The organism is Inquilinus sp. YAF38 (assembly GCF_052113205.1).
Classification (GTDB): Bacteria; Pseudomonadota; Alphaproteobacteria; order DSM-16000; family Inquilinaceae; genus Inquilinus.
Window position 1 is genome coordinate 1 of record NZ_JBFRCU010000052.1, and the last position, 51,049, is coordinate 51,049.

Annotated in this window: 45 protein-coding genes and 1 pseudogene; 19 read left to right on the forward strand and 27 right to left on the reverse strand. The window is 69.6% G+C overall.

The genetic code is table 11. The features are described 5' to 3' along the window. The 4 genes from AB4Z01_RS21725 to AB4Z01_RS21740 all read right to left on the reverse strand — a co-directional run. The coding region (locus AB4Z01_RS21725; protein ID WP_441697484.1) for a hypothetical protein at positions 1-186 on the reverse strand (186 nt) is incomplete at its 3' end. 174 nt (positions 187-360) lie between these two features. Next, on the reverse strand, positions 361-1,269 hold the full coding sequence (locus tag AB4Z01_RS21730) for an Hsp33 family molecular chaperone HslO (RefSeq protein WP_441697487.1): 909 nt from the start codon (positions 1,267-1,269) through the stop codon (positions 361-363). 2 nt (positions 1,270-1,271) lie between these two features. Beyond that, a complete protein-coding gene (argF, locus tag AB4Z01_RS21735; RefSeq protein WP_441697489.1) occupies positions 1,272-2,189 on the reverse strand; it encodes an ornithine carbamoyltransferase in 918 nt (305 codons plus the stop codon). Then, positions 2,182-3,369: an aspartate aminotransferase family protein gene (locus AB4Z01_RS21740; RefSeq protein WP_441697492.1), complete on the reverse strand. Its 1,188-nt coding sequence runs from the start codon at positions 3,367-3,369 to the stop codon at positions 2,182-2,184. The genes argF and AB4Z01_RS21740 overlap by 8 nt, the downstream gene beginning before the upstream one ends. A 200-nt stretch (positions 3,370-3,569) precedes the next feature. Between AB4Z01_RS21740 and rpmI the strand changes: the two genes are divergently transcribed. The 4 genes from rpmI to pheT all read left to right on the forward strand — a co-directional run bounded on the left by rpmI (position 3,570) and on the right by pheT (position 7,789). Then, positions 3,570-3,770, forward strand: coding sequence for a 50S ribosomal protein L35 (gene rpmI, locus AB4Z01_RS21745; RefSeq protein WP_342241424.1), 201 nt, complete (start codon positions 3,570-3,572; stop codon positions 3,768-3,770). Between the two features lie 18 nt (positions 3,771-3,788). After that, a complete protein-coding gene (rplT, locus tag AB4Z01_RS21750; protein WP_309797710.1) occupies positions 3,789-4,154 on the forward strand; it encodes a 50S ribosomal protein L20 in 366 nt (121 codons plus the stop codon). 132 nt (positions 4,155-4,286) lie between these two features. Next, the gene (pheS, locus tag AB4Z01_RS21755; protein WP_441697496.1) at positions 4,287-5,363 is read left to right on the forward strand and encodes a phenylalanine--tRNA ligase subunit alpha; all 1,077 of its coding nucleotides are present in this window, start codon (positions 4,287-4,289) and stop codon (positions 5,361-5,363) included. A 23-nt stretch (positions 5,364-5,386) separates the two neighbouring features. Beyond that, positions 5,387-7,789 (forward strand): phenylalanine--tRNA ligase subunit beta, encoded by a 2,403-nt coding sequence (gene pheT / locus AB4Z01_RS21760; RefSeq protein WP_441697499.1) that lies wholly within the window; start codon positions 5,387-5,389, stop codon positions 7,787-7,789. Between the two features lie 79 nt (positions 7,790-7,868). Here the strand turns inward: pheT and AB4Z01_RS21765 are convergent, their stop codons facing one another. Further along, positions 7,869-8,978: a D-alanyl-D-alanine carboxypeptidase family protein gene (locus AB4Z01_RS21765; RefSeq protein WP_441697502.1), complete on the reverse strand. Its 1,110-nt coding sequence runs from the start codon at positions 8,976-8,978 to the stop codon at positions 7,869-7,871. Between the two features lie 339 nt (positions 8,979-9,317). Between AB4Z01_RS21765 and AB4Z01_RS21770 the strand changes: the two genes are divergently transcribed. From AB4Z01_RS21770 to clpA, 3 genes are all read left to right on the forward strand, one after another. After that, positions 9,318-9,851 (forward strand): phasin family protein, encoded by a 534-nt coding sequence (locus AB4Z01_RS21770; RefSeq protein ID WP_441697504.1) that lies wholly within the window; start codon positions 9,318-9,320, stop codon positions 9,849-9,851. Between the two features lie 169 nt (positions 9,852-10,020). Continuing rightward, on the forward strand, positions 10,021-10,359 hold the full coding sequence (gene clpS / locus AB4Z01_RS21775) for an ATP-dependent Clp protease adapter ClpS (protein ID WP_429225359.1): 339 nt from the start codon (positions 10,021-10,023) through the stop codon (positions 10,357-10,359). A 38-nt stretch (positions 10,360-10,397) separates the two neighbouring features. Continuing rightward, a complete protein-coding gene (gene clpA / locus AB4Z01_RS21780; RefSeq protein WP_441697507.1) occupies positions 10,398-12,740 on the forward strand; it encodes an ATP-dependent Clp protease ATP-binding subunit ClpA in 2,343 nt (780 codons plus the stop codon). A gap of 241 nt (positions 12,741-12,981) precedes the next feature. Here clpA and AB4Z01_RS21785 read toward each other — a convergent pair whose 3' ends face one another. Next, complete coding sequence (locus AB4Z01_RS21785; RefSeq protein ID WP_441697510.1) at positions 12,982-14,388, reverse strand: aminotransferase-like domain-containing protein; 1,407 nt, start codon at positions 14,386-14,388, stop codon at positions 12,982-12,984. A gap of 89 nt (positions 14,389-14,477) precedes the next feature. Here AB4Z01_RS21785 and AB4Z01_RS21790 point away from each other — a divergent pair, with 89 nt between their 5' ends. Beyond that, positions 14,478-15,368, forward strand: coding sequence for a DMT family transporter (locus tag AB4Z01_RS21790; RefSeq protein WP_441697513.1), 891 nt, complete (start codon positions 14,478-14,480; stop codon positions 15,366-15,368). Here AB4Z01_RS21790 and AB4Z01_RS21795 read toward each other — a convergent pair. The 5 genes from AB4Z01_RS21795 to AB4Z01_RS21815 form a co-directional block, all read right to left on the reverse strand. Continuing rightward, positions 15,365-16,258, reverse strand: coding sequence for a LysR family transcriptional regulator (locus AB4Z01_RS21795; protein WP_441697516.1), 894 nt, complete (start codon positions 16,256-16,258; stop codon positions 15,365-15,367). The two genes, AB4Z01_RS21790 and AB4Z01_RS21795, sit on opposite strands and share 4 nt — an antisense overlap. Positions 16,259-16,451: 193 nt before the next feature. Continuing rightward, the gene (locus AB4Z01_RS21800) at positions 16,452-17,429 is read right to left on the reverse strand and encodes a magnesium transporter CorA family protein (RefSeq protein ID WP_441697519.1); all 978 of its coding nucleotides are present in this window, start codon (positions 17,427-17,429) and stop codon (positions 16,452-16,454) included. 276 nt (positions 17,430-17,705) lie between these two features. Beyond that, complete coding sequence (locus tag AB4Z01_RS21805) at positions 17,706-18,209, reverse strand: universal stress protein (RefSeq protein WP_441697521.1); 504 nt, start codon at positions 18,207-18,209, stop codon at positions 17,706-17,708. Positions 18,210-18,234: 25 nt separating this feature from the next. Continuing rightward, on the reverse strand, positions 18,235-18,987 hold the full coding sequence (locus tag AB4Z01_RS21810; RefSeq protein WP_441697523.1) for a TIGR02186 family protein: 753 nt from the start codon (positions 18,985-18,987) through the stop codon (positions 18,235-18,237). Between the two features lie 3 nt (positions 18,988-18,990). After that, positions 18,991-19,911 carry a sulfite exporter TauE/SafE family protein gene (locus tag AB4Z01_RS21815; RefSeq protein WP_441697525.1) on the reverse strand — a complete coding sequence of 307 codons (921 nt, stop codon included), beginning with the start codon at positions 19,909-19,911 and terminating at the stop codon, positions 18,991-18,993. Positions 19,912-20,149: 238 nt separating this feature from the next. Here AB4Z01_RS21815 and AB4Z01_RS21820 point away from each other — a divergent pair, with 238 nt between their 5' ends. Continuing rightward, positions 20,150-21,337, forward strand: a complete 1,188-nt coding sequence (locus tag AB4Z01_RS21820) for an efflux RND transporter periplasmic adaptor subunit (RefSeq protein ID WP_441697527.1) — start codon at positions 20,150-20,152, stop codon at positions 21,335-21,337. A 24-nt stretch (positions 21,338-21,361) separates the two neighbouring features. Next, a complete protein-coding gene (locus AB4Z01_RS21825) occupies positions 21,362-24,463 on the forward strand; it encodes an efflux RND transporter permease subunit (protein WP_441697529.1) in 3,102 nt (1,033 codons plus the stop codon). Positions 24,464-24,741: 278 nt separating this feature from the next. On the opposite strand, the gene AB4Z01_RS21830 is transcribed toward AB4Z01_RS21825, so the two are convergent. The 5 genes from AB4Z01_RS21830 to AB4Z01_RS21850 all read right to left on the reverse strand — a co-directional run bounded on the left by AB4Z01_RS21830 (position 24,742) and on the right by AB4Z01_RS21850 (position 30,550). Continuing rightward, positions 24,742-26,142, reverse strand: coding sequence for a CehA/McbA family metallohydrolase (locus AB4Z01_RS21830; protein WP_441697531.1), 1,401 nt, complete (start codon positions 26,140-26,142; stop codon positions 24,742-24,744). Next, positions 26,139-27,242 carry an ABC transporter ATP-binding protein gene (locus AB4Z01_RS21835; RefSeq protein WP_441697533.1) on the reverse strand — a complete coding sequence of 368 codons (1,104 nt, stop codon included), beginning with the start codon at positions 27,240-27,242 and terminating at the stop codon, positions 26,139-26,141. The genes AB4Z01_RS21830 and AB4Z01_RS21835 overlap by 4 nt, the downstream gene beginning before the upstream one ends. A gap of 10 nt (positions 27,243-27,252) precedes the next feature. Next, entirely contained in the window at positions 27,253-28,077 is an 825-nt protein-coding gene (locus AB4Z01_RS21840) for a carbohydrate ABC transporter permease (protein ID WP_441697534.1), read from the reverse strand. A 1-nt stretch (position 28,078) separates the two neighbouring features. Further along, positions 28,079-28,996, reverse strand: coding sequence for a carbohydrate ABC transporter permease (locus tag AB4Z01_RS21845; RefSeq protein ID WP_441697536.1), 918 nt, complete (start codon positions 28,994-28,996; stop codon positions 28,079-28,081). Between the two features lie 195 nt (positions 28,997-29,191). After that, positions 29,192-30,550 (reverse strand): extracellular solute-binding protein, encoded by a 1,359-nt coding sequence (locus tag AB4Z01_RS21850; RefSeq protein ID WP_441697538.1) that lies wholly within the window; start codon positions 30,548-30,550, stop codon positions 29,192-29,194. A 223-nt stretch (positions 30,551-30,773) separates the two neighbouring features. Between AB4Z01_RS21850 and AB4Z01_RS21855 the strand changes: the two genes are divergently transcribed. Both AB4Z01_RS21855 and AB4Z01_RS21860 read left to right on the forward strand, forming a co-directional pair. Beyond that, the gene (locus AB4Z01_RS21855; protein ID WP_441697540.1) at positions 30,774-31,820 is read left to right on the forward strand and encodes a LacI family DNA-binding transcriptional regulator; all 1,047 of its coding nucleotides are present in this window, start codon (positions 30,774-30,776) and stop codon (positions 31,818-31,820) included. Positions 31,821-31,986: 166 nt separating this feature from the next. Continuing rightward, positions 31,987-33,948: a DUF5054 domain-containing protein gene (locus AB4Z01_RS21860; protein ID WP_441697542.1), complete on the forward strand. Its 1,962-nt coding sequence runs from the start codon at positions 31,987-31,989 to the stop codon at positions 33,946-33,948. A gap of 7 nt (positions 33,949-33,955) precedes the next feature. Here AB4Z01_RS21860 and AB4Z01_RS21865 read toward each other — a convergent pair whose 3' ends face one another. Then, positions 33,956-34,192, reverse strand: a complete 237-nt coding sequence (locus AB4Z01_RS21865; RefSeq protein ID WP_441697544.1) for a DUF1127 domain-containing protein — start codon at positions 34,190-34,192, stop codon at positions 33,956-33,958. A 213-nt stretch (positions 34,193-34,405) separates the two neighbouring features. Here AB4Z01_RS21865 and AB4Z01_RS21870 point away from each other — a divergent pair, with 213 nt between their 5' ends. Next, positions 34,406-34,825 carry a lysozyme inhibitor LprI family protein gene (locus AB4Z01_RS21870; protein WP_441697546.1) on the forward strand — a complete coding sequence of 140 codons (420 nt, stop codon included), beginning with the start codon at positions 34,406-34,408 and terminating at the stop codon, positions 34,823-34,825. Here the strand turns inward: AB4Z01_RS21870 and AB4Z01_RS21875 are convergent, their stop codons facing one another. After that, on the reverse strand, positions 34,826-35,254 hold the full coding sequence (locus AB4Z01_RS21875) for a DUF2000 domain-containing protein (RefSeq protein WP_441697547.1): 429 nt from the start codon (positions 35,252-35,254) through the stop codon (positions 34,826-34,828). Positions 35,255-35,385: 131 nt separating this feature from the next. Here AB4Z01_RS21875 and AB4Z01_RS21880 point away from each other — a divergent pair, with 131 nt between their 5' ends. From AB4Z01_RS21880 to AB4Z01_RS21890, 3 genes are read left to right on the forward strand one after another with little or no spacing between them, the layout of a single operon-like run. Next, on the forward strand, positions 35,386-35,733 hold the full coding sequence (locus AB4Z01_RS21880; RefSeq protein WP_441697549.1) for an Lrp/AsnC family transcriptional regulator: 348 nt from the start codon (positions 35,386-35,388) through the stop codon (positions 35,731-35,733). 7 nt (positions 35,734-35,740) lie between these two features. Further along, complete coding sequence (locus AB4Z01_RS21885; protein WP_441697550.1) at positions 35,741-36,262, forward strand: GNAT family N-acetyltransferase; 522 nt, start codon at positions 35,741-35,743, stop codon at positions 36,260-36,262. Then, positions 36,262-36,711 carry a DMT family transporter gene (locus tag AB4Z01_RS21890; RefSeq protein WP_441697552.1) on the forward strand — a complete coding sequence of 150 codons (450 nt, stop codon included), beginning with the start codon at positions 36,262-36,264 and terminating at the stop codon, positions 36,709-36,711. Before AB4Z01_RS21885 ends, AB4Z01_RS21890 begins: the two co-directional genes overlap by 1 nt. A gap of 4 nt (positions 36,712-36,715) precedes the next feature. Here AB4Z01_RS21890 and AB4Z01_RS21895 read toward each other — a convergent pair whose 3' ends face one another. Both AB4Z01_RS21895 and AB4Z01_RS21900 read right to left on the reverse strand, forming a co-directional pair. After that, positions 36,716-37,285, reverse strand: coding sequence for a precorrin-2 dehydrogenase/sirohydrochlorin ferrochelatase family protein (locus tag AB4Z01_RS21895; RefSeq protein WP_441697554.1), 570 nt, complete (start codon positions 37,283-37,285; stop codon positions 36,716-36,718). Continuing rightward, the gene (locus tag AB4Z01_RS21900; protein WP_441697555.1) at positions 37,285-39,003 is read right to left on the reverse strand and encodes an NADPH-dependent assimilatory sulfite reductase hemoprotein subunit; all 1,719 of its coding nucleotides are present in this window, start codon (positions 39,001-39,003) and stop codon (positions 37,285-37,287) included. The genes AB4Z01_RS21895 and AB4Z01_RS21900 overlap by 1 nt, the downstream gene beginning before the upstream one ends. A 122-nt stretch (positions 39,004-39,125) precedes the next feature. On the opposite strand from AB4Z01_RS21900, the gene AB4Z01_RS21905 reads away from it, so the two are divergent. Genes AB4Z01_RS21905 through cysC form a run of 3 tightly spaced genes read left to right on the forward strand, consistent with a single transcriptional unit; the run spans position 39,126 to position 42,559 of the window. Beyond that, the gene (locus AB4Z01_RS21905) at positions 39,126-39,863 is read left to right on the forward strand and encodes a phosphoadenylyl-sulfate reductase (protein ID WP_441697557.1); all 738 of its coding nucleotides are present in this window, start codon (positions 39,126-39,128) and stop codon (positions 39,861-39,863) included. Positions 39,864-39,866: 3 nt separating this feature from the next. Beyond that, on the forward strand, positions 39,867-40,661 hold the full coding sequence (gene cysD / locus AB4Z01_RS21910; RefSeq protein ID WP_441697559.1) for a sulfate adenylyltransferase subunit CysD: 795 nt from the start codon (positions 39,867-39,869) through the stop codon (positions 40,659-40,661). A gap of 2 nt (positions 40,662-40,663) precedes the next feature. Further along, positions 40,664-42,559, forward strand: a complete 1,896-nt coding sequence (cysC, locus tag AB4Z01_RS21915) for an adenylyl-sulfate kinase (protein ID WP_441697561.1) — start codon at positions 40,664-40,666, stop codon at positions 42,557-42,559. Positions 42,560-42,672: 113 nt separating this feature from the next. Here the strand turns inward: cysC and relB are convergent, their stop codons facing one another. The 7 genes and pseudogenes from relB to AB4Z01_RS21950 all read right to left on the reverse strand — a co-directional run. Next, a complete protein-coding gene (relB, locus tag AB4Z01_RS21920; protein WP_441697563.1) occupies positions 42,673-42,846 on the reverse strand; it encodes a type II toxin-antitoxin system RelB family antitoxin in 174 nt (57 codons plus the stop codon). 45 nt (positions 42,847-42,891) lie between these two features. Then, positions 42,892-43,152: a TfoX/Sxy family protein gene (locus AB4Z01_RS21925; protein ID WP_441697565.1), complete on the reverse strand. Its 261-nt coding sequence runs from the start codon at positions 43,150-43,152 to the stop codon at positions 42,892-42,894. Continuing rightward, complete coding sequence (gene trpS / locus AB4Z01_RS21930) at positions 43,149-44,153, reverse strand: tryptophan--tRNA ligase (RefSeq protein WP_441697567.1); 1,005 nt, start codon at positions 44,151-44,153, stop codon at positions 43,149-43,151. The genes AB4Z01_RS21925 and trpS overlap by 4 nt, the downstream gene beginning before the upstream one ends. A gap of 61 nt (positions 44,154-44,214) precedes the next feature. Beyond that, positions 44,215-45,750: a murein biosynthesis integral membrane protein MurJ gene (gene murJ / locus AB4Z01_RS21935; protein ID WP_441697569.1), complete on the reverse strand. Its 1,536-nt coding sequence runs from the start codon at positions 45,748-45,750 to the stop codon at positions 44,215-44,217. Positions 45,751-45,798: 48 nt separating this feature from the next. After that, positions 45,799-49,035, reverse strand: coding sequence for an error-prone DNA polymerase (locus tag AB4Z01_RS21940; protein ID WP_441697571.1), 3,237 nt, complete (start codon positions 49,033-49,035; stop codon positions 45,799-45,801). Positions 49,036-49,387: 352 nt separating this feature from the next. After that, complete coding sequence (locus tag AB4Z01_RS21945; protein WP_441697573.1) at positions 49,388-50,923, reverse strand: Y-family DNA polymerase; 1,536 nt, start codon at positions 50,921-50,923, stop codon at positions 49,388-49,390. Beyond that, a pseudogene (locus tag AB4Z01_RS21950) lies at positions 50,838-51,049 on the reverse strand (hypothetical protein); the annotation flags it as partial. The pseudogene AB4Z01_RS21950 and the gene AB4Z01_RS21945, both read right to left, overlap by 86 nt.

The window sequence follows — 51,049 nt, forward strand, 5'->3', positions numbered from 1 at the left end:
CTGCGCSGGTTGCGCCGCCGCCGGCACCGACCGGTCGACGGTGTCGATGCGGGCGAGGTTCAGCCGGATTGGCGGCCGGCCGGCGAACGACACCGGCGCCACGCTCGCCAGCTCYGGCCCGCCGCAGGCGGCGAGCAGCAGGAGGCAGGCGCCGGCGAACAGGCTGCGACGGGTCGGAAGGGGCATCGGAGTCTCCAGGTCGAGGACACGCTTGAGAGCAAACGCTCCAGACTGGAGCTTTCCTGATCGTCATTGCCGGGCTAGCACCGGCAATCCAGAGGTCTCGACAGCCGCTGGATGTCTGGTCGAGCCCGGGCATCACATCTTTGATGAGATCGTTGGCCGAAGTTGGGCAGGGCCTCAGGCGTTGTACAGCGCCGCGAGCTGGTCCCGGTCGAAATCGTATCGGCTGTTGCAGAACTCGCAGGCGACCTCGACCCGGCCGTCGACGGCCAGGCTCTCGATCTCCGCCTTCGGCATCGACTTCAGCATCGACGCCACCCGCTCGCGCGAGCAGCGGCAGGAGAAGCGCATCGGCTGGGGCGGGAAGACCCGGACGCCGTCCTCATTGTAGAGGCGGAACAGCAGCGCCTCGCCGGACAGGGCCGGCTGGGTCAGCTCGTCATCGGTGGCGGAGCCGAGCAGCACCATGGCGCGGCGCCAGTCGTCCTCGCGGTCGGTCGGCACCTGCTTGTCAGGATCTGGCAGGCGCTGCAGCATGATGCCGCCGCCGCGCCAGCCGGTCTCGCCGTGCCGGACGGCGGAGCGCAGCCCGGCCTGCAGCTGTTCCGACTGCCGGAAATAATGCTGGACGCATTCCCACAGCGTCTCGCCCGAGAGGTCGACGATGCCCTGGTAGCGCTCGGTGTCCTGGCCCTGGTCGACAGTGAAGGCCAGATGGCCCTTGCCCAACAGCGCCGGCACCGTGGTAGCGGTGCCCGGGGAGTCGGGGTCGACCAGGCGGGCCTTGTCGAACATCGCGTTGGCGCGGATCGCGCCGTCGGCGGTGACGTCGGCCACCACCAGCCGCACCGGCCCATCGCCCTTGGCCTGCAGGGTGAACACGCCCTCGTATTTGAGGGCGCTGGCCAGCAGGGCGGTCAGCACCACCGTCTCGGCCAGCAGATGGGCAACCGGCTCGGGATAGGCATGGCGGGCCAGGATGTCGTCGAGCAGCGGGCCGAACCGGACCAGCCGGCCGCGCAGCCCCGACGCCTCGATCTGGAAAGGGAGGATGAGGTCATCCCCCCCGGTCGTGACCGGCACCATCGTCACAGCGCCCCCAGGCACCACAGCAGGATGCCCTTCTGGGCATGCAGGCGATTCTCCGCCTCGTCCCAGACCACCGATTGCGGGCCGTCGATCACCCCGTCCGTCACCTCCTCGCCGCGATGGGCCGGCAGGCAGTGCATGAACAGGGCGTCCGGCTTGGCCTGTGCCATCAGCCGCTCATCGACCTGGTAGGGCCGCAGCAGGTTGTGGCGCGACGGTGCGTCCTTGTCGCCCATCGACACCCAGGTGTCGGTGACCACCAGGTCGGCGCCGCGCACCGTGGTTTCCGGATCGGTGCCGACCGAAATGCGGGCGCCTTCGCGATGCGCCCACTGGATCAGGTCGGCCGGCGGCGACAGCTCGTCCGGGCAGGCCAGGCGCAGCTCGAAGTCGAACATGCCGGCGGCGCGGATCCAGGACCGGGCGACATTGTTGCCGTCGCCGGTCCAGGCGGCGACGCGCCCGGCGATCGGCCCGCGCTTCTCCTCGAAGGTCATCACATCGGCCATCAGCTGGCACGGATGGGTCTCGTCGGTCAGGCCGTTGATCACCGGCACGGTGGCGTTCTCGGCCATCTCGCGCAGCCGGTCCTCGTCCGAGGTCCGCAGCATGATGATGTCGACATAGCGCGACAGCACCCGGGCGGTGTCGCCGATGGTCTCGCCGCGGCCGAGCTGGATCTCGGTGCCGGTCAGCATCACCACCTCGCCGCCGAGCTGGCGCATCCCGACCTCGAAGGAGACGCGGGTGCGGGTGGACGGCTTCTCGAAGATCAGCGCCAGGGTGYGGCCGGCCAGCGGCTTCGACGCATTGCCGCGCGGGTCAGTGCGTTTCAGCTCGATCGACCGGTCGATGATGCGGCGAAGGTCGGCCTTGGGCAGGTGATGCAGGTCGGTGAAGTGCTTGATCTCAGCCATGGGCCACCGCCTTCGCCCGGGCGGTGCAGACCTGGTCGAGGATCGACACCGCCTCGGCGATCTCCGCCTTGCCGATGGTCAGCGGCGGCAGGATGCGGATGACGTTCTCGGCGGCGCCCACGGTCAGGAGGCCGGCGGCGCGCAGCTCGGGGACCAGCTGGTCGCTCGGCTGCACGCATTTCAGCCCCAGCATCAGCCCGGTGCCGCGCACCTCCTCCAGCACGCCCGGATGGCGGGCCACCAGCGCCTCCAGCTCGGCCTTCAGCTGCCGGCCGGTGCGCTCGACCCGGTCGAAGAAGCCGTCGGCCAGGACGATGTCGAGCACCGCGTTGCCGATTGCGGTCGCCAATGGATTGCCGGCATAGGTAGAGCCATGGGTGCCGGGGGTCATGCCGCAGGCGGCCTCCTCGGTCGCCATGAAGGCGCCGAGCGGGAAGCCGCCGCCGATGCCCTTGGCGACGCACATCACATCCGGCGTGATCCCGGCCCATTCATGGGCGAAGAACTTGCCGGTCCGGCCGTAGCCGCACTGGATCTCGTCGAAGAACAGCAGCAGGCCGAACTCGTCGCAGACGCGGCGCAGCTCGCGCAGATACTCCGGCGTCGCCGCCTTGATGCCGCCCTCGCCGATGATCGGCTCGATGCAGATCGCGGCGGTCTCGTCGGTGATCGCCGCGCGCAGCTCGTTCATATTGCCCCAGGCGACCTGGTCGAAGCCGTCGACCAGCGGGCCGAAGCCCTTGATCAGCTTCTCGCCCTTGGCGGCCGAGATCGCGGCCAGGGTGCGGCCGTGGAAGCTGTTGGTGACGGTGATGATTCGCCAGCGCTTCGGGTTGCCTCGGGTGTAGTGGTACTTGCGCACCAGCTTGGTCGCGCCTTCCCAGGCCTCGGCGCCGGAATTGGTAAAGAACACCGTGTCGGCGAAGGTGGCGTCGACCAGCCGCTGGGCCAGGCGCTCGCCCTCCGGGATCCGATACAGGTTCGAGGTGTGCCATAGCTTGGCACCCTGCTCCTGCAGCGTCTTCACCAGATGCGGGTGGCAGTGGCCCAGCGCCACGACCGCGATCCCCGCCGCGAAATCCAGATATCGTCGCCCGTCGGTCCCGAACAGATACGCCCCTTCGCCCCGCTCGAAGGCGAGGTCGGCACGCGCATAGGTCGGCATCACGGCGGGAATCATGGGACGGGCTCGCTGCGAGTGAGTCTCGGTCAGAGTCTCGTGGTTGCGGGAAGGCAGCGACTAAGCCCAGCTTATGCGGCGCTTGTCAACGCGCGCCCGTGCCGTTATAACGCGCGCTTCGTTCGGGTGGCGAGGCCGGGGTCCGATCCCCGGGGCATGCCCAACCACCCATCCACCGTCTTCCTTCGGAAGGACCGAAAATGCCCAAGATGAAGACCCATTCCAGCGCCAAGAAGCGCTTCCGGCTGACCGCCTCCGGCAAGGTCCGCTACAACTCGGCCTATCGCCGCCACCGACTGCTGACCAAGACCAAGGCGGCCAAGGAGCGGAACCAGGGCACCAAGATCATGTGCGACGCCGACGCGACGAAGGTGAAGCGCTATCTCCTGGTTAACGGCTGAGCAGAGGAGCGCTGAGCAATGGCAAGAGTTTCACGCGGCGTCACCAGCCACGCCCGCCACAAGAAGATCCTCAAGCTCGCCAAGGGCTATCGGGGCCGCGCTTCGACCAACTATCGCGTCGCGATCGAGAAGGTCGAGAAGGCGCTGCAATACGCCTACCGCGACCGCCGCAACAAGAAGCGCGATTTCCGCGGCCTGTGGATCCAGCGCATCAACGCCGGCGTGCGCGAGCACGGTCTGACCTATTCGAAGTTCATGCACGGCATCAAGCTGGCCGGCATCGACATCGACCGGAAGGTCATGTCCGACATTGCCACGCGCGAGCCGGAGTCGTTTAAGGCCTTGGTCGATCAGGCCCAGGCCGCGCTCAAGAACGCCGCTTGATCCTCTCCCGCCCCGGCGGGACTGGAGAAAGCGAAAGGAAGCGGGGGTCGGGCCTGAGGGCTCGGCCCCTTTTTTCATGGCCGCTGTCTTGATGAAGGACGGGCGGCCGAAGCCATCGAGGATTGCCAGGCGATGGAACAGGTAGAGACGCTGAAGCGCGAATTGGCCGTGGCGCTGGCCCAGGCCCCGGATCTCGCGGCCCTGGACGCCGTGCGGGTCGCGGCGCTGGGCAAGAAGGGCAGCTTGACCGGCCTGATGGCGGGGCTGCGCGACCTCGACCCCGAGGCGCGCAAGGCCTTCGGCGCCGCGCTGAACGTGGCCAAGGACGAGATCACCGCGCTGCTCGACGCCCGCAAGGCGGAGCTGGAGCGGGCGGCGCTGAACGCCCGGCTGGGGCGCGAGACGGTCGACGTCACCCTGCCGGTGCGGCCGGAGCGGACCGGCCGGATCCACCCGATCAGCCAGACCCGCGACGAGATGATCGCGATCTTCGCCGAGATGGGCTTCACCGTCGCCGAAGGCCCGGACATCGAGGACGACTGGCACAACTTCACCGCGCTGAACATCCCGCCGGAGCATCCGGCGCGGCAGATGCACGACACCTTCTATCTGCCGGACCGGCCGGACGGGAAGGCGGCGGTGCTGCGCACCCACACCTCGCCGGTGCAGATCCGCACCATGCTGTCGCAGCAGCCGCCGATCCGCATCGTCGCGCCGGGGCGAACTTTCCGCTCGGATTACGACCAGACCCACACCCCGATGTTCCATCAGATCGAGGGGCTGGTGATCGACGAGGCCATCCATATGGGCCATCTGCGCGGCTGCCTGATCGAGTTCTGCCGCGCCTTCTTCGACCTGCCCGACCTGCCGCTCCGCTTCCGCCCCAGCTTCTTCCCCTTCACCGAGCCGTCGGCCGAGGTCGATATCGGCTGCTCGCGCAAGGGCGGCGAGCTGAAGTTGGGCAATTACGGCGACTGGCTCGAGATCCTCGGCTGCGGCATGGTCCATCCGAAGGTGCTGGATGCCTGCGGCATCGATTCCACCCGCTACCAGGGCTTCGCCTTCGGCATGGGAATCGAGCGCCCGGCGATGCTGAAATACGGCATCCCCGACCTGCGCACCTTCTTCGAGGCCGATCTGCGCTGGCTGAAGCATTACGGCTTCGTGCCGCTCGACGTGCCCAGCCTGGCCACCGGCCTGACCCGCTAGACCGCCGCAGCGAGACCGTGACCATGAAGCTGACCCTGTCCTGGCTCAAGGACCATCTCGACACCACGGCGTCGCTGGGCGAGATCACCGACACGCTGACCAGCCTCGGCCTGGAGGTCGACGGCGTCGAGGACCCGGCCGCCGCCTTGACCCCCTTCACCATCGCCTATGTCAAATCGGCGGTGCAGCACCCGAATGCCGACCGGCTGCGGGTGTGCATCGTCGACACCGGCCGCGGCGAGGTGCAGGTGGTGTGCGGCGCGCCCAATGCCCGCACCGGCATGAAGGGCGTGTTCGCGCCGGCCGGCTCCTACATCCCCGGCACCAAGGTCGACCTCAAGGCGGGGACGATCCGCGGCGAGGCCTCGAACGGCATGCTGGTGTCGGAGCGCGAGCTCGGCCTGTCGGACGAGCATGACGGCATCATCGACCTGCCGCAGGACGCGCCGCTCGGCGCCTCCTTCGCCGCCTGGCGCGGCCTTGACGACCCGGTGATCGAGATCGGGCTGACCCCGGACCGGGCCGACTGCGCCGGCATCCGCGGCATCGCCCGCGACCTCGCCGCCGCCGGGCTCGGCACGCTGAAGCCGCTCGACGAGACGCCGGTCGAGGGCCGGTTCAAGACCGACCTGACGGTCAGCCTCGACTTCCCGGCCGACGCCGCCTCGGCCTGCCCGATGTTCGTCGCCCGGGTGTTCCGCGGCGTGAAGAACGGCCCAAGCCCGGCCTGGCTGCAGGCAAAGCTGAAGGCCATCGGCCTCAGACCGATCTCGGTGCTGGTCGACATCACCAACTACTTCACCTTCGACCGCAACCGGCCGCTGCATGTCTTCGACCAGGGCAAGGTCCGCGGCGGCTTGCGGCTGCGCCTGTCGCAGGGCGGCGAGACGCTGGCGGCGCTGAACGACAAGACCTACACCCTTCCGCCCGGCGTCACCGTGATCGAGGACGACAGCGGCCCGCTCAGCCTCGGCGGCATCATGGGGGGTGCGTCGACCGGCGTGTCCGAGGCCACCACCGAGGTGATCCTCGAGGCGGCGCTGTTCGACCCGGTGCGCACGGCGATGAGCGGCCGGGCGCTCGGCGTCACCAGCGATGCGCGCTACCGCTTCGAGCGCGGCGTCGACCCGGCGGCTGTGGTGGCCGGCATCGAGCAGGCGACCCGGATGATCCTGGAGCTGTGCGGCGGCGAGGCTTCTCAACTGGTGATCGCTGGCCATGAGCCCGACTGGCGCCGGACCCTGAGCCTGCGCCCGGCCCGGGTCGCGAGCCTGGGCGGCATAGACGTGCCGCGCGACCGGCAGACCGAGATCCTGTCGGCGCTCGGCTTCGGCGTCTCGGACGGCCCCGACGGGCTGATCCAGGCGGCGGTGCCGTCCTGGCGCGGCGACGTGCAGGGCGAGGCCGACCTGGTGGAGGAGGTGCTGCGGGTCAACGGCTACGACGCCATCCCGGCGGTGTCGCTGCCGAAGCTGACCTCGCTGACCCGGCCGGCGCTCAGCCCGGCGCAGAAGTCGCGTGAGCTGGTGCGCCGCACTCTCGCGGCCCGCGGCCTTGACGAGGTGGTGACCTGGTCCTTCATGGACGGGCGCGACGCCGGCTGGTTCGGCTTCCAGAACAGCGGGCTGAAGCTGCTCAACCCGATCGCATCGGACCTCGACACGATGCGGCCCTCGGTGCTGCCGAACCTGATCCGCGCTGCCGGTCGCAACGCTGCGCGCGGGTTGCCGGACGCGGCGCTGTTCGAGATCGGCCCGGCCTATCGCGACGCCACCGAGACCGGCCAGGCCATGGTCGCCGCCGCCGTGCGCTCAGGCCTCAGCGGCCCGCGCCACTGGGCGCAGCCGCCGCGGCCGGCCGATGTGTTCGACGCCAAGGCCGACGTGATCGCGGCGCTGGAGGCGGCGGGCGCGCCGGTCGCCAACCTCGCGGTCTCGACCGATGCGCCGGACTGGTACCRCCCGGGCCGCTCCGGCTGCCTGCGGCTGGGGCCGACGGTGCTGGCGCATTTCGGCGAGCTGCACCCGGCGGTGCTGACGGGGCTGGCGGTCGACGGGCCGGTGGTCGGCTGCGAGATCTTCCTCGACGCCGTGCCGCAGCCGAAGAAGAAGGCCGGCACGGCCAAGCCGCTGCTGAAGCTGGCGGCGTTCCAGCCGGTGCTGCGCGACTTCGCCTTCGTGGTCGAGGAATCGGTGCCGGCCGACCGCATCCTCAAGGCGGCGAAGGGCGCGGACAAGGCGCTGGTCGCCGATGTCGCCCTGTTCGACGTCTATCGCGGCCCGGGCGTGCCGGAGGGCCGCAAGTCCCTGGCACTGGCGGTGACGCTGCAGCCGGTCGAGGCCACCCTGACCGACGAGGCGATCGAGGCCGTGGGCAAGAAGATCGTCGCCGCGGTCGAGAAGCAGGGCGGCACGCTGCGGGGATAGGGCCCCGCTGCCAGCCCACAACGAAAAAGCCCGGGACTGCGGTCCCGGGCTTTTTCGTTGGCCGACGGCGTCCTGCGCCTCAGCGGCGGCGCAGAGGGCGGGGCTTGGGCAGGGGGATGTCGGCCAGGGCGCTCGGCACCGGATCATAGGCCACGCGCTGCGCCTTGGGCCGGGCCGTGGCGTGCATCGCGATCATGGCGCCGATGCCGTCGGTGCCGGCAGCGCCGTCATCCTCGGCGTCGCCCTCGCCGTCGGCCGCGGCCAGCAGCGGCTCGTCCAGCGTGTCCGGCCGGCGGTCCGGCACCGGCGGCTGGAACGCCGGGGAGGCGACGCGGGGCGTCGCCGCGGCCGGGGCTTCAGCGACATAGGCGCCGGTGCCCCCATGCGACTCGAAGGCCTCGTCCAGCAGCTCCGCCATCCCGGCGTTGCGGGCGATCGGGCTGGTGCCGCCGAAGATCACGCCGATCAGCCGGGTGCGGCCGCGCACGGCCGACGCCACGAGATTGTAGCCCGATGCCCGGATATAGCCGGTCTTCATCCCGTCCATGCCGGCATAGGACTGCATCAGCCGGTTGTGGTTCGGGAAATTGCGGCCGCGATAGCGGAAGTTCTTGGTCGCGAAATAGGGATAGTACTGCGGATAGTCGTTGATCAGCGCCCGGGCCAGCACCGCCATGTCGTGCGCGGTCGAGACGTTGTCCGGGTCCGGCAGGCCGTTGGTCGAGCTGAAGTTGGTGCGGCTCATGCCCAGCGCCTGGGCCTGCTGCGTCATCATCCGCGTGAAGCGGGTCTCGTTGCCGCCGATGGTCTCGGCCAGCACCACCGACGCGTCGTTGGCCGATTGGGTCACCAGGCCCAGGATCGCGTCCTCGACCCGGATGCGCGACCCGGTCGTCAGGCCCAGCTTGGTCGGCGACTGCGAGGCGGCGTAGCTCGACACCGGCAGCCGCGAATCCAGCGTCAGCTCGCCCCGCTCCAGGCTCCGGAACGTCAGGTACAGCGTCATCAGCTTGGTCAGCGACGCCGGGTATAGCTGCTGGTTTGCGTTCTCCTCGTGCAGCACCTCGCCGGTGCGCGCGTCGATGACATAGGCGGCAAAGCGCGATGCTGCCTCCGCCCGGGCGGGCAGAAGTGACAAGGCAAGGCAGGCGCACAGCACTGCCGCCGATCGTGCAACGAAACCGACCATGCCGACCCCCCGCTCCACGCCACTTGCGGATCTTGGTTCAGGCGTGATTTCAGAAGTCTAAATTAAGTCGTTGATTTTTGTCCATAAACCAATTGCTGGACGCGACAAAAAGAATGCCGGCCCACGACGCCGCCCGGTTGCAGACATCCTGCCAGCATCGCCTGTCGCGAGGCAACGCCCTTGGCGGAGGCCCGCCATATGTCCGGCATGTTGCAGTGCACAAAAAACGTTGACAGATCGAATCGATCTGCTCATATATGCGGCATGTTGCAGTGCAGCATGACTGGACGGCGCCCCCGGCGACGGCAGTCGGTTGCGAAGCATGAGGAGCCGTTCGCCATGACCACTGCCAAGAGCCGTGCCGGCACGAGCAAGCTCGCCGCCGTCGACACCAACATCGAGACCGTGAGGGACACCATGACTGACACCGTCAAGGCCAGCCAGGCCGCCGTCGAGAAGAATGTCGCCCAGGGCCTCGCCCTGTCCAAGGACCAGTTCGAGAAGGCCGCCAAGGCCGCGACCAAGAACGTCGACGAGTTCGTCGCGTTCGCCAAGGGCAATGTCGACGCCGTGTTCGCGTCGGCCGCCATCTTCGCCCAGGGCACCGAGCAGCTGACCCGCGCCTGGTTCGCCCTGCAGCACGGCGCCGCCGAGCAGGCCGCCGAGGCGACCCGCTCGCTGTTCGCCGCCAAGACCCTGCGTCAGGTCGTCGACCTGCAGTCGACCTACACCAAGACTGCCTTCGACGGCTTCGTCGCCGAGAGCAGCAAGCTGTCGGAGCTGGGCCTGAAGGTGACCAACGACGCCGTGGCGCCGATCGCCGCCCGCGTCAACGTCGCGGTCGAGACCCTGTCCAAGCCGCTGGCCGCCTGATCCGTCTTCCTCCCCGGATCAGCGGCCCACGGCCCCGGCGACATCTGTCGCCGGGGCCGTTCGCATTTCAGCCATCCGCACTCTTTCCGCATTGCGGGCCTACAACTCCGGGCCCGGCAGCACTATCATCATGGTCGGGTTCAAAACCGGCAGCACGCATCCCATATCCATGAGCGACACCGAACGGAAGGATGATCGAGGAGGCGGCAACGACGCCGGCACGGGGGTTGTCGTTCAGACCAGGACGCGGACGAAGAAGCCGTCCATGTACAAGGTCCTGATGCTGAACGACGATTACACGCCGATGGAGTTCGTCGTCCATGTCCTGGAACGCTTCTTCGCGAAGAACCGCGAGGAGGCCACCACCATCATGCTCCATGTTCACCGTCGGGGTGTGGGCGTCTGCGGCGTTTTCACCTACGAGGTGGCGGAGACGAAGGTGGCACAGGTGATGGACTTCGCACGCCGCAATCAGCATCCTCTACAATGTATTCTTGAGAAGGCCTGACCAGAGGTCTGGCGGGCCCTCCGGCATGGGGACGACCGATGCTCTCGCGGAATCTGGAGCAGACGCTGCACAGGGCCCTCGCTTTCGCCAATGAGCGACGGCATGAGTACGCTACGCTTGAACACCTGTTGCTGGCGCTGTCCGAAGACCAGGACGCCGTGGCCGTGATGCGGGCCTGCGGCGTCAATCTCGAAAAGCTGCGCCGCGACCTCGTCGGCTATATCGACACCGAGCTCGCAACCCTGAAGATCGACGGGATCGAGGATGCGAAGCCGACGGCCGGCTTCCAGCGCGTGCTGCAGCGCGCCGCGATCCACGTCCAGTCCTCGGGGCGGGAGGAGGTGACCGGCGCCAACGTGCTGGTCGCCCTGTTCTCCGAACGCGAGAGCCACGCGGTGTACTTCCTGCAGGAGCAGGACATGTCCCGCTTCGACGCCGTCAACTACATCAGCCACGGCATCGCCAAGGCCGGCGCCTCTGGCGCGGCACGGCCGAGCGCCGGGGCTGGTGAATCAGCGCGTCCGGTCTCGGGCGCCGACGAGGATGCGCAGGCGGAGAAGGTCGTGAAGAAGGGCTCGGAGGCGCTCAGGACCTATTGCGTCAACCTCAACGAGAAGGCGTCGAAGGGCAAGATCGACCCGCTGATCGGCCGTGAGGCCGAGATCGAGCGGACGATCCAGATCCTCTGCCGCCGCTCGAAGAACAACCCGCTCTATGTCGGCGACCCCGGGGTCGGCAAGACCGCGATCGCCGAGGGGCTGGCCCGCCGCATCGTTGACGGCGAGGTGCCGCCGGTGCTGGCCGACGCCACCATCTTCGCCCTCGACATGGGCGCGCTGCTGGCCGGCACCCGCTACCGCGGCGATTTCGAGGAGCGGCTGAAGGCGGTGATGAACGAGCTGGAGAACCTGCCCGGCGCGGTGCTGTTCATCGATGAGATCCACACCGTGATCGGCGCCGGCGCCACCTCGGGCGGGGCGATGGACGCCTCCAACCTGCTGAAGCCGGCTCTGGCCTCGGGCGCGCTGAAATGCATCGGGTCGACCACCTACAAGGAATACCGGAACTACTTCGAGAAGGACCGCGCCCTGGTGCGCCGGTTCCAGAAGATCGACGTCAACGAGCCGTCGGTCGAGGATACGATCAAGATCCTGCAGGGGCTGAAGACCTACTACGAGAAGCACCATCAGGTGCGCTACACGGCGGATGCGATCCGCACCGCGGTGGAGCTGTCGGCCCGCTATATCGGCGACCGCAAGCTGCCGGACAAGGCGATCGACGTGATCGACGAGGCCGGCGCCGCCCAGATGCTGCTGCCGCCGTCGCGGCGGAAGAAGACCATCGGCATGCGCGACGTCGAGGCGGTGGTGGCGAAGATCGCCCGGATCCCGCCGAAGAGCGTCAGCCGTGATGACAAGGCGCTGCTGCAGACCCTGGACCGCGACCTGAAGACTCTGGTGTTCGGTCAGGACCAGGCGATCGACGCCCTGTCGGCGGCGATCAAGCTGGCCCGCGCCGGGCTGCGCGAGCCGGAGAAGCCGATCGGCAACTACCTGTTCTCCGGCCCGACCGGCGTCGGCAAGACCGAGGTGGCGCGGCAGCTGTCGAAGCTGCTCGGCATCGAGCTGGTGCGCTTCGACATGTCGGAATATATGGAGCGGCACTCGATCAGCCGGCTGATCGGCGCCCCGCCGGGCTATGTCGGCTTCGACCAGGGCGGGCTGATGACCGATTCGGTCGACCAGCACCCGCATTGCGTGCTGCTGCTGGATGAGATCGAGAAGGCGCATCCGGATGTGTTCAACATCCTGCTGCAGATCATGGATCACGGGAAGCTGACCGACCACAACGGCAAGTCGGTCGACTTCCGCAACGTCATCCTGATCATGACCACCAATGCCGGCGCCACCGAGCTGACCAAGCAGTCGATCGGCTTCGGCGCCAGCCGCAAGGATGATGCGGGCACGGAGGCGATCAACCGGATGTTCACGCCGGAGTTCCGCAACCGGCTGGATGCCACCATCGCCTTCGGCCATCTGACGCCGGAGATCGTGGCCCAGGTGGTCGACAAGTTCGTGATCCAGCTGGAGACCCAGCTGGCCGACCGGCACGTCACCATCGAGCTGTCCTCGGCGGCCCGGCAGTGGCTGGTCAAGCGCGGCTATGACGAGCTCTACGGCGCCCGGCCGATGGCCCGGGTGATCCAGGAGCACATCAAGAAGCCGCTGGCCAACGAACTGCTGTTCGGCAAGCTGGTCAAGGGCGGCCAGGTCCGGGTCGACGTGGCGGCGGACGGCGAGACCCTGGCGTTCGAGTACATCGAGAACCCGACCGCCCCGGTTCCCTCCGACGACGCGGCCAAGGAACCCGAGCTGGCCTGATTGCGGGCTAGGCTGAAGCCAAAGGGGCGTCCTGCGGGGCGCCCTTTTTGTTTTGGGTGGCAGGCGTCGCTCTTCTGCGTTGCCTCTCCCGCGTGGCGGGAGAGGTCGGGCGTCCGCAGGACGACCGGGTGAGGGTTAGCCCGGGCCTCGACAAAGAGCCCTCACCCGGAGCCGCTTCGCGTCTCCGACCTCTCCCGTAAACGGGAGAGGCAACGCGCCTACGGCGCTTCGAGAAGTGCCCTCACCCCCGCATCGCCTCCTCAAGCACGGCAAAAATCCGCGGGTTGGCGGATTGGGCCACGTTGAAGCGTAAAAACCGCCCGGCGCTGCGGGACGGGCTGAACACGTCGCCCGGCGCCAGCACCACGTCGCGGGCCAGGGCGCGGCGCGCCACCTCGGCCGAATCGAGGCCGTCCGGCAGGGCCATCCACAGGAACATGCCGCCGCGAGGCTCGACCCACGGGACCAGGCCCAGCGTGCCGAGTCGCCGCGCGGTCTCGCCCATCGCCCGCGCCAGCCGGCCGCGCAGGCCCTCGACATGGCGGCGGTAGCTGCCGTCGGTCAGCAGCCGGTGCACCAGCCGCGCTGCCAGGGCGCCGTTGGAGAAGCTGGTGGCCAGCTTGAGGTCGGTCAGCCCGTCGATCCAGTCCGGCCGGGCGGCGATGAAGCCGCAGCGCACCGCGGCCGACAGGGTCTTGGAGAAGCTGCCGATATGGATCACCCGCTGCAGCCCGTCCAGCGCCGCCAGGCGCGGCGACGGCTCCGACTCGAAATCGGCGAAGATGTCGTCCTCGATCACCACAAGGTCGTGGACCTCGGCCAGCACCAGCAGCCGGTGCGCTGCTTGCGGCGCCAGGCTGGCCCCGGTCGGGTTGTGCAGGGCGGCGTTGGTGACATAGAGCTTCGGCCGGTGCTCCGCCGCAGCGCGGGCGAAGGCATCCAAATCGGGGCCGGCGGGGGTTCGCGGCACGCCGATCACCCGGGCGCGATGGGCGCGCAGCACGCCGAGGAAGTTGAAATAGCAGGGGTCGTCGACCAGCACCGTGTCACCCGGCTCCAGCAGGAAACGGCCGATCAGGTCGATCGCCTGGCTGCCGCCATCCGCCAGCAGGATCTGCCCGGCCTCGACGGCGATGCCGCGCTCCGCCAATCGTCCGGCCAGGTGCCGGCGCAGGGGCGCGAAGCCGAGCGGCGAATCATAGTCGACCAAGCCCGCACCCTCGGACCGGGCCAGGCCGCGCAGCGCCCGCCGGATCGCCAGGTCGGGCATCCAGTCCGCCGGCAGCCAGCCGCAGCCCGGCTTCAGCGTCGGACTGTCCGTATCCTCCAGCGCCTGGCGGGCGATCCACAGCGGGTCGATGGTCAGGTCCAGCCGCCGGCCGGGCTCGGCCAGGGTCAAAGGCTGCGCCCGGCGGGCGACATAGAAGCCGGAGCCGGGGCGGGCGGCGATCGCACCTTCCGCCGCCAGCCGGTCATAAGCCTCGACCACGGTCGATTTCGACACGCCCAGCGCCTCGGCCAGGCGTCGGATCGACGGCACCTTGGCGCCCGGCGCCAAGGTGCGGCTCTCGATCCGATGGCGGATCGAGTCCATCACGGTCGAGACAAGGGACGTGCCGTTTCGTGGTGCTGAAACGAGATCGAGCATCCGTACCGGGCTCCGGACCAGGACAGTTCGGTTAAACTGTACCCTACCATCTCTGGCCGGCCCCGTCGCCGGCGGTCATGGTCGGCAGCATGGAAGCGACACGGACGATCGAACCTTCGAACGAGGCGGCGGCGGGCTGGATCAGCGGCCTGCTCGGCGTGCTCATCTTCAGCGGCTCGCTGCCGGCGACGCGGGTGGCGGTGTTCGACCTGGACCCGCTGTTCCTGACCGTGGCGCGGGCGGCGATCGCCGGGCTGCTCGGTGCCGCGATGCTGCTGGCGCTGCGGCCGCGGCGGCCGGAGCGGACGGATATCGGGCCGCTCGTGGTGGTGGCGCTCGGCGTGGTCGTGGGCTTCCCGCTGCTGACGGCGCTGGCGCTGCGCTATGTCACCTCGGCCCATGCCATCGTCTTCGTCGGCCTGCTGCCGATCGCGACGGCGGTGTTCGGCGTGCTGCGCGGCGGCGAACGCCCGCGCCCGGCCTTCTGGGCGTTCTCGGTGCTCGGCGCCGCCATCGTCGGCGGCTATGCGCTGCGCCAGGGGGGCGAGGCCTCGCTGCTCGGCGACGGGCTGATGCTGGCCGCGATCCTGGCCTGCGGCCTCGGCTATGCCGAAGGCGCCCGGCTGTCGCGCCGGCTCGGCGGCTGGCAGGTGATCTCCTGGGCCCTGCTGATCTCGCTGCCGCTGTCGCTGCCGGCGTCGCTGCTGACCTGGCCCTCCTCCTGGGCCGGGGTCGGCTGGCCGGCCCTCCTGGCGCTCGCCTATGTCTCGCTGTTCTCGATGCTGATCGGCTTCATCTTCTGGTATCGCGGCCTCGCCCTGGGCGGCATCGCCGCGGTCAGCCAGCTGCAGCTGCTGCAGCCCTTCTTCGGCCTGGCCCTGGCGGCGACCCTGCTGCACGAGCCGGTCGGCTGGGGCCTGGTCGGCTGTGCCGCGGCGGTGGTCCTCTGCGTCGCCGGGGCCAAGCGGTTCTCGCATTAGGCTTCGGCCATCCGCCGGACATGCTCGACGAAGCGCTCGGTCGCGCCCAGCGGCTCGGCATCGCGGCGGGCCAGGTGCAGCGGCGCGACCAGGTGCTCGGCCAGGCGCAGCGTGGCGACGCCTCCGGCGTCCAGCCGGGCCATCGAGGCCGGGACGATCGACACGCCGAGGCCGGCCTCGACCAGGCTCAGCGTCGACACCAGCCGCGGCGCCTCCTGCACGATGCGCGGGCTGAAGCCGGCGGCGCGGCAGGCGGCGATGATCGAATCATAGAGGCCCGGCCCGCTCGGCCGGCGATACAGCACGAAGGGCTGCTCGGCCAGCGCCGCCAGCGGAATCTGGTCCAGCCCGGCGGCCAGCGCGTGCCCGGCCGGCACGACCGCGACCATCGGCTCGTCCAGCAGCGGCTCGACCACCAGCCCGGCGGCGTCGCCGACCGGCGAGCGGATGAAGGCTGCGTCCAGCCGGCCCAGCCGTAGCGCCGCGACCAGCTCGCCGGTGCTGCTCTCCTCCATCGCCATCTCGACCTGGGGCGCGGCCTCGCGGAAGCCGCGGATGGCGGCGGAGACGAAGGGGTGGAAGGCGGCGGAGCTGGTGAAGCCAACGGCGATCCGTCCCTGCTCGCCGCGCCCGGTGCGCCGCACCGTCTCCAGCGCGCGGTCGAGCTGGGCCAGGATGGCGCGGGCCTCGACCAGCAGCACCAGGCCGCTCTCGGTCGGCAGCACGCCGCGCGGCAGCCGGTGGAGGAGGGGAACGCCCAGCGCCTGCTCCAGCGCCTTGATCTGCTGGCTCAGCGGCGGCTGCTGCATGCCCAGCCGCTCCGCCGCCCGGGTGACATGTCCCTCCTCGGCCACGGCGACGAAGTAGCGGAGGTGGCGCAGCTCGATCATCGGCATATCCAGGCGATATGGATAGCGATGATGCCATCTGGCGATGATTGTGCCGAGGGCTGCCGGGTCAAAGCCGTCATGGCGAGGAGCGAAGCGACGTGGCCATCCAGAGGGCAGTGCCGCTGGATGGCCGCGCCCCTTCGGGGCTCGCCATGACGGCGGTGGGGACGGTACGCTGAGGGAGAAACGTCCCTTACAGCCACCCCTTCCGCTTGAACCACAGATAGGGCAGCACGGCGGACAGGACCATCAGGCAGAGGGCGAAGGGATAGCCGGCGGCCCATTTCAGCTCGGGCATCACCTCGAAGTTCATGCCGTAGATGCTGGCCACCAGGGTCGGCGGCAGGAACACCACCGCCGCGACCGAGAAGATCTTGATGATCGCGTTCTGCTCGATGTTGATCATCCCCATCGAGGCGTCGAGCAGGAAGGTGATGTTGTTGCCGATATAGGTGGCGTGGTCGGTCAGCGACGCCACGTCCCGGCTCAGGCTCTTCAGATGGGTGCGGAACACCTTGTCCTTGGTGGCATCGCCGACCGCCAGGAAGCTCAGCAGCCGGGCCAGGCTGACCAGGCTCTCGCGCGCCTTCGACACCAGGTTCTGGCTGCGGCCGATCTGCTTGAGATTGGCCTCCAGCTCCTCGTTGGTGGTGCGCTTGTGCACCGCCTCATGCACCTTGAAGATGCGCTGCGACAGGCCGTCGACCTCGCCCGCCACCCGCTCCAGGATGTCGGCGGTGCGGTCGACGATCGCTTCCAGGAGGCCGATCAGCGTGGCCGAGCCGGAGGGGCACAGCATCGGCTGGCGCTCGGCATGGGCGATGAAGCCGGCCAGGGATTTCGGCTCGGCATAGCGGATGGTGATCAGCGTCTGCCCCTTCAGCACGAAGGTGATCGGGGCGGTGCCGGGCGCGTCGGTCTCGGTGGCGTAGAGGACGCTGGCGGTCATGAACATGCCGCCATCCTCCTGGTACAGCCGGCTCGACGCCTCGATCTCCTGCATCTCCTCGCGGGTCGGCAGGAACAGCCCGAGCTGCCCTTCGGCCAGCCGCTCCTCCTCGGCGGTCGGATTGAACAGGTCGACCCAGACCATGTCCGACGGGAAGGCGGCGCCCTCCGATGGGTCGATCGTGATGAAACGGGCGTTCGAAAGCGTGTAGATGCGCAGCATCGCGGTCTGTCCCCTGCGGGCCGGCGCATCGCCGGGCCGGGGGCCGCGGTAACTAGCGGAGCCCTTCGGCCGGCGCGGCGCTGGGCCGTCCGTTCCCTGGCGGGGCGATCCGGTCGGGTCGCCTCTGTGGTTCGTCCCGGTCGGGACGACTGTCTGGCTCGTCCATGTCTCGATTCATCGAAGGCAGGGCCTGCCGGCACCCGTCACGCTCGGATGCCACTGCGAGATAGCGCCGTCAAGCCGCGCCGGAGCTGCCGTCCCGGCGTGCGGCGCGGGTCAGCTCAGGGCGTCGATCGCGTCGGTCGTCAGGTGGCCCGGCACGATGGTCAGCGGGATCCGCAGCTTGCCGATGGCACGGTTGCTGGTCAGGTACTGGATCAGCGGGCCGGGGCCGGCGGAGGAGGCGGTGTCGGCGCCCAGCACCAGGATCGAGATCGACGGCTCCTCGGCGATCAGGGCCATCAGCTCGTCGCGGGCGGCACCTTCGCGGATGTGCAGGATCGGGATGGTGCCGGTCAGCTGGTTGACCTCGCGCGCCACCCGCTGCAGCCGCTGCTCGGCCTCGTGCCGCGCTTCCTCGCGCAGCACGTCCTCGATCGCGCCCCAATGCTGGATTTCGCTGGGGCTGATGACGTGCAGCAGGGCGACCCGGCCGCCCGTGTGCTGGGCACGGCGGCAGGCGTAGCGCAGCGCCGCCCGCCACTCCTCGCTGTCGTCGACGACGACGAGGAAGATGCGCGGCAGCTCCTGCTTGGGGGTCTCTGGGGCGTTGTCGGTCATGGCACCCTCGCTAGATGGGGACGCATCAGGGACGGCGGAAGACGACGCTCGCCAGCCAGCCGGCGGCGACGGCGACGATGATGGCGGCCAGCCCGTACAGCGCCGGCTCGTCCTGCGCGATTTCGTAGATCTCGGCGCCCATCCCGACCTTGCCGACGATCAGCGGCGTGGTCTGGGCGTCGACCACCTGGCCGCCGCGGAACAGATAGGTCTCGACCTGGTACTGGCCGGTCGGGACATTGGCCGGGAATTCGATCCGGGTCCGGAACAGCCGGCCGCCGAGGAAGCTGATCTGGCCGGTGTCGACGACGTAGAGGCCGTCGCGCTGCAGGCCGCGGATCAGCGCGTCGCGGAAGGCGGCGATGACTTCGGTCCCGGCCTCGCGGTCGTCGTCGCTGACCGTCAGCTGCAGGTATTTCAGGCCGATGCCGGCGCGCTCCAGCACCGGGGGCGGCGCCAGCTGCTCCAGCGGCTTGCTCGAGGCTACGGCGTAGAAGCCGGGCACCCCGTTGAACTTCAGGCTGGTGTGGTTCAACCAGATGCCGGCGACGCGATCCTTCTCGCGCACCGTGGCCCGGTCGCCTGGGCCGCGCACCACCACCGCCACGTCGCCCTCGCCCTCGGTGGCGCCGAATAGCAGCACCTTGGTGCCGGTGAAGCCGGTGTTGATGGCAATGACGTGGTCGGACAGGTCGGCCACCAGGTCCTGGGCGATGCCGGGCCGGCAGAAGGTCAGCGCCGCGGCCCAGATGGCGGCGGCGAGGAGGAGGCGCGGCACGGCTCAGCCCCCCCGGCGCATGGCGACGGTGAACAGGTCGGCGGGCGTGCCGAACAGGTCGAAGCCGACCTTGATGCAGATGATCAGCACCAGCGTGGCCAGCAGGGCGCGGGCCTGGTCGCCGCGCAGCCGGCCGCTGGCGTGGGTGCCGAACTGGGCGCCGATCACGCCGCCGGCCAGCAGCAGCAGGGCCAGCAGCACGTCTACCGTCTGGTTCTGCAGCGCCTGCAGGAAGCAGACCAGGGCGGTGGTGAAGATGATCTGGAACAGCGAGGTGCCGGCCACCAGCGAGGCCGGCATGCCCAGCACGTAGATCATCGCCGGCACCAGGATGAAGCCGCCGCCGATGCCCATGATCGCGGTCAGGAAGCCGCCCAGCGCGCCGATTGCGATCGGCGCCAGGGCGCTGATGTACAGCCGCGACTTCGGGAACCGGGTCTTGAACGGCAGGCCGTGGAACCAGCCATGCTTGTGCAGCTTGCGCCGCTGCCCGGGCGATCGGCGGCGGCGCAGCATCGACCGCAGGCTCTCGACCAGCATCAGCGCGCCGACCGTGCCCAGGAACAGTAGATAGAACAGGTTGATGGCGAGGTCGATCTGGCCCAGCAGTTGCAGCAGGCTGAACAGCCGCACGCCCAGCACGCTGCCGATCACGCTGCCGGCCAGCAGCACCAGCCCCATCTTCAGGTCGACATTGCCACGCCGCAGATGCGCCAGCATGCCCGACACGCTGGCCGCGACCAGCTGGTTGGCCTGGGTGCCGACCGCGACGGCGGGCGGGATGCCGATGAAGATCAGCAGAGGCGTCATCAGGAAGCCGCCGCCGACGCCGAACAGCCCGGACAGGAATCCGACGAGACCGCCCATGCCGAGAATCAGCAGGGCGTTCACCGAGACCTCGGCGATCGGCAGATAGACTTGCATGGCGCGGGGTCCCGTCCAGTCTCAGCCGCACCTTAGTCGGTGAATGGGCCGATGCGAAGGCCGATGGCGGCCGCGGTGCAGCGATGCCGCCATGGCATGAACCCCTCGGTTATCCATGCCGTACATGAATGTATGCTTCCGGTTAGGTTGGACTCTGCCGTCTAGTGTATGGTGCTCCGCTTTTTGATTCACAGCATGAGCCCGTATGATCAACGCGGGCCTGGGGACGGAATCGCGCATGATCCTCCGCTTCGTCCTGGTCGGGATTGCCCTGATCGTCGTCGTCGGCGCGCTCGTCGGCATGAATTTCAAGCGCGACCAGATCGTGGCGCAGATCTTCGCCAATCAGCAGATGCCGCCGGTGCCGATCTCCGCCGCCAAGGCCGAGGCGAAGACCTGGACCGACTATCTCGAAGGCATCGGCAGCGTCTCGGCGGTCGAGGGCATCGAGCTCGCCTCCGAGGTCGCGGGCACGGTCAAGTCGATCGACTTCAAGCCGAACGACACGATCCAGGCCGGGCAGCGGCTGGTGCAGCTGGATGATTCGATCGACCAGGCGGATGTGCGGCTGTACCAGGCGGCGATCGACCTGGCGCAGCGGGTCCTGGACCGGGTGTCGTCGCTGCGGTCGCGCGGCAACGCCCCGCAGGCCGACCTCGACTCCGCCAATGCCGAGCTGCTGAAGGCCCAGGCCCAGCTGGCCCGCGCCCAGGCGACGATCGAGAAGAAGGCGGTGACGGCGCCCTTCGCCGGCATCGTCGGCATCCGCAAGATCGATATCGGCCGCTACGTCGCCCCCGGCGATGCGCTGGTGACGCTGCAGCGCCTGGACCAGGTCTATGCCGACTTCACCCTGCCGGAGCAGGCGTTCAGCCGGATCAGCCACGGCCAGAAGGTCGAGGTGCGGGCCGACGCCTTCCCGGACGAGGTGTTCCGCGGCGAGGTCAGCGGCATCGAGCCGGTGGTCGACGCCGCCAGCCGCATGGTCAAGGTGCGGGCCACCATCGACAACCCCGGCCTCAAGCTGCGCCCTGGCTTCTTCGCCAATGTCCGGCTGATCCTGCCGGAGCGGCCGAATGTGGTGACCGTGCCGCAGACCGCGATCACCTTCAGCCTCTATGGCGACACCGTCTTCGTGATCCGCGAGAAGCAGGCCGAGGCCGGCCAGCAGCAGCCCGCGGAGAAGCCGGCGGCATCCGGTGATGCCGGCCAGGGCGGGAGCCAGCCGCCGGCCGGGCCGCAGCTCGTGGTCGAGCAGGTCTTCGTCCGGGTCGGCAAGCGCCAGGGCAACGTCGCCGAGATCGTCGAAGGGCTGAAGGCGGGCGACCAGGTCGTCACCTCCGGCCAGCTCAAGCTGCAGAACGGCTTCCCGGTGGTGATCGACAACTCGGTCGACCCCACCCGTCCGCCGCAGGCCGGGTCCTAGGACCGGCCGGGAAGGGGGGACGCCATGAACTTCACCTCGATCTTCATCCGCCGGCCGGTCCTGGCCTCGGTGGTCAGCCTGCTGATCCTGCTGCTCGGCCTGCAAGGCCTGGCCACCCTGCCGGTGCGCCAGTTCCCGAAGACCGAAGAGACGGTGATCACCATCACCACCGCCTATCCGGGCGCCAGCGCCGACCTGATGCAGGGGTTCATCACCACCCCGATCGCGCAGTCGGTGGCGAGCACGGAAGGGCTGGACTACGTCACCTCCTCCTCGGTCCAGGGCGTCAGCACCGTGTCGGTGCACATGAAGCTGAATGCCAACCCGGACGCGGCGCTGACCGAGGTGCTGACCAAGGTGCAGCAGGTCCGCAACGACCTGCCGGACGAATCGAAGGACCCGGTGGTGGTGAAGGGCACCGGCCAGGAAATCGCGATCCAGTACATCGCGCTGGACAGCGACCGGATGTCGCCGGAGGAGGTGACCGAGTACATCACCCGGGTGGTGCAGCCGCAGCTGTCGACCACCGAGGGCGTGGCCGAGGCCGACATCCTGGGCGCCAAGAGCTTCGCCATGCGGGTCTGGGTCGACCCGATGCGGCTGGCGGCGCACATGGTGACGGCGGCCGATGTGGTGACGGCGATCCGGGCCAACAACTTTCAGTCGGCGCCGGGCCGCACCGAGGGCGAGCTGGTCACCTTCGCCATCCGCACCGACACCACGTTGCGCACGGCCGAAGCCTTCGGCGACCTGGTGGTGCGGTCGGACGGGTCGAACATCGTCCGGCTGAAGGACGTCGCCCGGGTCGAGCTGGGCAGCGAGAGCTATGACGCCCGCGTCACCTTCAACGGCCGCGAGGCGATCTTCATCGCCATCAACCCGACGCCCGCGGCCAACCCGCTGACCACGGCGGCCAATGTGCGCGCGGCGATGGTCGACATCGAGCGCCAGATGCCGGAGGGCATGCGCGGCGAGATCGTCTATGACGCCACCGAGTTCATCGAATCCTCGATCTGGGAGGTCGGCAAGACCATTCCCGAGGCGGTGGCGATCGTCGTGGTCGTCATCCTGCTGTTCCTCGGCTCGTTCCGCGCCGTCGTCATCCCGGTCGTCACCATCCCGCTGTCGCTGATCGGGGTGCTGTTCTGCCTCTACGCGCTCGGATACTCGATCAACACGCTGACCCTGCTGGCCATGGTGCTGGCGATCGGCCTGGTGGTCGACGACGCCATCGTGGTGGTCGAGAACATCCACCGCCATATCGAGGAGGGGCTGACGCCCAGGCAGGCGGCGCTGAAGGGCGCGGCCGAGATCGCCGGGCCGGTGGTGTCGATGACCATCACCCTGGCCGCGGTCTATGTGCCGATCGGTTTCGCCACGGGGCTGACCGGGGCGCTGTTCCGCGAATTCGCTTTCACCCTGGCCGGCGCCGTCATCATCTCCGGCATCGTTGCGCTGACCCTGTCGCCGATGATGACCGGCAAGCTCCTGAAGCCGCATGGCACCGGCGCCGGCCGGTTCCAGCGCACGGTCGACCGCTTCTTCACGGGGCTGCAGGGCTGGTACCACCGGCGGCTGCACAACTCGCTGAATTACCGGCCGGTGACGGTGTTCCTGGCGGTCGTGCTGCTCGCCGCCTCAGCCTTCCTGTTCTGGAAGACGCCGAGCGAGCTGGCGCCGAAGGAGGACCAGGGCTTCGTCTTCATGATCCTCGAGGGCCCGCGCTACGCCAATCTGGAATACATGAACCGGTTCAGCGACAAGCTGATCAAGGACCTGCAGGCGGTGCCGGAGCATGACGCGATCTTCGCGGTCAACGGCGCCGGCTCGCTGGCGTCCGGCTTCGGCGGCATGACCTTCAAGCCGTGGGGCGAGCGCACCCGTAGCGGCGCCGAGATCGAGGCCCAGGTCCAGGGCATCGTCGGCAACATCGCCGGGGTCGAGGGCTTCGCCACCTCGCCGCCGGCCCTGCCGGGCTCCGGCGGCGGCCCGCCGGTGCAGTTCGTGATCAAGGCCCCCGGCTCGCCCCAGCTGGTCTACGAGATGGCGCAGCAGATCGCCAATGAGGCGCGGAAGAGCGGCATGTTCCTGTTCGCCAACGCCACCCTGGCCTTCGACCGGCCGGAGCTGTCGGTCGAGATCGACCGCAACAAGGCGGCGGCGCTGGGCATCAACATGAACGACATCGGCATCACGCTGAACGTCATGCTAGGCGGCAACGACATCGGCCGCTTCGACCGCGACAACCGCAGCTACAAGGTGATCCCGCAGGTCGCGCAGGAAAGCCGGCTGAACCCGGAGGAGCTGAACAAGTACTTCGTCCGCACCGCCGGCGGCGATCTGATCCCGCTATCCTCGGTGGTGACGCTGAAGACCCAGGCGACGGCGAACTCCTACACCCAGTTCAACCAGCTCAACAGCTCGACCATCCAGGCCGTGCCGACGCCGGTGATCGTCACCCTCGGCCAGGCGCTGACCTTCCTGCAGCAGACCGCGGACCGAATTCTGCCGCGCGGCATGTCCTACGACTACGAGGGCGATTCGCGGCAGTACATCACCGAGGGCAACACGGTGATGATCGCCATGGCCTTCGCGGTGATCGTGATCTTCCTGGTGCTGGCGGCACAGTTCGAAAGCTTCCGCGACCCGCTGATCATCATGATGTCGGTGCCGCTGTCGATCTTCGGCGCGCTGGCGGTGCTGAATGTCGGCTCGATCCTCCAGCTCAACGGCGCCAGCCTGAACATCTACACCCAGATCGGTCTGATCACCCTGGTCGGGCTGATCACCAAGCACGGCATCCTGATGGTGGAGTTCGCCAACACGCTGCAGGAGGAGCAGGGGCTGGCGCGGCGCGAGGCGATCGAGCAGGCGGCGGCGATCCGCCTGCGGCCGATCCTGATGACCACGGCGGCGATGGTGCTGGGCGTGGTGCCGCTGCTCTACGCCAGCGGCGCCGGCGCCGCGGCGCGGTTCTCGATCGGGCTGGTGATCGCGTCGGGCATGTCGATCGGCACGCTGTTCACCCTGTTCGTGGTGCCGATGGTCTACACCTACCTCGCCCGTGACCATCACCGCGCGGTCGAGGAGGACGAGCCGCCGGCCCATCCGACGCCGGCGGAGTAACGAGGAAACCCCAACACCGTCTTTGCGAGCGCAGCGAAGCAATCCAGGGTCGCACGCACCGGCCCCTGGATTGCTTCGTCGGCTTCGCCTCCTCGCAATGCGATGGGTGGCTCTCGGCGATCTACAAGCCCATGCGAAGGCGGTCATCGCTGTGCCGACGACCCGGAACCCGCAGCGCTCATATAAAGCGCGCGCCCGTTCGCTGGCGAGGCCACGACGCTGTGCGCCTCGTCATGAGAGGGAAAGAGCCGGAGAGTCGATCTCAAGGTCCACCGGTATCACCCGACATAGATCGGGTTGCTGAGGGCCCGCCGCAGCGGCTGGGCGGCGATGTCGCCGCGGGTCACGCCGGCCGGCAGGCTGCGGCCCTCCAGCGCCTGCAGAAATTCGGCCTCGAGCCGCGGGCGGGTGGCCACGGCGACGATCTCGGCCCGCAGGAACCGGTCGGGCGAGGGCAGGGTCAGCCGGCCGATCCAGTCCTCCGCCGGGATCTCCTGCTCGGCGACCGTGCCGCCTGCATCGACCCAGACCAGCCGGTCGCCGGCCGCGCCGCGCAGCTCCGCCTCGACGGTCCAGACGGTGCCGCCGAGCCGGGTGCCGCCCATCGGCACGCCGCCGGCGGTGACGGCGAGATGCGGCCCGTCCGGCCCCTCGGTGACATAGCCGCGGCCGGTACGCAGCGCCTTCAGCACCGCCTTCTCCGACAGCTCCGGCAGCCACAGCGCCGTGGCCGGGCGCCCGAGGCCGAGCGGGCCAGGCGCGGCCAGCGCCGCCGGCTGATGCCAGTCGCTGCCGCCGATCAATGAGATGCGGCGGCCTTGCCGCAACCGGTCGTCATAGCGGGCCAACGAGATCCAGTTGCCGGCGAACCAGTGCGACTGCCAGGCCTCCATGCAGGCCACCGCCGGCAGCTCGTGCCGCCAGGGGATCGGCGGCTTGTCGTGGTTGATCGACAGCAGGCCGCCGGCGCGGTGCACCGCCTCCGCCAGACGGTGCGGATCGCCCGGCGCGGTCACGCGGAAATCGATCCAGCTGTCGGCGCCGAAGACATTGGCGTGGCCCTCGGCCGTGGTGACCTCCTCGCCGCGGATGAAGACCAGGTCCGGGGTGCTGCGCGGGTCGAAATAGCGGCGCTGGGTGGTGGTGTTGTGGTCGGTCACCGCCAGGAAGCGCAGCCCCGCTTGCCGCGCCGCCTCGTGCAGCAGCTCCGGCCCGCCTTTGGCGTCGCTGTGATGGGTGTGGCAATGCAGGTCGCCGCGATACCAACCGGGTGACCGGTGGTGTATCTCGGCCGCCGGCTCGGGCGACCAGGCGGGGCGCGGCGCGTCGTCGAGGCGGAGGGTCAGCGCCACCTCGGCGCCGCCCGGCGGCACGCGGTACAGGCCGAGCAGGACGGTCCAGGTCCCGGCCGGGATCGGCCCCGGCACATAGCCGGGGGTGGCGTCGTCAGTGGCGACGAAGAAGCCGTCGCGGGCACCGCCGCTCCAGCCGCGGAAGCCGGCCGGGCTGGGGTAGGCGGTGGCGCGCGGGTCCATCAGGCCGAGATCGATGATGCAGTCGCCGGTCTTGGCATAGGCCATGGCGACGTCGATCCGGGTGGTGCCGGGCGGGATCTCGACCGGGACCGGGCGGTAGGGCCCTTCCGTCGCCGTCACCCGGACGGTCAGCGCCTGGGTCACGGTTCCTCCCGCGCGCCGGGGATGCGGCGCCCCTCGCCGTCGAACAGCACGAGATCCTCCGCCCGGAAGCCGAGCCGGACATCGCGGCCGAGGCTCAGCGGATCGTCGCCGAAGATCCGGGCGGTGACTCGCCGGTCGCCAGGCAGCAGCATCGTGACCAGGCTTTCCGGCCCCATGCCTTCATTGGCGAACAGCTCGCCGGAGAGGTGCCAGTCGTTGCCGCCGATGCCCAGATGTTCCGGCCGGATGCCGAGCGTCAGCTTGCCGCTGCGGTCGATCGCCAGGCCCAGCGCATCCCACAGCGGCAAAGGCGGGGCCTGCAGCCCGTCGGCCGCCAGCAGCGCCGCGCCGTTGTGCAGGATGGCCTCGACCGGCACCAGGTTCATCGGCGGGTTGCCGACGAAGCCGGCGACGAAGGTGGTGGCCGGACGGCGATAGACCTCGATCGGCGGGGCGTATTGCACCACCTGTCCCGCCTCCATCACCGCCACCCGGGTCGCCAGCGCCATCGCCTCGGCCTGGTCGTGGGTGACGTAGATCGCGGTCATGCCGATATCGCGCTGCAGATGGTTCAGGAAGGCCCGCGCCTCCAGCCGCAGCTTGGCGTCGAGGTTGGAGAGCGGCTCGTCGAAGAGATAGACCTGCGACGGGTGCACCAGCGCCCGGGCCAGCGAGGCGCGCTGCTGCTGGCCGCCGGAGATCTGCGACGGGAGCCGGTCCAGCAGATGGCCGATCTGCAGGATGTCCGCCACCTCCTGGGTCCGGCCGCGCCGGGCCTCCACGGGGGCGCCGCGGACCTTCAGCGGATAGCCGATGTTCTGGCCCAGCGACATGTGCGGGTAGAGGGCATAGTCCTGGAACACCATCGACAGGTTGCGGTCCCTCGGCGGCTTCCGGGTGACGTCCGTGCCGCCGATCAGGATGCGGCCGGCGGTCGGCTGCTCCAGCCCCGCCACCATGCGCAGCGTCGTGGTCTTGCCGCAGCCGGAGGGCCCGAGCAGGCAGACGAAGTCGCCGTCGCCGATGTGGAGGTCGATGTCGCGCACCACCGTTAGGTCGCCGAAGGCTTTTTGGACCTTCTCCAGCGTTACGGAAGCCATCGGACCTCGCTCACGATTTGATGCCGCCGAAGAACCGGAAGCCGAACTTCCAGCTGACGAAGAGGTAGAGCGCCACCACCGGCGCCGAATAGACCACGGCATAGGCCGAGAGCAGGGTGACGACCGGCGTCCCGGCCTCGGAATAATAGGAGTAGATCGCCAGCGCCGCCGGCATGCGGGATTCGCTGCGCAGCAGCACGAAGGGGATCAGGAAGCTGCCCCAGATCTGCACGAAGGCCCAGACCGCGACGACCACCACGCCGGGGCGGATCACCGGCAGGGCGACGTCGAAGAAGGCGCGCAGCGTTGAGGCGCCGGCCACCAGCGCCGATTCCTCATAGGTGCGGGGCAGCCCGTCGATGAAGTCGCGCAGGATGAACATCGCGGTCGGCAGCAGGCCGCCGGCGAAGACCAGGATCACCGCGATGTGGGTGTCGACCAGGCCGATGGCGCTGACGATCAGGAAGATTGGCACCATGGCGGCGGAGCCGGAGACGACCGACGAGAACAGCAGCAGCAGATACGTGATCGGCCCCTTGCCCGGCACCGGCGCCCGCGACATGGCATAGGCCGCCAGCGTCGCCGCCGCGGTCACCAGGGCGACGCCGCCGACGCTCTGGATCAGGCTGTTCAGCAGCGCCCGCATGGCGAAGCCGTTCTCGAACGCCTTGGCGAAGTTGCCGAGGGTAAACGGGTCCGGCACCGCCAGCCCCAGCTCGGCCCGCGCGTTGAACGGCGCCAGCACGAACCACAAGAGCGGCAGGGCGAAGACCAGGCCGATCAGCGCCGCCAGGCCGGCGAACAGGATGCGGAGGAGGAGGGGGCGCAGCGCCATCTCAATGCTCCGCCACGGCCTTGCGGCGCCGCGCCAGGCCGAGATAGACCAGCGCGAAGGCCAGGTTGATCAGCATGATGACGACGCCGACCGCGGCGCCGCGGCCGAACTCGAAATGCTTGAAGGCCAGCTGGTAAGTGTAGATCGACAGGATCTCGGTGCGGAAGGACGGGCCGCCGCCGGTCAGCAGGAACGGCGTGAACACGTTGAAGGTCCACATCGTCACCAGGATCAGGTCGGTCACGACATGGCCGCGGATCAGCGGCAGGGCGATGTCGCGCAGCTTCTGCCAGGACGAGGCGCCGACGACGTTCGCGGTCTCGAAATAGCTCGGCGGGATCGACTGCAGCGCCGAGGAGAACAGCATCATCGAGAAGGCGGTGCCGCGCCAGGTGTTGAACACCACGATGGCCAGGAACGGCATCTCCAGCAGCCAGTCCGGCCGGGGCAGGCCGAGCGTGCCCAGGATGCCGTTCAGCGTGCCGGCGTCGCGGTCGAGATAGGCGAACCAGGCGAAGCCGATCACCACCTCCGGCAGGATCCAGGCCGCCACCACCGCCGCCTGGATGGCCGCCTTCAGGGCCGCATGGATGTTCTGCAGCAGCCAGGCCAGCAGCAGCCCCAGCAGCGCCTGGCCGATCAGGGCCGAGAGCAGCACGAACTGGACGGTCAGGATCAGCGACGCGCCGAACTCGCCGGGGGCGAAGAACGAGCCGGCGTCGAACAGCGAGGTGTAGTTCTGCAGCCCGACGAAGTCCGGATGAAGCGCGGTGCGGCCCAGCAGCGTGCGGTTGGTGAAGCTGACCGCGATGATCCAGAAGAACGGGACGACGACGAACAGCCCGACCAGCACCCCGGCCGGGACCATGAAGGCGGCCCCGGACCGGGCAGAGAGCAGGGTGGGGCGGTTCTCCATCATCCTCCCCCTCCCCTCGCGGGWGGGGGTAGGGGGAGGGGGCTGCCGCAGATCGAGCGGTCGTCGCGAGAGCGTGCCCGTACACCGGATAACGGCCTTTGGGCATTCGCGCGCGGACGCGCGCAGACCCCTCCCCCTGGCCCCCTCCCGCAAGGGGAGGGGGAGATTAAAAGGCGGACGGTCACGACGCAGCCATCCTCAGCTCTTGCTGATGGTGTTGGCCTCGCCGACGATCTTCTTCACGGCGGCGCCGTAGCGGGCCATCGCCTCCTCCGGCGTGGCGTTGCCGGAGACCACGGCCTCGGTCATGCGCTGCAGCTCGGCCGAGACCTTGTCGTAGTTGGGGTCGTTCGGCCGCGCCGTGGTGATCGGCATCAACGCCTTGGCGGTGTCCTGCAGGAAGGTCGAGTTCGGCACCGGCACGTCGTCGCGGATGCGGATCCGCTCCTCGAAACCCTGATAGGCGGCCAGCGCCGGTTGGCTGTTCATGAAGGCCAGCAGCGCCCAGGCCTCCTTCGGGTTCTGGGTGTTCGGGTTCAGCACGAAGCCGGTGCCGCCGGAGATGGTGACGAAGTCGCGCCCGTCCAGCCCGCGGCCCGCCGCCTGGGCCGGGATCTTGGCCCAGCCCATGGTGTGGTCGCGGTCGGCCACGGCGAACTCGCTGCCCGACGCGGTGACCGAGCGGTAGAACCAGTCGCCCTCCACCAGCATCGCGGTCTTGCCGTCGCGGAAATTGGCGAAGCTGCGGTTGCGGCCGTCGGCCAGCAACTGGGCGCGCTGGTCGCCCAGCTTCTCGTCGACATAGATGGTCTTGTACAGATTCAGCGCCGCCAGGATCGCCGGGCTGCCGGTGATCCATTTGCCGTCCTTGTCCTGCAGCGCCTCGCCGGCGCCGAGCAGCAGCGGGTAATAGCCCTGCATGGTGGTGGCCTCGCCCATCGAGACCCCGGCGTTGATCTGCAGCGGGAAGCTCTCCGGGTCGGCCTTCTTCAGGGCGCGCGCGGCCGCAAGCAGCTCGTCCCAGCTGGCCGGCTGCCAGCCCTCGGCCTTCAGCCCGGCCTTAGCGAACACGTCGCGGCGGTAGTAGATGACGCGGACATCGGTGCCCTCGGCCAGGCCGTAGCGCTTGCCCTGGTAGGACATCAGCGCCTGGGCGCCGGCCGAGATATGCGGCCAGCCGTCCCAGCCGTCGACCTCGGAGCCGGCGATCTCGTCGAGCGGCTTCAGCAGGCCACCCTCGACGAAGCTCGGGATCAGGAAGCCGTCGAAGCTGGAGACGTCGGCGCCGGCGCCGGTGGAGAAGTCGAGCGCTAGCTGCTGGGTCAGCTGCTCGTCGGTGCCGCCGAAGCTCTTCAGCGTCACGGTATTGCCGGCGCCGGCCGGGGTCTTGGCGAACTCGGGAATGACCCAGGTCTTGATCCAGGTCGCCAGCTCGGTGTTCACGCCGCCCTCGACGCAGCGGCAGACGATCGACAGATCGGCGGCTTTCGCCGGCGCGCTCCAGGACAGGGTTGCGAGCAGGCCGGCGGCGAGAATCCCCAGGCGATGTGCGGTCATGCGCTGTGTCCTCCCATGGCGGCGCATCCTTCAGGCGGGATGCGGCTTCGAGCAGAAGTGAACACGCTTTCAGTTTTCCGTCAATCGGGATCGCTCTGATCCTTGGATATCGCCACATCCGCTCGTGGATACGAGGGATACAGCCAAATTCCCGTGCGACTATGCTTGACAGCCCCATGCCGTCTGCCCAGTGTGACTGAAAGCGATTTCAGTTGAGGCGCAGGTGGCACGCGAGGACCAGCCCAGGGGACAATCCATCGCCGAGATAGTGGCGGACCGGGCCAAGGTCTCGCGCGCCGCGGTCTCGCGGGCGTTCAACCCGAAGGCGCCGCTCAGGGCCGACAAGCGTGCGCTGGTGCTGCGCATCGCCGAGGAGATGAACTACATCCCGAACATGGCCGGCCGGGCGCTGGCCACCCAGCGGTCGCATCTGGTCGGAGTGATCGTGCCGCATGTCTGCAGCCCCTGGGAAAGCCTCGAGATCGACGCGCTGACCACGGCGCTGCAGGACCGCGGTTTCGCCACGCTGCTGTTCAAGACCCGGATCGACCGCAGCCTGGACCCGAAGCTGTTGTCCTATATGCGGGCCTACAACCCGGACAGCGTGGTGGTGTTCACCGAGAACGTGCCGCCCGACCAGCTGCACCGCGCCTTCGACCAGGCGGTGCCGGTCTATGTCGATTATCCGAACGAGGCCGCCGATCCGGGGCCGCTGCCGGAATCCGGGATGCATCGCTTCGACTGCCTGCGGGTGCTGCAGCGCGACGGCATCGAGCAGGCGGTAGCCCTCTTGTCCGGCTTCGGCCGCCGCCGCTTCGCCTATCTGGCCGGCAACCCGAACGCCCAGGCCAACACGGCGCGGCTGCGCACGCTGCAGCAGGTGCTGACGGCGCGCGGCCTGCCGCCGGCCGCGGTGGTCGAGGGCGATTTCAGCTACCAGCGCGGCCACGATGCCATCATCGAGCTGTTCCGGGCCGGGCCGGGCGCCGAGGCGGTGTTCGCCGCCAACGACGTCAGCGCCTTCGGCGCGCTCGACGCCCTGCGCCATGCCCTGGGGCGGAAGGTGCCGGAGGATGTCGGCGTCGTCGGCTTCGACGACATCGACCAAGCCGCCTGGCGCAGCTACGACCTCACCACCATCAAGATCGATGTGGAGGAACGGGTGGCCGCGCTCGTGCGGCTGATCCTGCAGCGCCTGCAGCACCGGGCCGCCCCGCCGCTGGTCGAGACGATCCGCACCAAGCTGGTCGTCCGCAGCACCGTGGGTTAGGAGCCCGCCCGCAAATGCTACTGGCGTGGCCGCTTGATGCCGGTTTCTCCGCTTCCGGTGCTCACGGACGAAATGTCCGCTGCGCGCCGGTTCTCGAAACCGACACCAATCGACTCACGCCAGCGCATTTTCGGACGAGCTCCTGCAGCCCTACAAGGACCACCCGATGACCGGCCGGACGATCCACCTCGTCTTCAAGACGCATCTCGACATCGGCTTCACCCAGCTGGCCGAGACGGTGCGGCGGGAATACCACGAGGTGTTCATCCCGCGCGCGATCGACACCGGCGAGCACTTCTTCGCCGAGGACCCGGCGCAGCGCATGTTCGTCTGGACCACCGGCGCCTGGCTGATCTGGGATCATCTCGAGACCCAGCCGCGCGACAAGGTGCGGCGGCTGGAGCAGGCGATCGAGCGCGGGCTGATCCGCTGGCACGGCCTGCCCTTTACCACCCACACCGAGTTGATGTCGCCGGCGCTGTTCCGCGCCGGCCTGTCCTATGCGCAGGAGTTGGACCGCCGCTTCGGCACCAGCACTATCGCCGCCAAGATGACCGACGTGCCCGGCCACCCGCTGGGCATCGTGCCGATCCTGGCCGAGGCCGGCATCCGCTTCCTGCACATCGGCGTCAACTCGGCCTCGACCCTGCCGGAGGTGCCGCCGCTGTTCCGCTGGCGCGCGCCGTCGGGCGAGGAGGTGCTGGTGGCCTATCAGAGCAGCTACGGCGCCACCTTCTTCCCCGAGGGGATGGACCAGGGCCTGAGCTTCGCCCACACCTCGGACAATGTCGGGCCGCAGGGCATCTCGGCGGCGGCGGAATGCCATCGCGAGCTGCGGGCGGCGAATCCGGGTGCCGCGATCCGGGCCTCGACCCTGGATGATTTCGCCGCCACGATCTGGCCGCAGCGCGAGCGCTTCCCGGTGGTCGACCGCGAGATCGGCGACAGCTGGATCCATGGCAGCGCCAGCGATCCAGAGAAGACGGCACGGTTCCTGGCACTGCAGCGGGTCTATGACCGGTTCGCGGAGGAGGGGCTGGACGCGAGTCGGTTGGCCTTCGGGCAGCGCCTGGCGATGGTCGCCGAACACACCTGCGGCGTCGACGTGAAGACGTTCCTGCGCGACGAGGCGGCCTGGGACCGGCCGGAGTTCGAGGCGGCGCGGTGGCTGGACCCGCGCTTCGGCTTCGCCGAGAGCTCCTGGGCCGAGCAGCGCGGATACCTCGATGCGGCCGTGGAGGCGCTGTCCCCGGCCGACCGCCCGGCGGCGGAGCAGGCACTGGCCGAACTGCAGCCGGGCGCTCCGGCCGCCGGCGACATGGATCGGAGCATCCGGACGATCGAGATCTGGGTGAACGATTGGCATCTCACCGTCGACGGCGAAAACGGGGGCCTACGCGAGATCTTTCGGCGAGGTGAGCCCATACTGGCGGGGCTCGATGGTAGCCTGATCAGCTATACCTATGAGAGCTACGACGCGGCCGATGTTGCCGCGCATATGCAGGGCTATCTGACGCAACAGATCGAATGGGCCCTGCTGGACCATGGCAAGCCGGGGTTGGAGCGGGCGCGGACCGCGCGCTCCGCTGTTTGGCGGCCGCGCCTGACGGGGTTCACGCAGGATAGTTCCAGCCTGACTCTGCTGCTGGACCTGCCCGAAGAGGCGCATGCCGTCTTCGGCGCCCCGCGGCGGGCGGAACTGCGAATCGCCCCGGCGGAGGACGCGCTCGACCTCGTCCTGGTGCTGCGCGACAAGCCGGCGAACCGGATGCCGGAGGCGAGTTTCCTGAGCTTCACCCCGGCCGGAATCGAGAGCTGGGACTTCCGGAAGATGGGGCTGTGGCAGCCGGCCGGCCGCATCACGCCCCGGGGCGGGGGTCAGCTGCAGGCGGTGTCCGGCATCCGCGGCCGGCTGGCGCATGGCGGCACCCCCCTGCTGCAGTCGCTCGACGCGCCGCTGGCGGCGCCGGCCGCCTCGCCCTTCATGCCCTTCACCCCGGGCCTGCCGGACTTCTCCGGCGGCGTGCGGATCAACCTGCACAACAACAAATGGGGCACCAACTTCCCGATGTGGTGTGAGGGCACGCTGCAGTTCCGCTTCCGGCTGCGCTTGACGGCCGGCGGCTGAGGCCCGGTCACCGCGGGACTCGCTCCGTCCGGTAGGTGTCGCGCGCAACGAGCCCGATCTGATCGCGGCGGACGCCCAAATCAGCGAGCAGGTGGTCGCTGAGCGCCAGCAGCTTCGCCGTATCCCGCCGCAGCCGAAGCCGCTGCCGGACCCAGGCGACGCCGCGGACGATTGTGGTCAGGATCGCCGGCCGGGCGGCCGGAGCGGTTGCCCGCGACCCGCGGGGTGAAACGATCATGGTCATCTCGGATCCTCCTTGGATGCCGATCCCACCATGGCCCGCTCGGGCAGGGGATCGCTGTCACCGGCGTCACACGCACACTGCCGGCCGCAGGACTGGGCCTGCGGGCCGGTCGATGTTTCGGCCGTAGCCGACTCCCTGTTGGCAGTCCGCGTTGGAAGCCGCTACGAATCGGGCATGTCAGCGGAATTCCTGCCGAGGATGGGGAGATCGTCCATGCGTGCTTCACTCGCCGGTCTCGTCGCCCTGCTGGCGGTTGCGGCCGTCGCCGGCCCGACCCGCGCACGGGCCGATGACTGCGACAGCGCCCAGAGCCAGGCGGATCTGAACGAATGCTACGGCAAGGCGTTCAAGGCGTCGGATGCCGAGCTGAACAAGCTCTACAAGGAGATCACGGCCCGGCTGAAGGACGACGCGGACAAGACCAGGCTGCTGGTGGCGACGCAGCGGGCCTGGGTCGCCTTCCGTGACGCGGAGTGCAGTTTCCAGGAATCCGCCGTCGCGGGCGGCACCGCCGCCCCGATGATCCACGCGATGTGCCTGGACGGCCAGACCAAGAGCCGGATCGAGGACTTCAAGGCCTATCTCAACTGCGAGGAAGGCGACATGAGCTGCCCGGTCCCGGCGGCGAACTGATCAGCGCAGCAGCTTGAGCGAGCCGGTCAGCGACTTGATCCATTTCTCCGGGCCGGCGAGGCCCAGCCCGTCGATCGACTCCTCGCCCAGGTCGCGGCCAGGGAAGGCGGCCTCGTATTCGGCATAGGCGTGCAGCGACCGGGCGAAGGCCGGGAAGGGCACCACCGCCCGCTCGCCCGCTCCCTTGTCCGGTTGCGCCAGCGCCTTCAGCAGCAGCGCCCGGATCACCGCCGCATCGGCCTGCAGCACTGGCACCGGCTGGTTCGAGCTGATGTCGATGGTGCGGTCGTGGCGGTCGGTCAGCTGTCGCGCTGCCAGGGCCGGCAGCCGGGCCCCCAGGCCGATGGCGATGGCGCCGGCGGTGTTGGCGATCAGCCCGAGCGGCAGGTCGGGGTTCACGACGATGGTGAGGCGGAGATCCTGGGTCATGGCGGCTTTCAGGAGAATGTCTTCTGCCCGGCAGGATACATCCCGCTGCTTGGTCGATCCTGCCTATCCTTGCGCTAATCACCCGGGTTTCTGGTAGAGTCTACCGAGATGAATCCTCTTCAAGGCAGATCATGCTCGAACCGGTCGATCTCCGCATCCTGGCCGCCCTGCAGCAGGACGGCCGGCTGACCAACCAGGCGCTGTCGGCCGAGGTCGGGCTGTCGACCTCGCCCTGCTGGCGCCGGGTCCGCCAGCTGGAGGAGGACGGCGTCATCCAGGGCTATGCGGCGCTGCTGGACCGGCGGCGGATCGGCCTCGGCGTGCTCGCCTTCATCCGGGTCAGGATCGACAGCCACAGCGAGGCCGAGGCGGAAGAATTCTCCGAGAGCGTCCGGCAACTGCCGGAGGTGGTCGCCTGCTACAGCATCGCCGGCGATTCGGACTTCCTGCTGCAGGTCGTGGCCTGTCCATTGTCCTGAGGGTGAGATGCGCATTCGCGATGCCGAGACCGGCGACATCGCCGGTATCCTGGCGATCTACAACGACGCGGTGGCCCACACGACCGCGATCTGGAGCGAGACCGTGGTCGACGCAGCGAACCGCGCCGCCTGGCTGGCGGAGCGCCGGCGCCTCGGCTATCCGGTGCTGGTGGCGATCGACGATGACGGCCGGGTGGCGGGGTACGCCTCCTTCGGCGACTGGCGCGCCTGGGACGGCTACCGCAACACCGTCGAGCATTCGGTCTATGTCCACCGCGACCGGCGCGTCGGCGGGGTCGGCAAGGCCCTGATGCTGGAGCTGATCGTCCGGGCGAAGGCGCTCGGCAAGCACGTCATGGTCGCGGGCATCGAGGCCGGCAACGCCGGCTCGATCCGGCTGCACGAATCGCTCGGCTTCGAGCCGGCCGGGGTGATGCGCGAGGTCGGCGCGAAGTTCGGCCGCTGGCTCGACCTGGCCTTCCTGCAACTGCGGCTCGACGATCGCGCCGGTCCGGACGGGCGGGCCTGATGGGCGCCGCCCCGACGGTAGCGCTGCTGGTTTCGGCCGGACTCTGCCTCGTGCTGCAGAACCTGCTGATGGTCCGGATCACGCTGTCGGCCTCGACCGTGCTGATCGCGCTGGTGATCAACTCCGCCGTCGGGCTGACGGTGCTGCTCAGCCTGCTGCTGATCCGCGACGGCGCAAGTGGCGTGGCCGAGGCGGTGTCGGCCCTGCGGCCCTGGGCATTTCTGCCGGGGCTGCTCGGCTCGTTCTTCGTCTTCGCCGGGATCCTCGGCTACCAGCGGCTGGGGGCGGCGCCCACCATCGCCATTCTGGTGGCGAGCCAACTGGTGGCCGGGCTGGCCGCGGACCAGCTGAAGCCTGGCGCCCAGGCCCTCTCGGCGCAAGGGCTGCCGGTCCTCGGCGCGATCCTGCTGGTCGCCGGGGCCGTCCTGGTCGCCCGGCGGGGCGTCTGACCGCTCAGGCCCCCGGCCGGCCGAGCCAGCCTTCGCCGTCGATCACCGCATCGACGGCACGGGCGATCTCGTGCGGGCCCTTGCCCTGGGCCCGTAGCTCGGCGCGCAGCAGGCCGAGCCGGGCCAGGCGGGCGCCCCAATCGCGATGGATCAGCCGCTCGGCGAACAGGCGCAGCCGGCCGGCCAGGCGCGGGCTCTGGCCGCCGGTCGAGATCGCCACCACCAGGTCGCCGCGGCGGACGATCGCCGGCAGGTGGAAATCGCACAACGCCGTGCGATCCTCGACATTGACCAGCAGGCCAAGCTGGCGGGCGAGGTAGGCGAGGTCGGCGGCACGGGCCTCGTCGAGATCGGCCACCAGCAGCAGCCGCTGGACACCGAGATCGGCCGCACTGGGCAGCCGGCGCCGCAACCGCGAACCGGCGGCCAGCACCAGGTCCGGCGACGGCGCATCGGAGAACACGGTGACGGTGAAGCCGCCCTCGTCCAGCTGGGCCAGGCGATGCACCGTCTTGTCACCGATGCCGACCAGGGCGACCGGCACCGCCTCCGGGCACAGCGTGATCGGCAGCATCACAGAGCCTTGCCGCCGGGCAGCAGGGCGGCGAGCTTGTCGTTGCCCTGGCGATGGCACCAGTCGCCGAAGCCCTCGCCCGGCTGCCGGTCCTGCGCGAAGGCGCCGAGCAGCGGGTCCAGCGTGTCGGCGATCGCCGCCTCGGGCACCTTCTCGGTCAGCTTGCTGTTCAGCCGGGTGCCTTCGAAATCGCCGCCGAGGAACAGGGCGAAGGTGCCGGGGGTGCGGCCGACCAGGCCGATGTCGCCGGCATAGGGGCGGGCGCAGCCATTCGGGCAGCCGGTGATGCGGATGCTGATCCGCTCCTCGATCAGTCCGTGCTTGCGCAGGGCCGCCTCGACCGAATCGATCAGCGGCTCGCGGATGCGCTCGGCCTCGGACAGCGCCAGGCCACAGGTCGGAAGGGCCGGGCAGGCCAGGGCCCAGCGGCGCACGGCGGTCAGATCCTCGGCGAAGACCACGCCGTGGCTGCGCAGATGCGCCGTGATCTCGTCGCGCTCATTGGCGGCGATGTCGGCGATCAGGATGTCCTGCTGCGGCGTCAGCACCGCCGGCTTGGCCCAGTTCTCGAACAGGCTGCGCAGCGCGGTGCGCAGCCGCACATTCGGGCCGTCCTCGATCCGGCCGCTGGCCACCGGCAGGCCCAGCCAGAATCGGCCGTCGCCCTGCTCGTGCCAGCCGAGATGGTCGGGCACCTGGAACGGCGCGTGCGGCAGCGGGTCGGCCAGGACCCGGCCGAACTGGCGCTCCAGCTCCTTGCGGGTCCAGTCCAGGCCCATGTCGTCGAGCACGTATTTCAGCCGGGCGCGCTTGCGGTCGGCGCGGTTGCCGTGGTCGCGGTACAGGCGGATCACCGCCTCGGCGCCCTGCAGGAGCTCGCCCGGGCCGACCGAGGCGATCGGCGACGCCATGCGGGCATGGGTGCCGGCCTTGGTATGGGTCAGCCCCTGGCCGCCGCCGAGATTGAGGTTGTACCCGACCAGTTGGTCGCCCTCGAACACCGAGAGGATGCCGAGATCCTGCGTCAGCAGGTCGATCGAGTTGTCCTCGGGCGTGGCGAGGCCGATCTTGAACTTCCGCGGCAGGTAAGTGGTGCCGTACAGCGGCTCGTCCACCGATTCGGCCGGGGTCTGGTTCTCCTCGTCGAGGAACAGCTCGTAATAGGCCMGGCTCTTCGGCAGCAGCCGCGTCGACAGGAAACGGGCATCCGCCTCCAGCCGCGCATGCACCGCGTCGCGGATCGGCGCCGGGGTGGTCATGACGTTGCGCACCACGTCGCCGCAGGCAGACATGGTGGTCAGCATCGAGTGATTGATGTCGGCGATCGTCGCCTTCAGGTTTCCCTTCAGCACGCCGTGGAATTGGATTCCCTGGCGCGTGGTAATCCGCAGCGTTCCATTGGAATACCTGTCGGCGATGGCATCGAGAGCCAGGTACTGCTCGGCCGTGAGCCGCCCGCCCGGGATGCGGGCGCGGACCATGAACTGGTATTCCTTCTCCAGCCCCTGCTTCTTCCGCGGTGTCGCGGTGTCGCGGTCGTACTGCTCATAACTGCCGTGGAATTTCAGCAGGTTATAGCTTTCCTCGGTGACCGAGGGACCGGGGGTGAGGAGGTCGGCGGCGATGCCGCCGCGCAGGAATCGACTCTGTTCCTTCACGCCTTCGACGGCGGAAAGCTTCGGCGGAGCCGCAGGAGCGGCGGACTGTTCGGCGGACATCGGCGGCGGCGTTCTATCCACAATTGATGGTTGACATTAGGCTTCTGATTCACACACAGTCAACCAGCAAATGCACTCTATTTTACAGTAAAGTAGGAGCAATTGCCGAGCATGAGCACCCGATGTCCGCCTCTGCCGCTGCCACTTCGCAGCTCGAACAGGAGCTGATCGCCGCCGATTTCGCCGGGCTGGACGGGTGTGCGCTGATCGAAAAGGTGCTGGCGGATTCCAGGCTTGGCCAGGTCGCGCTGGTGTCGTCCTTCGGCACCGAATCCGCGGTGCTGCTGGCCCTGGTGGCCGAGGTCGCGCCGGCCACGCCGGTCGTCTTCCTCGACACGCTGCGGCATTTCGGCGAGACTCTGCGCTATCGCGACCGCTTGGTCGCGCAGCTCGGACTCGAGGATGTACGCTCGGTCAGGCCCGACCCCGCTGAGATCGCCAGACGAGACCCCGACCTGCTGCTGTTTCAGCGTGACCCGGACGCGTGCTGCGCGCTGCGCAAGGTCGAGCCGCTGGAACGGGCGCTGTCCGGCTTCGGTGGCTGGATCACCGGCCGCAAGCGGTTCCAGGCGCTCACCCGGGCCGATCTGCCGGCGGTCGAATGGGCGCCCGATGAGGGCCGCTTCAAGATCAATCCGCTGGCCGGCTGGTCGCCCGACCGGGTCGCCGCGGAATTCGAGGCGCGCGATCTGCCCCGCCATCCGCTGGAGGCCGACGGCTTCCTGTCGATCGGCTGCATGCCCTGTACCGAGCGGGTCGCGCAGGGCGCAGACCCGCGCTCCGGCCGCTGGTCTGGCCAAGACAAGACCGAATGCGGTATCCACCGCACCGCCGATCCCTCCCCAGTCACGTTCCTTTAGGCCATGAATCATCTCGACGAACTCGAAGCGGAGAGCATCACCATCCTCCGCGAGGCCTTCGCCCGCATCGATCGGCTGGCGCTGCTGTGGTCCATCGGCAAGGATTCCACCCTGATCCTGTGGCTGCTGCGCAAGGCGTTCTTCGGCCACGTGCCGTTCCCGCTGATCCAGCTCGAGACCCATATGGAGCTGCCGGAGGTGTACGAGTTCCGCGACTGGCTGGTGCGCGAGTGGAACCTGCCCCTGATCATCGAGGACTGCCCGCCGGAGGAGGACATGGACCCGACCCTGGCGGCGGGGGCCCGGGCGGCGGCGCGCAAGACCGAGGGGCTGAAGGCGGTGGTCCAGCGCGAGGGCTTCGAGGGCATCATCGTCGGCATCCGCCGCGACGAGCAGGGCACGCGGGCGAAGGAGCGGGTGTTCAGCCCGCGCAGCTTCGAGGGCGCCTGGGACGTGGCCGACCAGCCGGCCGAGTTCTGGGGCCAGTACAAGACCCGGTTCGAGCCCGGCACCCATGTCCGGATCCATCCGATCCTGAAATGGACCGAGATCGACGTCTGGCGCTACACCCAGCGCGAGGGCATCCCGATCGTGCCGCTGTACCTGGCCAAGGACGGGCTGCGCTATCGCTCGCTCGGCGAGAAGAACATCACCCTGCCGGTGGCCAGCGACGCCGACACGATCGAGGCGATCATTGCCGAGCTCGAGACCACCAAGGTCTCCGAACGGTCCGGCCGGATCATCGACAACGAGACCGAGGACGGTTTCGAGCGCCTCCGCAGCGCGGGGTACATGTGATCATGGACGGAATCGTCGCCCTGCACCCGGCCCTGGCCGCCGCCCGCACCCTGCGCGTCGTCATCGCCGGCCATGTCGACCACGGCAAGTCGACCCTGATCGGCCGCCTGCTGCACGACACCGGTGCGCTCGGCCCCGAGCGCGTCACCGCGGTCGAGGCAATGAGCAAGAAGCGCGGCATGCCGTTCGAATGGTCGTTCCTGATCGACGCGCTGCAGTCGGAGCGCGACCAGGGCATCACCATCGACACGGCCGAGGTGCAGTTCCGCACCCCGCGCCGGCGCTATGTGCTGATCGACGCGCCGGGCCATGCCGAGTTCCTCAAGAACATGGTCTCCGGCGCCGCCGGGGCCGATGCGGCGCTGCTGCTGGTCGATGCCCGCGAGGGCACGCTGGAGCAGTCGCGCCGCCACGCGCTGATCCTCGGCCTGCTCGGCATCACCCAGGTGGTGGTGGCGATCAACAAGATGGACCTGGTGGGATACGACCAGGCCCGCTATCAGGCCGTGGTCGACGAGATCTCGGCCTATCTCGGCAGCGTCGGCATCACCCCCTCGGTGGTGGTGCCGGTGGCCGCCCGGCACGGCGAGAACATCGCCACCCGCTCGGCCCTGATGCCCTGGCATGACGGGCCGTCGCTGGTCGAGGCGCTGGATGGGCTGGAGGCGGCGCCGACGCCGACCGACCAGCCGCTGCGCCTGCCGGTGCAGGACGTCTACAAATTCGACGAGCGGCGCATCGTCGCCGGCCGGATCGAGAGCGGCGGGCTGGCGGTCGGCCAGACGCTGCGCTTCGCGCCCTCGGGCAAGGTCGCGCGCATCGCCGCGATCGAGAGCTGGCCGGCGGCCGAGATCACCACGGCCAAGGCCGGCCAGGCCGTCGGGCTGACGCTCGACCCGCCGGTCTTCGTCGAGCGCGGCCAGATCGCGACCCTGGTCGACGAGGCGCCGGCGAGCGCGACCCGTCTGAAGCTGCGCCTGTTCTGGCTGGCGCGCGAGCCGCTGCGCCCCGGCGCACGGTTGACGCTGCGCCTGGCATCCGCCGAGCATACGGTGACGGTGGAGCGCATCGCCCATGTGGTCGAGGTGCACACGCTGGAGACCCGGACCGCGGAGCTGGTGCGGCGCAACGAGACGGCGGAGATCGAGGTGGTCGGCCGCACCGCCATCGCCTTCGACCGCCATGCCGAGCTGCCGGGCACCGGCCGCGGCGTGCTGTTCGACGGCTACGACGTCGTGGGCGGCGTCACCATCCTCGACGCGACCGGCGATAGCCGCCTGCTGTTCCCGACCGAGCGGCGGGTCGATGCCGCGGCACGGCGCATCGCCAACGGCCATGCCGGCGGCGTGGTCTGGCTGACCGGCCTGTCCGGTGCCGGCAAGTCGACCCTGGCGACGGCGCTGGAATCCCGCCTGTTCGCCCGCGGCTGGCAGGCCACGGTGCTGGACGGCGATTCGCTGCGCACCGGCCTGGGCCGCGACCTCGGTTTCTCGACCGAGGACCGGGCCGAGAATGTCCGCCGCGCGGCCGAGGTGGCGCGCCTCTTCGCCGAGGCCGGGCTGATCGCGATCGTGGCCCTGATCTCGCCGGAGCGCTGGCACCGGGCGCTGGCCGGCGACGTGATCGGCGACGGCTTCCGCGAGGTGTTCGTGAAGGCCGACCTGGCGATCTGCGAGCAGCGCGACCCGAAGGGCCTCTACGCCAAGGCGCGCCGCGGCGAGATCCAGGGCTTCACCGGGGTCTCCGCCCCCTATGAGGCGCCGGAGACGCCGGACCTGACGATCGACACCGGCGCGATGCCGGTGGATGCCGCGATCGACCTGCTGGAATCCTTCGCCATCACCAGCTTCGCCGGCGCCGCCAAGCGGGCCGGGGAGGACGCGGATCCGTCGATTTAGCCCTGCTCTCTTCTGTCATGCCCGGGCTTGACCCGGGCATCCAGAGGCTGTCGACATTTTCTGGATTGCCGGGTCAAGCCCGGCAATGACAAATGGAGAGGGCGACAGCCGGCCTACCGGCTCTCGTCGATCAGCGCGCGCAGGCGTGCCATCGCCTCGTCATAGGGAACCGGGGGCTGCGTGCTGGCCAGGGCCGCTTCGACCTTGGAACGGAACCAGCGATCATAGGCCTCGGCCTCTTCGACCGTGGCGAACTCGGATTCGATCGGGGACAGGGCACGGCTCATGCCCTCAATATAGGGGCTTTCCGGGCCGGTGACCACCGGCCCGGCTCACTCCACCCCGGCGTCCTTGCGCAGCAGGGCGCGCAGCTCCTGCGGCAGGGCGGCCCAGTGCTGGTTGGTCAGGGCGCCGTGCAGGGCGTAGAGGGCGTTGACCGTGATCAGATCCGGCTGCGCCGCCTTCAGGCGCTGCCAGGCCTCGACCGGGCCGATGGCGCGCAGCTCGGTCTCGGTGGTGATGCCGACGGCGGCTAGCCACTCCGCGGTCTTGGGCCCGAGATTGGGCAGGGACGAGATCGGGCGCTCCCTCACGGCCGCAGCAGCCCCATGATGTCCTGCGTCTCGGCCAGCACCGGCGCCGCGATCGCGGCGGCCTTCTCGCCGCCCCGGCGCAGCACGGCGTCGACATGGCCCGGATCGGCCATCAGCCGGCGCATCTCGCCGCCGATCGGCGCCAGCACCGCCACAGCGACGTCGGTCAGGGCGCCCTTGAAGGTCGAGAACGGCGCGCCGCCGAACTCGGCCAGCACCGAATCGACATCCTTGCCGGCCAGCGCGCCGTAGATGTTGACCAAGTTCTCGGCCTCCGGCCGGCTCGTCAGCCCCGCGGCCTCGGTGGGAAGCGGCTCGGGGTCGGTCTTGGCGCGGCGGAACTTCAGCGCGATGGTGTCGGCGTCGTCGGTCATGTTGATGCGGCTGTAGTCGGACTCGTCCGACTTGCTCATCTTCTTCGACCCGTCGCGCAGGCTCATCACCCGGGTGGCGGAGCCGAGGATCTGCGGCTCCGGCAGCGGGAAGAACTCGACGCCGTAGCGCTGGTTGAACGACTGGGCGATGTCGCGAGTCAGCTCCAGATGCTGTTTCTGGTCCTCGCCGACCGGCACATGCGTGCCTTTGTACAGCAGGATGTCCGCCGCCATCAGCACGGGATAGGCCAAGAGGCCGTGCATCGCCGTGTCCTGCTGCTTGCCGGCCTTGTCCTTGAACTGGGTCATCCGCCGCAGCCAGCCCAGCGGGGTGACGCAGGAAAACAGCCAGGCCAGCTCGCTGTGCTGGGGCACCTGGCTCTGCGCGAACAGGATGCTGCGTGCCGGGTCGATGCCGACCGCCAGCAGCGTCGCCGCCAGCTCGCGGATATGGGCGCGCAGCTCGACCGGATCCTGTGGCTGGGTCAGAGCGTGCAGGTCGACGACGCAGTAGATGGTCTCGAACTCCGCCCCGTCCTGCAGCGCCACCCAGTTCCGCACCGCGCCGAGATAGTTGCCGAGGTGCATGTTGTGGGTGGGCTGGATGCCCGAGAAGATGCGCTTCATGTCCGCCGATGCCGCAGAGGGTGGGGGAGGCTCGGTTTATGGCCGGGGCGATACAGCCGGGTCAACCCGCCTGATGTCCGCGGCGCCGGAACTTGGCCAGCTCGCCGCGGTCGACCGCGCCCAGCAGTAGGCACAGGACGGCGTAGAGGGCGACGCCGCCGGCGATCAGCGTCGCCAGTGCCGCGCCGCCGGTCGCCGTCATGGCCTGCCGGGCCAGCAGCAGCCCGGCCGCCATGCCCAGCGCCGCCAGCAGGATCCGGCCGCCGCGCCGGCGCAGCCCGGCATCAACCGGCAGGGCGCCGCGGCGGTGCAGCGACCAAGCCAAGAGGCCGGCATTGACCCAGGCCGAGGCGCCGGTGGCCAGTGCGATGCCGACATGGCCCAGCGGCCGCATCAGCAGCACGGCGCCGGCCACCGCCAGGAGCGTGGCGACCAGCGCGGTGCGCATCGGTGTCGTCGTGTCCTGCCGGGCGAAGCACAAGGTCGAGAACACCCGGATCAGGATATAGGCCGGGATGCCGGCGGCATAGGCGGCCAGGGCGCCGGCCACGGCCACGGTCTGCGCCGGCCCGAAGGCGCCGCGCTCGAACAGCCCATGCACGATCGGTCCGGCCAGCAGGATCAGCCCGGCGGCGGCGGGCAGGCCCAGCAGCAGCGCGTATTCGATCGCCCGGCTCTGAGTTGCCGCGACATCCTGCGGCCGATCCTCGACCAGCAGGCGGGTCAGGGTGGGCAGCAGGGCGGTGCCCAGGGCGATGCCGACGATGCCGAGCGGCAGCTGGGTCAGCCGGTCGGCGTAGTACAGGGCGCTGACCGCGCCAGCCGGCAGGAAGCTGGCGATCAGCGTGTTCAGCACCATCTGGATCTGGGTGATGCCGGTGCCGATCGCGCCCGGCCCCATCAGCACCACGAGGCGCCGCAGCCGCGGCCCGATCCGCGGCGGCATCAGCCGCACCGGCACGCCGTGGCGGCGGCAGGCCAGCGCCAGCCAGGCCAGCTGGACGATGCCGGACAGGGTGACGCCGATCGCCAGCGCCCGGCCGGGCGATCCGGCCAGCTGCGTGCCGAACAGCAGCGCCGCGATCAGCACCAGGTTGAACAGGATCGGCGCCGCGGCGAAGGGGGCCAGCTTCTCCTGCGCGTTCAGCACCCCGCCCAGCAGGGCCGAGACCGACATCAGCAGCAGATAGGGGAAGGCCAGCCGGGCATAGTCCAGCGCCAGCGCCTCGCGCACCGGATCGCCGACAAAGCCGGGGGCGATGATGGCCAGGATCGCCGGCATGGCCAAGAGGGCCAGCACGGTCAGCGGGATCAGCACGGCCAGCAGCGCCGCCAGCACCTCGCCGGCGAAGGCCAGCGCCGCGGCCCGGCCGCGCTCGCCCCGCTCGGCCGCGTATTGCGGCACGAAGGTGACCATGAAGGCGCCGTCGGCGAACAGGCGCCGGGCCAGGTTGGGCAGCTTGACCGCGATCACGAAGGCGTCGGCCATCGGCCCCGCGCCCAGCAGCGAGGCGGTCAGGATATCGCGGGCGAATCCGGCGATCCGGCTGACGGCCGTCAACCCCCCGACCGTCGCCATGCCGCGCAGTAGTGACATGGCCGAGCTTTAGCCGGGTTTTACGGCGGCGGGAAGGCGCGGCGCTCTTCACTTGAAGTCGCGGCTGCGCAGCGTCACCCGGTGGCCGCGGCTGGGGTCGGCACGGGGGCGGGCCTGGTGGCCGGGGTCGAGCACCACCTGGTCGGTGCCGCGGGCCAGGACGGGCAGCTGGTCGGTCCAGTCGACGAAGCGCTCGGCCACCACATGGATCACCTGGTGCTCGCCCTCGCCGACCTTCTGCACCCGGCCCTCGCAGGCCAGCAGGCGGCCGGCATAGACGGCACGGCGGTACTGCTCCGACACCTGCGACCAGACCACGATATTGGCGGCACCGCTCTCATCCTCGACGGTGACGAAGATGGTGCCATTGGCGGTCTGCGGCCGCTGCCGGAACAGCACGATGCCGGCGATGCGGATGCGGGCGCCGTCGCGGGTCTGGTCGTCGCGCAGGCTGCGGGCCGGGACGATGCCGAGCCGTGTGAGCGCCGGCCGCAGCAGCGCCAGGGGATGTTTGGTCAGCGACAGGCCGGTGGTGGCGTAATCCTCCAGCACCTCCAGCCCCGGCGGCAGGGGCGGCAGCTCCGCCGCTTCTTCCTCGAACAGCGCCAGCTGGGCCGGGCGGGCGGCGAACAGCGGCAGGGCCTCGCCCTCCACCCCGGCCACGGCCCACAGCCCCTGCTGCCGGTCGAGCCCGATCGAGCCGAAGGCGGCGGCCTCGGCCAGCCGGTCCAGGGCGCGGGACGAGACGCCTGCGCGGCGCACCAGCTCGGCCGGCGAGGCATAGCCGGCGCCGCGCTGCTTCACGATCTCTTCGCCTTCGTCCTGGCTCAGCCCCTTCACCAGCCGCAGGCCCAGGCGCACGGCGTGATCCTGGCCGCCGGTCGGCTCCAGGGTACAGTCCCAGCCGCTGCGATTGACGTCGACCGGGCGCACTTCCACGCCGTGCTCGCGCGCGTCCCGCACCAACTGCGCCGGGGCGTAGAAGCCCATGGGCTGCGAGTTGATCAGGGCGCAGCAGAACACCTCGGGGTGGTGGTGCTTGACCCAGGCGCTCTCATAGACCAGCAGCGCGAAGGAGGCGGCATGTGCCTCGGGGAAGCCATAGCTGCCGAAGCCCTTGATCTGGTTGAAGCAGCGTTCGGCGAAGTCGCGCTCATAACCGTTGGCGACCATGCCGTCGACGAAGCGTTTCTCGTAGGTGTGAATGGTGCCGACATTCTTGAACGTCGCCATCGCCCGACGCAGGCTGTCGGCCTCGGCCGGGGTGAACTTGGCGGCGACGATGGCCAGCTTCATGCCCTGTTCCTGGAACAGCGGCACGCCCATGGTCTTCTCCAGCACCTCCTTGAGCTCGTCCTTCGGGTAGCTCACCGGCTCGATCTTGTCGCGGCGGCGCAGATAGGGGTGCACCATGTCGCCCTGGATCGGGCCGGGGCGGACGATCGCGACCTCGATCACCAGGTCGTAATAGGTCTGCGGCTTCAGCCGCGGCAGCATCGACTGCTGGGCTCGGGATTCGACCTGGAACACGCCGATCGAATCGGCCCGGCTCAGCATGTCGAAGACCGCTTTGTCGGTCGGCCGACGGCCCAGCTTCGGCCGTTCGGGGAATGCCTCCGGATAATGCGCGTGCATCAGGTCGAAGCAGCGGCGCAGGGCGGTCAGCATGCCCAGCGCCAGCACATCGACCTTCAGCATGCCCAGCGCCTCGATATCGTCCTTGTCCCAGCAGATGACGGTGCGGTCCGCCATCGCCGCGTTCTCGATCGGCACCAGCTCGTCCAGCCGTTTGCGGGCGAAGACGAAGCCGCCGGTGTGCTGGCTGAGATGGCGGGGAAAGCCCATCAGCTCGACCGCGAGCTCCAGTGCCAGGCGCAGCCGGGGATCGGCCGGGTCCAGCCCGGCCTCGCGCACTTGGCCCTCGTCCAGCCCGTTCATGCTCCAGCCCCAGACCGAGCCGGACAGGGCGCCGATCATGTCCTCCGACAGGCCCATCGCCTTGCCGATGTCGCGCACCGCGGCGCGGGTGCGGTAGCAGATGACGGTCGCCGTCAAAGCGGTGCGGTGCCGGCCGAACTTCTCGTAGATGTGCTGGATCACCTCCTCGCGCCGCTCATGCTCGAAATCGACATCGATGTCGGGCGGCTCGTGCCGCTCCTCGCTGATGAAGCGCTCGAACAGCAGGTTGACCTCGACCGGGTTTACCGCGGTGATCCCCAGGCAATAGCAGACGATGCTGTTGGCGGCGGAGCCGCGGCCTTGGTTCAGGATATCCCGGCTGTTCGCGAAGGCGACGATGTCGGCCACGGTCAGGAAGAAGGGCGCGTAGTCGCGCCGGCCGATCAAGTCCAGCTCCTTCCCGATCTGGCCGCGCAGCCCGGCCGGCACGCCCTGCGGGTACAGCCGGGTCGCCCCCTCCCAGGCCAGCCGCTCCAGCCGGGCCTGGGCCGGCTCGCCCTCCGGCGTGATCTCCTCGGGGTACTGGTACCTCTTGACCAGCTCGTCCAGGTCGAAGCGGCAGCGCTCGGCGATCTCGACCGTCCGCTCCAGCGCATAGGGATGGTCGCGGAACAGCCGCTCCATCTCGTCGGGGGTCTTCAGGTGCCGCTCGGCATTGGCCTCCAGCCGCCAGCCAGCCTCGTCGATGGTGCAGTGCTCGCGGATGCAGGTGAGCGCGTCTTGCAGCCGGCGCCGCTGCGGCACGTGGTACAGCACGTCGTTGGTGGCGACCAGTTGCGCCCGCGTGCGGAAGGCCACCTCCCGCAGATCCTCCAGCCGCCGGGCATCGTCGCCGCGATAGCGGTGGCTGGCCGCCAGATAGACCCGCCTGCCCATGTCCGAGCGCAGCCGGTCGAGATGGGCGACGAAACCGTCATCGATGCGGTCGGGCGGCAGCGCCACCAGGATCTGGCCGTCGCTGAACGGCAGCAGGTCGGCATGATGCAGCAGGCATGCGCCCTTCTTTGCCCGGCTTTTCCCCTCGGTCAGCAGCCGGCACAGGCGGCCATAGGCGTCGATGTCGGTCGGATAGCACAGCAGGCTCGGCGCATCGGCGAAGTCGAGCCGGCAGCCGACGATGTAGGGGATGCGGCTGGCCTTGCGGTGGTTCTCGTTGCGGTTGGCGGCGACATGGCCGCGCACGATCCCGGCCAGGGAGTTGCGGTCGGTCACCGCGATGGCCGACAGGCCCAGCAGGATCGCCGTCTCCACCAGCTCCGCCGGATGCGACCCGCCGCGCAGGAAGGAGAAGTTGGTGGTGACCTGGAGCTCGGCATAAGCGGTCATGACGGGACCGCCTTCCGCCGGGATCCCTTACCAAGTCCCCCCTCCCCTTGCGGGAGGGGGGCAGGGGGAGGGGTCTGCGCGCGTCCGCGCGCGAAGGGGGCTTCTTTACAATTCCCCTCATCGTCATTGCGAGCGTAGCGAAGCAATCCAGAGGCCGCATGCACCAGCCCCTGGATTGCTTCGTCGGCTTTGCCTCCTCGCAATGACGGTGAGAGGAAAGTGCTCTGTAAACACAGATGCTGACGATCACGAGGTGCCGGCTCGGGGCTGCGGCAACCCCCTCCCCCTGTCCCCCTCCCGCTAGGGGAGGGGGGACTCAAAATGGGCAGAGCCCGCGAGACCACCCCGGCCATCAGTCGAACATCCCGTGCAGGAACCAGCGCGCGGTTTCGCCTTCCTGGTACAGGCCGGCGCGGTAGACCCAGAAGCGGCGGCCGGTGTCGTCCTCGACCCGGTAATAGTCGCGGATCATGTCGGGCTCGGCCCGGTCCTGCGGCCTGGATCGGCGCCACCATTCATAGGCGATGCGCTCCGGCCCGTCGGCGCGGCGCACGCGATGGGTCGCGCCGGCCCAGCGGAACTGGGTCGGCGGATCGTCCGGCACCTGGGCGATCGCCTCGATCGGCTCCGGCCGGCGCAGCAGGCGCAGGGGCCGCACCCAGCCGGGTGGCCAGGGCTTGCTCTGATCCGGCGCCAGCGGCGGCCGGGGCGCGACGCAGCGCTCGGGCAGATGGCTCTCGACCGCGGCCGGGCGCCAGATCCGGTCGAAGCCGATGCGGTTGCCGACGATGTCGACGAAGCCGGCCAGATCGCCGATGCCGGGCCCTTCCCCCTCCAGCGTGTTCAAGCCGGACTGGTGGCCGCCGACCGGGGCCACGCGGTCGGCGCGCAGGGTCGCCACCTCGACCCCGAAGCCGGGGTCGACCCGGTCCAGCCGGTCGGCCAGCAGGCGCCCGACCCGGGCCGGGTCGCGCACCGGCAGGGCGGTGCGGATGGCGATGGTCTGGCAGCGGCCGTCGACCCGGTGGAAGGCGGTGGTGAACTGGGCCGCGCCCATCATCCGCGCTTCCAGCCGGGCGCAGAGATCGGCGGCCAGCGCGGCGATGGCGCGCTGCAGATCCTCCGGCGTGCCGATCGGCTCGGCGAAGGCCAGACGGGCGAACCAGGGCGTCGGCGGCCGGCGGAAGCCGACCGTCTCCTCGGCCCGGCCCAGCGCCTGGTCCAGCCGCAGCAACGGTCCGGCGCCGAAGCGGCGGGCCAGGCCGGGGCGCGGCGCCGCCAGCAGCTCGCCGATCCGGGTCAGGCCGATCCGCTGCAGCGCCGCCACCTCCTCCTCGCCCAGCCGCAGCGCCGCCATGGGCAGGGGGGCCAGGGCCGCGCGCTCGGCGCCATCCGGCAGGATCCGTCGGTCGGTCCGGTCGTAATGTGCCAACGCCCAGGCGGCGCCGAAGCTGCCGGCGACGGCGATGCGGGCGGGCAGGCCCCAGCGCTCCAGCCGTGCGGCCAGATCGGCCACCAGCCCGTCCTCGCCGCCCCAGAGATGGGCGCAGCCGGCGATGTCGAGCCACAGCCCATCGGGCGGGCAGGGGGCGACGGCGGGGCTGTAGCGGCCGGCCCAGCGCACCAGCCGGACCAGGGCGCGGGCGTCGGCGGCGTGGTCGGCCGGGATCAGGGCCAGGCCCGGCAGCACGGCGCGGGCGTCGGTCGCCTTCTGCCGCGGCCGGATGCCGGCGGCCCAGCCGCGGTCGTCCACCGCCACCACCTGGCGCCGCTGCTCGACCGTCTCGACGATCGCGACCGGCTCAGCCGGCCAGGCGTCGGGCGGCGTCGTGAGTCTCAGTCGCGTGATCGGCCAGTTCGGCAACCACAGCGAGACGATCCGTCCCATCCTCGGTCTCCACGATCCAGCGGCCGGGCCGGCCGCCGCGGCTGTGGGTCAGGGCCAGCTCCCAGCGCGCCGGCCCGACCCAGGCGGCGGTGCCGCCGCTCGGCGCCGGGGCCACGGTCCAGCGCG

Excerpts from the sequence above, each read along its gene's own strand:
- AB4Z01_RS21730 (WP_441697487.1), bottom strand. The coding sequence starts at position 1,269 with ATGGTGCCGGTCACGACCGGGGGGGATGACCTCATCCTCCCTTTCCAG.
- AB4Z01_RS21740 (WP_441697492.1), bottom strand. The coding sequence starts at position 3,369 with ATGATTCCCGCCGTGATGCCGACCTATGCGCGTGCCGACCTCGCCTTC.
- rpmI (WP_342241424.1), top strand. The coding sequence starts at position 3,570 with ATGCCCAAGATGAAGACCCATTCCAGCGCCAAGAAGCGCTTCCGGCTG.
- rplT (WP_309797710.1), top strand. The coding sequence starts at position 3,789 with ATGGCAAGAGTTTCACGCGGCGTCACCAGCCACGCCCGCCACAAGAAG.
- pheS (WP_441697496.1), top strand. The coding sequence starts at position 4,287 with ATGGAACAGGTAGAGACGCTGAAGCGCGAATTGGCCGTGGCGCTGGCC.
- AB4Z01_RS21765 (WP_441697502.1), bottom strand. The coding sequence starts at position 8,978 with ATGGTCGGTTTCGTTGCACGATCGGCGGCAGTGCTGTGCGCCTGCCTT.
- AB4Z01_RS21770 (WP_441697504.1), top strand. The coding sequence starts at position 9,318 with ATGACCACTGCCAAGAGCCGTGCCGGCACGAGCAAGCTCGCCGCCGTC.
- clpS (WP_429225359.1), top strand. The coding sequence starts at position 10,021 with ATGAGCGACACCGAACGGAAGGATGATCGAGGAGGCGGCAACGACGCC.
- clpA (WP_441697507.1), top strand. The coding sequence starts at position 10,398 with ATGCTCTCGCGGAATCTGGAGCAGACGCTGCACAGGGCCCTCGCTTTC.
- AB4Z01_RS21785 (WP_441697510.1), bottom strand. The coding sequence starts at position 14,388 with ATGCTCGATCTCGTTTCAGCACCACGAAACGGCACGTCCCTTGTCTCG.
- AB4Z01_RS21790 (WP_441697513.1), top strand. The coding sequence starts at position 14,478 with ATGGAAGCGACACGGACGATCGAACCTTCGAACGAGGCGGCGGCGGGC.
- AB4Z01_RS21795 (WP_441697516.1), bottom strand. The coding sequence starts at position 16,258 with ATGATCGAGCTGCGCCACCTCCGCTACTTCGTCGCCGTGGCCGAGGAG.
- AB4Z01_RS21800 (WP_441697519.1), bottom strand. The coding sequence starts at position 17,429 with ATGCTGCGCATCTACACGCTTTCGAACGCCCGTTTCATCACGATCGAC.
- AB4Z01_RS21805 (WP_441697521.1), bottom strand. The coding sequence starts at position 18,209 with ATGACCGACAACGCCCCAGAGACCCCCAAGCAGGAGCTGCCGCGCATC.
- AB4Z01_RS21815 (WP_441697525.1), bottom strand. The coding sequence starts at position 19,911 with ATGCAAGTCTATCTGCCGATCGCCGAGGTCTCGGTGAACGCCCTGCTG.
- AB4Z01_RS21820 (WP_441697527.1), top strand. The coding sequence starts at position 20,150 with ATGATCCTCCGCTTCGTCCTGGTCGGGATTGCCCTGATCGTCGTCGTC.
- AB4Z01_RS21825 (WP_441697529.1), top strand. The coding sequence starts at position 21,362 with ATGAACTTCACCTCGATCTTCATCCGCCGGCCGGTCCTGGCCTCGGTG.
- AB4Z01_RS21835 (WP_441697533.1), bottom strand. The coding sequence starts at position 27,242 with ATGGCTTCCGTAACGCTGGAGAAGGTCCAAAAAGCCTTCGGCGACCTA.
- AB4Z01_RS21840 (WP_441697534.1), bottom strand. The coding sequence starts at position 28,077 with ATGGCGCTGCGCCCCCTCCTCCTCCGCATCCTGTTCGCCGGCCTGGCG.
- AB4Z01_RS21845 (WP_441697536.1), bottom strand. The coding sequence starts at position 28,996 with ATGATGGAGAACCGCCCCACCCTGCTCTCTGCCCGGTCCGGGGCCGCC.
- AB4Z01_RS21850 (WP_441697538.1), bottom strand. The coding sequence starts at position 30,550 with ATGACCGCACATCGCCTGGGGATTCTCGCCGCCGGCCTGCTCGCAACC.
- AB4Z01_RS21860 (WP_441697542.1), top strand. The coding sequence starts at position 31,987 with ATGACCGGCCGGACGATCCACCTCGTCTTCAAGACGCATCTCGACATC.
- AB4Z01_RS21865 (WP_441697544.1), bottom strand. The coding sequence starts at position 34,192 with ATGACCATGATCGTTTCACCCCGCGGGTCGCGGGCAACCGCTCCGGCC.
- AB4Z01_RS21870 (WP_441697546.1), top strand. The coding sequence starts at position 34,406 with ATGCGTGCTTCACTCGCCGGTCTCGTCGCCCTGCTGGCGGTTGCGGCC.
- AB4Z01_RS21875 (WP_441697547.1), bottom strand. The coding sequence starts at position 35,254 with ATGACCCAGGATCTCCGCCTCACCATCGTCGTGAACCCCGACCTGCCG.
- AB4Z01_RS21880 (WP_441697549.1), top strand. The coding sequence starts at position 35,386 with ATGCTCGAACCGGTCGATCTCCGCATCCTGGCCGCCCTGCAGCAGGAC.
- AB4Z01_RS21885 (WP_441697550.1), top strand. The coding sequence starts at position 35,741 with ATGCGCATTCGCGATGCCGAGACCGGCGACATCGCCGGTATCCTGGCG.
- AB4Z01_RS21890 (WP_441697552.1), top strand. The coding sequence starts at position 36,262 with ATGGGCGCCGCCCCGACGGTAGCGCTGCTGGTTTCGGCCGGACTCTGC.
- AB4Z01_RS21895 (WP_441697554.1), bottom strand. The coding sequence starts at position 37,285 with ATGCTGCCGATCACGCTGTGCCCGGAGGCGGTGCCGGTCGCCCTGGTC.
- AB4Z01_RS21905 (WP_441697557.1), top strand. The coding sequence starts at position 39,126 with ATGTCCGCCTCTGCCGCTGCCACTTCGCAGCTCGAACAGGAGCTGATC.
- cysD (WP_441697559.1), top strand. The coding sequence starts at position 39,867 with ATGAATCATCTCGACGAACTCGAAGCGGAGAGCATCACCATCCTCCGC.
- cysC (WP_441697561.1), top strand. The coding sequence starts at position 40,664 with ATGGACGGAATCGTCGCCCTGCACCCGGCCCTGGCCGCCGCCCGCACC.
- relB (WP_441697563.1), bottom strand. The coding sequence starts at position 42,846 with ATGAGCCGTGCCCTGTCCCCGATCGAATCCGAGTTCGCCACGGTCGAA.
- trpS (WP_441697567.1), bottom strand. The coding sequence starts at position 44,153 with ATGAAGCGCATCTTCTCGGGCATCCAGCCCACCCACAACATGCACCTC.
- murJ (WP_441697569.1), bottom strand. The coding sequence starts at position 45,750 with ATGTCACTACTGCGCGGCATGGCGACGGTCGGGGGGTTGACGGCCGTC.
- AB4Z01_RS21940 (WP_441697571.1), bottom strand. The coding sequence starts at position 49,035 with ATGACCGCTTATGCCGAGCTCCAGGTCACCACCAACTTCTCCTTCCTG.
- AB4Z01_RS21945 (WP_441697573.1), bottom strand. The coding sequence starts at position 50,923 with ATGGGACGGATCGTCTCGCTGTGGTTGCCGAACTGGCCGATCACGCGA.